The 42,131-nt window shown below is 47.5% G+C and carries 41 protein-coding genes, 2 tRNA genes and 1 riboswitch; of the genes, 21 read left to right on the top strand and 22 right to left on the bottom strand.

What is annotated here, in order from left to right; all coding sequences use genetic code 11:
- Nucleotides 1-316 precede the first annotated feature (316 nt).
- On the bottom strand, nucleotides 317-1,666 hold the full coding sequence (gene lysC, locus ACVA6Q_RS23365; protein ID WP_418641936.1) for a lysine-sensitive aspartokinase 3: 1,350 nt from the start codon (nucleotides 1,664-1,666) through the stop codon (nucleotides 317-319).
- Between the two features lie 100 nt (nucleotides 1,667-1,766).
- A riboswitch (Lysine riboswitch) is annotated at nucleotides 1,767-1,941 on the bottom strand.
- 215 nt (nucleotides 1,942-2,156) lie between these two features.
- Between lysC and ACVA6Q_RS23360 the strand changes: the two genes are divergently transcribed.
- Complete coding sequence (locus ACVA6Q_RS23360) at nucleotides 2,157-3,275, top strand: pyridoxal-phosphate-dependent aminotransferase family protein (protein ID WP_446649075.1); 1,119 nt, start codon at nucleotides 2,157-2,159, stop codon at nucleotides 3,273-3,275.
- 105 nt (nucleotides 3,276-3,380) lie between these two features.
- Here the strand turns inward: ACVA6Q_RS23360 and ACVA6Q_RS23355 are convergent, their stop codons facing one another.
- From ACVA6Q_RS23355 to pepA, 3 genes are all read right to left on the bottom strand, one after another.
- Nucleotides 3,381-6,239, bottom strand: coding sequence for a valine--tRNA ligase (locus tag ACVA6Q_RS23355; RefSeq protein WP_446649074.1), 2,859 nt, complete (start codon nucleotides 6,237-6,239; stop codon nucleotides 3,381-3,383).
- A 98-nt stretch (nucleotides 6,240-6,337) separates the two neighbouring features.
- A complete protein-coding gene (locus tag ACVA6Q_RS23350; protein ID WP_353497214.1) occupies nucleotides 6,338-6,793 on the bottom strand; it encodes a DNA polymerase III subunit chi in 456 nt (151 codons plus the stop codon).
- Between the two features lie 72 nt (nucleotides 6,794-6,865).
- Entirely contained in the window at nucleotides 6,866-8,374 is a 1,509-nt protein-coding gene (pepA, locus tag ACVA6Q_RS23345) for a leucyl aminopeptidase (RefSeq protein ID WP_353497213.1), read from the bottom strand.
- Between the two features lie 191 nt (nucleotides 8,375-8,565).
- Between pepA and lptF the strand changes: the two genes are divergently transcribed.
- Together lptF and lptG are read left to right on the top strand one after the other, a co-directional pair.
- Nucleotides 8,566-9,684 (top strand): LPS export ABC transporter permease LptF, encoded by a 1,119-nt coding sequence (gene lptF, locus ACVA6Q_RS23340; RefSeq protein ID WP_353497212.1) that lies wholly within the window; start codon nucleotides 8,566-8,568, stop codon nucleotides 9,682-9,684.
- A gap of 2 nt (nucleotides 9,685-9,686) precedes the next feature.
- Nucleotides 9,687-10,757 carry an LPS export ABC transporter permease LptG gene (lptG, locus tag ACVA6Q_RS23335; RefSeq protein ID WP_446649073.1) on the top strand — a complete coding sequence of 357 codons (1,071 nt, stop codon included), beginning with the start codon at nucleotides 9,687-9,689 and terminating at the stop codon, nucleotides 10,755-10,757.
- A 34-nt stretch (nucleotides 10,758-10,791) separates the two neighbouring features.
- Here lptG and mgtE read toward each other — a convergent pair whose 3' ends face one another.
- The 12 genes from mgtE to ACVA6Q_RS23275 form a co-directional block, all read right to left on the bottom strand.
- Nucleotides 10,792-12,150 (bottom strand): magnesium transporter, encoded by a 1,359-nt coding sequence (gene mgtE, locus ACVA6Q_RS23330; protein WP_353497210.1) that lies wholly within the window; start codon nucleotides 12,148-12,150, stop codon nucleotides 10,792-10,794.
- A gap of 123 nt (nucleotides 12,151-12,273) precedes the next feature.
- On the bottom strand, nucleotides 12,274-12,549 hold the full coding sequence (locus ACVA6Q_RS23325; protein WP_112478598.1) for an HPr family phosphocarrier protein: 276 nt from the start codon (nucleotides 12,547-12,549) through the stop codon (nucleotides 12,274-12,276).
- Between the two features lie 8 nt (nucleotides 12,550-12,557).
- Nucleotides 12,558-13,415 carry an RNase adapter RapZ gene (rapZ, locus tag ACVA6Q_RS23320; protein ID WP_353497209.1) on the bottom strand — a complete coding sequence of 286 codons (858 nt, stop codon included), beginning with the start codon at nucleotides 13,413-13,415 and terminating at the stop codon, nucleotides 12,558-12,560.
- A gap of 18 nt (nucleotides 13,416-13,433) precedes the next feature.
- Nucleotides 13,434-13,880 carry a PTS IIA-like nitrogen regulatory protein PtsN gene (gene ptsN / locus ACVA6Q_RS23315; RefSeq protein WP_353497208.1) on the bottom strand — a complete coding sequence of 149 codons (447 nt, stop codon included), beginning with the start codon at nucleotides 13,878-13,880 and terminating at the stop codon, nucleotides 13,434-13,436.
- Nucleotide 13,881: 1 nt separating this feature from the next.
- A complete protein-coding gene (hpf, locus tag ACVA6Q_RS23310; protein WP_353497207.1) occupies nucleotides 13,882-14,169 on the bottom strand; it encodes a ribosome hibernation promoting factor in 288 nt (95 codons plus the stop codon).
- A gap of 25 nt (nucleotides 14,170-14,194) precedes the next feature.
- Nucleotides 14,195-15,661 carry an RNA polymerase factor sigma-54 gene (locus ACVA6Q_RS23305; protein ID WP_446649072.1) on the bottom strand — a complete coding sequence of 489 codons (1,467 nt, stop codon included), beginning with the start codon at nucleotides 15,659-15,661 and terminating at the stop codon, nucleotides 14,195-14,197.
- A gap of 46 nt (nucleotides 15,662-15,707) precedes the next feature.
- Entirely contained in the window at nucleotides 15,708-16,433 is a 726-nt protein-coding gene (lptB, locus tag ACVA6Q_RS23300) for an LPS export ABC transporter ATP-binding protein (protein ID WP_112478597.1), read from the bottom strand.
- Nucleotides 16,434-16,441: 8 nt separating this feature from the next.
- On the bottom strand, nucleotides 16,442-16,939 hold the full coding sequence (gene lptA / locus ACVA6Q_RS23295) for a lipopolysaccharide transport periplasmic protein LptA (protein WP_112478596.1): 498 nt from the start codon (nucleotides 16,937-16,939) through the stop codon (nucleotides 16,442-16,444).
- Nucleotides 16,920-17,483 carry an LPS export ABC transporter periplasmic protein LptC gene (gene lptC / locus ACVA6Q_RS23290; protein WP_353497205.1) on the bottom strand — a complete coding sequence of 188 codons (564 nt, stop codon included), beginning with the start codon at nucleotides 17,481-17,483 and terminating at the stop codon, nucleotides 16,920-16,922. Before lptC ends, lptA begins: the two co-directional genes overlap by 20 nt.
- A complete protein-coding gene (gene kdsC, locus ACVA6Q_RS23285) occupies nucleotides 17,480-18,037 on the bottom strand; it encodes a 3-deoxy-manno-octulosonate-8-phosphatase KdsC (RefSeq protein WP_353497204.1) in 558 nt (185 codons plus the stop codon). Before kdsC ends, lptC begins: the two co-directional genes overlap by 4 nt.
- Nucleotides 18,037-19,005, bottom strand: coding sequence for a KpsF/GutQ family sugar-phosphate isomerase (locus ACVA6Q_RS23280; protein ID WP_353497203.1), 969 nt, complete (start codon nucleotides 19,003-19,005; stop codon nucleotides 18,037-18,039). The genes kdsC and ACVA6Q_RS23280 overlap by 1 nt, the downstream gene beginning before the upstream one ends.
- A 10-nt stretch (nucleotides 19,006-19,015) precedes the next feature.
- A complete protein-coding gene (locus ACVA6Q_RS23275) occupies nucleotides 19,016-19,987 on the bottom strand; it encodes a calcium/sodium antiporter (protein ID WP_353497202.1) in 972 nt (323 codons plus the stop codon).
- Nucleotides 19,988-20,286: 299 nt separating this feature from the next.
- On the opposite strand from ACVA6Q_RS23275, the gene mlaF reads away from it, so the two are divergent.
- The 8 genes from mlaF (at nucleotide 20,287) to ACVA6Q_RS23235 (ending at nucleotide 25,682) form a co-directional block, all read left to right on the top strand.
- On the top strand, nucleotides 20,287-21,081 hold the full coding sequence (mlaF, locus tag ACVA6Q_RS23270; protein ID WP_446649071.1) for a phospholipid ABC transporter ATP-binding protein MlaF: 795 nt from the start codon (nucleotides 20,287-20,289) through the stop codon (nucleotides 21,079-21,081).
- 1 nt (nucleotide 21,082) lies between these two features.
- Nucleotides 21,083-21,871, top strand: a complete 789-nt coding sequence (mlaE, locus tag ACVA6Q_RS23265) for a lipid asymmetry maintenance ABC transporter permease subunit MlaE (RefSeq protein ID WP_353497200.1) — start codon at nucleotides 21,083-21,085, stop codon at nucleotides 21,869-21,871.
- 29 nt (nucleotides 21,872-21,900) lie between these two features.
- A complete protein-coding gene (mlaD, locus tag ACVA6Q_RS23260; protein ID WP_353497199.1) occupies nucleotides 21,901-22,386 on the top strand; it encodes an outer membrane lipid asymmetry maintenance protein MlaD in 486 nt (161 codons plus the stop codon).
- A 3-nt stretch (nucleotides 22,387-22,389) separates the two neighbouring features.
- Complete coding sequence (locus ACVA6Q_RS23255; protein ID WP_446649070.1) at nucleotides 22,390-23,043, top strand: ABC transporter substrate-binding protein; 654 nt, start codon at nucleotides 22,390-22,392, stop codon at nucleotides 23,041-23,043.
- Nucleotides 23,043-23,342, top strand: a complete 300-nt coding sequence (locus ACVA6Q_RS23250) for an STAS domain-containing protein (RefSeq protein ID WP_446649069.1) — start codon at nucleotides 23,043-23,045, stop codon at nucleotides 23,340-23,342. The genes ACVA6Q_RS23255 and ACVA6Q_RS23250 overlap by 1 nt, the downstream gene beginning before the upstream one ends.
- Nucleotides 23,343-23,351: 9 nt before the next feature.
- Nucleotides 23,352-23,606, top strand: coding sequence for a BolA family iron metabolism protein IbaG (ibaG, locus tag ACVA6Q_RS23245; protein WP_353497197.1), 255 nt, complete (start codon nucleotides 23,352-23,354; stop codon nucleotides 23,604-23,606).
- Between the two features lie 9 nt (nucleotides 23,607-23,615).
- Complete coding sequence (murA, locus tag ACVA6Q_RS23240) at nucleotides 23,616-24,881, top strand: UDP-N-acetylglucosamine 1-carboxyvinyltransferase (protein WP_353497196.1); 1,266 nt, start codon at nucleotides 23,616-23,618, stop codon at nucleotides 24,879-24,881.
- 72 nt (nucleotides 24,882-24,953) lie between these two features.
- Entirely contained in the window at nucleotides 24,954-25,682 is a 729-nt protein-coding gene (locus ACVA6Q_RS23235) for a 1-acylglycerol-3-phosphate O-acyltransferase (RefSeq protein WP_353497195.1), read from the top strand.
- A 49-nt stretch (nucleotides 25,683-25,731) separates the two neighbouring features.
- Here ACVA6Q_RS23235 and ACVA6Q_RS23230 read toward each other — a convergent pair whose 3' ends face one another.
- The 5 genes from ACVA6Q_RS23230 to arcA form a co-directional block, all read right to left on the bottom strand.
- Nucleotides 25,732-26,121: a RidA family protein gene (locus tag ACVA6Q_RS23230; RefSeq protein ID WP_353497194.1), complete on the bottom strand. Its 390-nt coding sequence runs from the start codon at nucleotides 26,119-26,121 to the stop codon at nucleotides 25,732-25,734.
- A 121-nt stretch (nucleotides 26,122-26,242) separates the two neighbouring features.
- Nucleotides 26,243-26,704, bottom strand: a complete 462-nt coding sequence (gene pyrI, locus ACVA6Q_RS23225) for an aspartate carbamoyltransferase regulatory subunit (protein WP_112463130.1) — start codon at nucleotides 26,702-26,704, stop codon at nucleotides 26,243-26,245.
- Between the two features lie 12 nt (nucleotides 26,705-26,716).
- On the bottom strand, nucleotides 26,717-27,646 hold the full coding sequence (pyrB, locus tag ACVA6Q_RS23220) for an aspartate carbamoyltransferase (RefSeq protein ID WP_353497193.1): 930 nt from the start codon (nucleotides 27,644-27,646) through the stop codon (nucleotides 26,717-26,719).
- A 278-nt stretch (nucleotides 27,647-27,924) separates the two neighbouring features.
- Complete coding sequence (gene argF / locus ACVA6Q_RS23215) at nucleotides 27,925-28,929, bottom strand: ornithine carbamoyltransferase (protein ID WP_446649068.1); 1,005 nt, start codon at nucleotides 28,927-28,929, stop codon at nucleotides 27,925-27,927.
- A gap of 122 nt (nucleotides 28,930-29,051) precedes the next feature.
- Nucleotides 29,052-30,272: an arginine deiminase gene (gene arcA, locus ACVA6Q_RS23210; protein ID WP_353497191.1), complete on the bottom strand. Its 1,221-nt coding sequence runs from the start codon at nucleotides 30,270-30,272 to the stop codon at nucleotides 29,052-29,054.
- 562 nt (nucleotides 30,273-30,834) lie between these two features.
- Between arcA and rraB the strand changes: the two genes are divergently transcribed.
- Together rraB and ACVA6Q_RS23200 are read left to right on the top strand one after the other, a co-directional pair.
- Complete coding sequence (rraB, locus tag ACVA6Q_RS23205; protein WP_112463127.1) at nucleotides 30,835-31,248, top strand: ribonuclease E inhibitor RraB; 414 nt, start codon at nucleotides 30,835-30,837, stop codon at nucleotides 31,246-31,248.
- Between the two features lie 104 nt (nucleotides 31,249-31,352).
- Nucleotides 31,353-32,153, top strand: coding sequence for a glycosyl hydrolase 2 galactose-binding domain-containing protein (locus ACVA6Q_RS23200; RefSeq protein WP_446649067.1), 801 nt, complete (start codon nucleotides 31,353-31,355; stop codon nucleotides 32,151-32,153).
- A gap of 92 nt (nucleotides 32,154-32,245) precedes the next feature.
- On the opposite strand, the gene mutS is transcribed toward ACVA6Q_RS23200, so the two are convergent.
- Complete coding sequence (gene mutS, locus ACVA6Q_RS23195; RefSeq protein WP_446649066.1) at nucleotides 32,246-34,807, bottom strand: DNA mismatch repair protein MutS; 2,562 nt, start codon at nucleotides 34,805-34,807, stop codon at nucleotides 32,246-32,248.
- A gap of 142 nt (nucleotides 34,808-34,949) precedes the next feature.
- Here mutS and pncC point away from each other — a divergent pair, with 142 nt between their 5' ends.
- The 8 genes from pncC to ACVA6Q_RS23155 all read left to right on the top strand — a co-directional run bounded on the left by pncC (nucleotide 34,950) and on the right by ACVA6Q_RS23155 (nucleotide 42,131).
- Entirely contained in the window at nucleotides 34,950-35,450 is a 501-nt protein-coding gene (pncC, locus tag ACVA6Q_RS23190) for a nicotinamide-nucleotide amidase (protein WP_353497188.1), read from the top strand.
- Between the two features lie 241 nt (nucleotides 35,451-35,691).
- Nucleotides 35,692-36,729 carry a recombinase RecA gene (gene recA / locus ACVA6Q_RS23185; protein WP_353497187.1) on the top strand — a complete coding sequence of 346 codons (1,038 nt, stop codon included), beginning with the start codon at nucleotides 35,692-35,694 and terminating at the stop codon, nucleotides 36,727-36,729.
- Nucleotides 36,730-36,807: 78 nt separating this feature from the next.
- Nucleotides 36,808-37,272 carry a recombination regulator RecX gene (gene recX / locus ACVA6Q_RS23180; protein WP_446649065.1) on the top strand — a complete coding sequence of 155 codons (465 nt, stop codon included), beginning with the start codon at nucleotides 36,808-36,810 and terminating at the stop codon, nucleotides 37,270-37,272.
- Nucleotides 37,273-37,431: 159 nt separating this feature from the next.
- Nucleotides 37,432-40,017, top strand: a complete 2,586-nt coding sequence (gene alaS / locus ACVA6Q_RS23175; RefSeq protein ID WP_418641943.1) for an alanine--tRNA ligase — start codon at nucleotides 37,432-37,434, stop codon at nucleotides 40,015-40,017.
- 216 nt (nucleotides 40,018-40,233) lie between these two features.
- On the top strand, nucleotides 40,234-41,421 hold the full coding sequence (locus ACVA6Q_RS23170; protein WP_446649064.1) for an aspartate kinase: 1,188 nt from the start codon (nucleotides 40,234-40,236) through the stop codon (nucleotides 41,419-41,421).
- A 92-nt stretch (nucleotides 41,422-41,513) separates the two neighbouring features.
- Nucleotides 41,514-41,711 (top strand): carbon storage regulator CsrA, encoded by a 198-nt coding sequence (gene csrA / locus ACVA6Q_RS23165; RefSeq protein WP_009847619.1) that lies wholly within the window; start codon nucleotides 41,514-41,516, stop codon nucleotides 41,709-41,711.
- A gap of 209 nt (nucleotides 41,712-41,920) precedes the next feature.
- A tRNA-Ser gene (locus ACVA6Q_RS23160) sits at nucleotides 41,921-42,013 on the top strand.
- Between the two features lie 45 nt (nucleotides 42,014-42,058).
- Nucleotides 42,059-42,131 (top strand) — tRNA-Arg (locus ACVA6Q_RS23155).

The raw sequence follows: 42,131 nt of genomic DNA, 5'->3' as shown, positions 1-42,131 counted from the left end.
GTAGTTCAGTTGGTTAGAATACCGGCCTGTCACGCCGGGGGTCGCGGGTTCGAGTCCCGTCCACTCCGCCACTTATTAGAAAACCCGATGCGAAAGCGTCGGGTTTTTTATTATCTAAAATTTGGTTGCTTCCTTTTTAAAGGAAGTCGAGTCCCGGTTGATGGCAACCCCCGCCACTCCGCCACTTATACTAAGCCCTAGACTGGGCGTCCCCGTCGAAAGACTAGGGCTTTTTTACGTCTTTAGCTTTTTGAAGCTCAATCCAATAGATGCAAAAAAGGCGGTATTTCTACCGCCTTTGTTTAATGTTTATCGTCTATTCAAACAAATCTTCGTGCAATGCTTTTACTGCATCCTTCGCTTCGCCTTCGTCTAGAAGGAAGCAAAGGTTGTGAGGGCTAGCGCCGTAGCAAATCATGCGGATATTGAAGCTGTCTAGAGTATCGAATACTTCCGCTGCCGAGCCTTTGGTTTCGCTCATGTTGTTGCCGATTAGTGCAACAAGGCTGAGCCCTTGTTTTACTTCAACAGTACAAAGCTGCTCCAGCTCTTGCTGTGCTTCAAGTGGGAGCTCTGGCGCGCCGCCACCGGTATCTGTTTGGTCAAGAGTCAACGAGACGCTGACTTCAGACGTCGTCACGAGATCTACAGAAATCTTGTGCTTGGCAAGCACAGTAAACACGTTTGCCAAGAAGCCATAGGCTTGGAACATGCGAGGGTTTCGCAGTGTTACCATGGTTTGGTTATTGCGTAGAGCTAGCGCGCGGAATAGAGGCGCGCTCTCTACCGTTTGTCGTACCCAAGTGCCGCCTTCTTGTGGCGCTTTTGATGAACCAACAAAGACTGGGATTTGATGACGCAGTGCAGGTAGTAGTGTTGAAGGGTGCAGGATCTTGGCACCGAAATTCGCCATCTCAGAGGCTTCACTGAAGCTGATCTCTGGGATTGGACGAGCGTTTGGTGCAATGCGTGGGTCAGTAGTGTAGATGCCTGGTACATCTGTCCAGATTTCCAGACCTGCAGCTTCTACGGCTTCAGCAATCAGTGCTGCGCTGTAATCACTACCGCCACGACCTAGTGTGGTAGTCTCGCCATCTTCATCTGAACCGATGAAGCCCTGCGTAACTACAACGTGTTGCTTGCAAAGCGGAACCAGCTTCTCGCTAGCTGCTGCTTTGGTCGCTTCGATATTGGGTTCTGCTTTACCGTAATCACTGTCAGTCTTAAGCGCTTCACGAATATCAAAACGTACGGCATCTATGCCACGCTCTTGCATTAAGCGAGTAAGAATGTGCGTTGACATACGCTCGCCACATGCCACTAGGTGATCGGTCAGCTTTGGAGTCGCGGCAATGCATGCCGCTTCAGAAAGCGTCGCTACCTTTTCAATTAAAGCGTCAACACGCGCTTCAATAGAGCTGACGTCATTGAGCTTTGACATAATGTCAGTATGGATATCGCGAAGTTTGCTTATTAGCTCGGCACGATGAGTTTCGTCTTTAACGCCGTTAGCGAGCTCAACCAAGATGTTGGTCACGCCTGAGCAAGCGCTACTCACCACCAATTTGGTTTGCGGGTTATTTTCGATGATTTCGGCACAACGGCTCATGGCTTCGAAGTTGGCGACGCTTGTTCCGCCAAATTTAGCTACATTGAATGCGCTCACAGTGTTTCTCCAGGACTTCCAGTTTAAAGTTTAAGGTTGGTAACCCAACATCCGATGTTTGAAGAGAGAAATAGAGCAGAGGAATCTGAATATTAGAATAGACCTCAGAAGCTCTTCACCAAATATTGGTGACAGTTAAAGGGATTCAGCCCGTTTAACCGACAAACTAAATCCGACAATTTTAGTTCATCTCGGCACTGCTCCCCATGAGTGAATTGTATTGAAGTTGCGGCTTCACAAATCACTTGCCTGGGCAATGCTCCTCTTCCGCTGTAGTATCGAGAACGTCAATGAAAACGATTGGCTACAGATAGTGTGTTTATTCAACGTTTTTGCGTGTCAAAAGTCAATGGATGTTTATGCATTTCACATGAAAAACTTGAGTGGTTGGATGTTGCAAAAATGTTGTTTTTTCGCCATTGTAGATCGCATTAACGTCCAACGTGATGTTTTTCCCTACAACTACAATAACCTAATAGGATAACTGTCCATGACCATTTCAAGCTTTGTGCCCCCTCACCGAACCCTAATGGGACCTGGCCCATCTGATATCTATCCGCAAGTATTGCAAGCATTGAGCCGTCCAACGATTGGCCACCTTGACCCGCTATTTATCGGTATGATGGATGAGCTGAAAGTGCTGCTAAAATATGCATTCCAAACTGAGAACGAGTTTACAATCGCGGTTTCTGCTCCCGGTAGTGCAGGCATGGAGACTTGCTTTGTAAACTTAGTCGAGCCAGGTGATAAGGTTATCGTGTGCCGCAATGGTGTGTTTGGTGAGCGCATGCGTGAAAATGTGGTTCGCTGCGGCGGCGAGCCGATTGTTGTGGATGATGAGTGGGGAGCACCTGTTTCGGTGTCTAAAGTCGAACAGGCGATTGCTGAACATCCCGATGCGAAGATCCTTTCGTTTGTGCATGCTGAAACCTCTACAGGCGCAGTGAGTGATGCGAAGGTGCTAGGTGCGCTTGCTAAGCAGCACAACATGCTATCTATCGTGGATGCAGTGACCTCGCTCGGTGGTGTGCCGCTTTTAGTCGATGAGTGGCAGTTGGATGCAGTGTACTCTGGTAGCCAGAAGTGCCTCTCTTGTGTTCCTGGTTTGTCACCAGTAACCCTGTCCCCTGCAGCTATTGAAGTGATTAAGTCTCGACGAGCACCTGTTCAGAGTTGGTTCTTGGATCAGAGCTTGGTGTTAGGTTACTGGAGTGGGGAAGGTAAGCGCAGTTATCATCACACGGCGCCAGTAAACAGCCTTTACGCGCTTCATGAGTCATTGGTACTTTTGAAAAATGAAGGTCTAGAGAATGCATGGCAGCGCCATAAAGATATGCATATGCTGCTGCGTGAAGGGTTGGAAAACCTAGGTCTGAGCTTTGTGGTTGAAGAGAAAAGTCGTCTACCACAACTTAATGCTGTTTATCTTCCAGAAGGCGTGGATGATGCCGCAGTAAGATCGCAGCTTTTAGAAGAATACAACCTTGAGATCGGTGCGGGTCTTGGTGCGCTCGCAGGAAAAGCATGGCGTATCGGTTTGATGGGTTATGGAGCCAGAAGAGAGAACGTTGCGCTTTGTTTGAAGGCGCTTGAGACTGTGTTGAAGTAGTCTTTGTAACTCTAGATAACTGACGTCAAACCCTGTCCACTGACGTTGAAAACAAAAAAAGCCGAGAGTATTACCACTCTCGGCTTATGTTTTTAGGTTTACTAATTATAGCGCAGCAATAGTTTGCTTTTGCTCTTCAAGTTTAACTAGCGTTTCTTTGTAGCCTTCTAGCTTCTCACGCTCTTTAGCAACAACCGCTTCAGGCGCTTTTGCTACGAAGCCTTCGTTGCCTAGCTTACCTTCGATACGCTTGATCTCGCCTTGAGTTTTAGCGATCTCTTTCGCTAGACGATCTAGCTCAGCATCTTTGTCGATCAGACCTGCCATTGGGATCATCAGCTCTGATTTACCAACCAGTGCGGTTGCACATGCTGGTGTCTCTTCGCCTTCTGCCAGTACCTTGATGCCTTCTAGTTTAGCAAGCGAAGCGAGTACTGCTTTGTTTGCTTCTAGGCGCGCTGCGTCTTTCTCATCAGCAACTTTTAGCATCACGTCCAGACCTTTGCTTGGTGCAATGTCGTATTCTGCACGAAGGTTACGGATGCTAGTGATGAATGCTTTCACCCACTCGATGTCATCAAGCGCTTCTTGGTTGAAGTTAGCTTCTTCAAACTGAGGCAGAGCTTGAAGCATGATTGTGTCGCCTTCAACACCGTCTACTAGCGGCTTCACGCTTTGCCAGATAGTTTCAGTGATGTATGGCAGTACTGGATGAGCTAGACGAAGCGTCTTCTCAAGTACTGTGATCAGCGTGCGACGCGTACCACGTTGCTGAGCTTCGTTGCCTTTCCAAAGAACCGGCTTCGTGAGCTCTAGGTACCAGTCACAGAATTGGTTCCAGATGAACTCATAGATAGTGTTCGCTGCCATGTCTAGACGGTAGTTGTCTAGGTGAGCATTAAACTCTTTTGCTGCTAGTTCAAATTGAGACTCGATCCACTTGTCTGCTAGTGAATACTCGATGTCACCTTCGCCGAAGCCACAATCTTGGTCTTCAGTGTTCATCAGTACGTAACGGCTTGCATTCCACAGCTTGTTACAGAAGTTACGGTAACCTTCAAGGCGCTTCATATCCCAGTTGATATCGCGACCTGTAGACGCCATTGCTGCAAGAGTGAAGCGAAGTGCGTCGGTACCGTAAGGTTCAATGCCATCTTCGAATGTCTTACGTGTGTTCTTTTCAATCTTCTTCGCTAGTTGAGGCTGCATCATGTTACCAGTGCGCTTCTCAACCAAAGACTCTAGGTCAATACCATCAATCATATCGATTGGATCAAGTACGTTACCTTTCGACTTAGACATCTTGTCGCCGTTCTCGTCACGGATTAGACCAGTAACGTAAACCGTCTTAAATGGTACTTGTGGCTTACCATTTTCATCTTTACAGAAGTGCATGGTCATCATGATCATGCGTGCAACCCAGAAGAAGATGATGTCGAAACCGGTGACCAGTACATCTGACGGGTGGAAAGTTTTCAGATCATCTGTATTTTCTGGCCAGCCTTGTGTGCCGAATGTCCAAAGTGCTGAAGAGAACCAGGTATCCAGTACATCGTCGTCTTGGCGCAGTACGACAACAGGAGCTAGACCGTTCTTCTCACGAACTTCTTCTTCAGTGCGACCTACGTAAACATTACCGTCATTGTCGTACCATGCAGGGATACGGTGACCCCACCATAGCTGACGAGAGATACACCAGTCTTGAATGTCGCGCATCCAAGAGAAGTACATGTTTTCGTATTGCTTAGGTACGAACTGGATTTCGCCGTCTTCAACCGCTTTGGTCGCTGTTTCAGCAAGAGGTGCAGTGCGAACGTACCATTGGTCAGTTAGCATTGGCTCGATAACCACGCCGCCACGGTCACCATAAGGGACGGTTAGGTCGTGATCTTTGATCTCTTCAAGAAGACCCAGTTCTTCTAACTCTGCTACGATTGCTTTACGAGCAGCAAAGCGCTCCATGCCGTGGTATTTCGCTGGAAGCTCTGTTGCGTATGCATCGCATGCTTCACCGTTGGTGTTAAATACTTCAGCGGCGTCACGAATATTCGCATCGAAGGTTAGGATGTTGATCATCGGTAGTTGATGACGTTTACCTACTTCGTAGTCATTGAAGTCGTGTGCTGGCGTGATCTTCACACAACCCGTGCCTTTTTCCATATCGGCATGCTCATCACCCACGATAGGGATGCGGCGATCAACGATAGGAAGCAGGATTTCTTTGCCGATAAGATCTTTGTAGCGTGGATCTTCTGGGTTTACGGCAACACCAGTATCACCAAGCATGGTTTCTGGACGAGTTGTTGCAACAACGATGTAGTCTTTGCCTTCAGCGGTTTTAACGCCATCCGCTAGTGGGTAGCGGAAGTGCCACATGTGGCCTTTTTTGTCTTTGTTTTCTACTTCTAGATCTGAGATTGCAGTGTGCAGTTTTGGATCCCAGTTAACCAGACGCTTACCGCGGTAGATGAGGTCGTCTTCGTATAGGCGAACAAATACTTCTTGAACGGCGTTCGACAGGCCGTCATCCATAGTAAAGCGCTCACGATCCCAGTCTACAGAAGCACCTAGGCGACGAAGCTGTTTGGTGATAGTGCCACCAGACTCGCCTTTCCATTCCCAGATTTTGTCGATGAACGCATCACGACCGTAATCGTGCTTAGTTTTGCCTTCTTCAGCAGCAATCTTGCGCTCAACAACCATTTGCGTTGCGATACCCGCGTGGTCGGTACCTACCTGCCAAAGCGTGTTTTTGCCTTTCATGCGCTCAGCACGGATCAGAGTATCCATGATGGTATCTTGGAAAGCGTGACCCATGTGTAAGCTACCAGTGACGTTCGGTGGCGGGATCATGATGCTGTATGATTCTTTAGATGTGTCACCGTGTGGCTTAAAGTAGCCTTTCTCTTCCCAAGTCTGGTACAGAGCTTGTTCGATAGATTGTGGGTTATATGTCTTTTCCATAGCTTTCTGGATACTTACTTTAATCTGTGAAAGAAATTTGCCAAACCTTATAAATAAACGCAGATAGAATCACGCTTACTTATAAGGATTGACCTTGATTAGGATTCTGAATGTTGAATCTCAATGGTTTGTAGCTGATAGCCCGCTTGACGGTAAATTTTATACCTTTCTCGCGCAACTTGCTTAGCTTTTTCTTCGCAAGGGACGAAGTCTACCACTTGACCAAAGGAGTTCGCAAAGGTTGCGTGACTATTGGCCATATTTATTACCAATTGACGGTTCCAACTGGGTTTAAGGCCCTCAAAACCAATTTCAACAGGCGTGCCATTCTTGGGACCTTCGCCCACCAAATTATGAGCGATGAACTGCTCAGGTGAGACTTGCCAGAAGAGTTCTGCTACCGCTTCTGCGTGCTGTCTATCGGTGCAATTGATGTAGAGCTTGGCACCTTGTCCTACGAAATGACGACTGAGAAAGTGCACATAAGCAAACCAGCCTTGCTGTGTCGCTTGTTCGGAGTCTTCTCCAATAATGTAGAACGTTGCAGTATTCATATCGTGACTTCTGTATACAAAAGATTTGCTGGTGCCCAAAACTAAAAAAGGGCCTTGCGGCCCTTTTTTTGATTACTCTTCAGTCTCTTGGCCACTGCGGTTAAGCAAGAATTGGACAAGCATTGAGACTGGACGGCCGGTAGAGCCTTTCGCTTTACCCGACTTCCATGCTGTACCCGCGATATCTAGGTGAGCCCAGTGGTACTTCTTCGCAAATCGCGATAGGAAGCAGCCAGCTGTAATAGTGCCGCCAGGACGGCCGCCGATGTTTGCCATGTCTGCAAACGGGCTTGCTAGCTGTTCTTGGTACTCGTCAGCCATAGGTAGACGCCAAGCGCGGTCACCCGCTTGCTCAGAAGCATTAACTAGCTCGTGAGAAAGTGGGTTGTGGTTAGAGATAACGCCGCTGATGTGGTGACCTAGAGCGATCACACAAGCGCCTGTTAGCGTAGCCACGTCAACCACACACTCTGGCTCATAGCGCTCTACATACGTCAGTGCGTCACACAGTACCAGGCGGCCTTCAGCGTCAGTGTTTAGCACTTCAACCGTTTGACCTGACATGGTAGTTAGGATGTCGCCTGGACGGTAAGCGTTGCTACCTGGCATGTTTTCACAGCCCGCAAGGATACCAATAACATTGATAGGCAGGTTTAGCTTCGCAAGTGCTTTCATGGTACCCATTACAGATGCCGCACCACACATGTCGTACTTCATCTCATCCATGCCCTCACCAGGCTTAAGTGAGATACCGCCTGAATCGAAAGTCAAACCTTTACCAACCAAAACAATCGGCTTTGCTTCGGACTCTGGGTTGCCCTTGTACTCCATGATAGACATCATAGATTCATTTTTAGAGCCACGACCTACCGCTAGGTAAGAGGTCATGCCCAGTTTTTCCATCTCTTGCTCACCGATGATCTTAGTCGTTACGGTTTCGTAATCATCGGCAAGACGACGAGCTTGAGAAGCAAGGTAAGCTGGATTCGCAATGTTTGGTGGCATGTTGCCAAGATCTTTGGATGTTTTCACGCCTGATGCAATCGCTAGACCGTGGGCAATCGCTTTTTCGCCTAGGTTTAGTTCACGGCGAGTTGGTACGTTAAATACCAGTTTGCGAAGTGGACGGCGAGTTTCTGGCTTGCTGCTCTTAAATTGATCGAAGGTATAAAGACCATCTTTGGTCGCTTCCACAGCCTGACGCACTTTCCAATACGTGTCGCGGCCTTTAACGTGAAGCTCAGTTAGGAAGCAAACGGCTTCCATTGAACCTGTTTCGTTCAGCGTGCTGATGGTTTTTTGGATAATTTCTTTGTATTGACGCTCGCCAAGCTCGCGTTCTTTACCACAACCAACAAGAAGCACACGCTCCGACAGTACTCCAGGTACTTGGTGCAAAAGAAGCATTTGGCCTGGCTTACCTTCAAGGTCGCCACGGCGAAGCAGTGAGCTGATATAGCCATCACTGATTTTGTCCAGTTGCTCTGCAACTGGAGAGAGACGACGTGGCTCAAAAACGCCAACTACGATGCAAGCACTGCGCTGCTTCTCTGGGCTGCCACTTTTTACACTAAACTCCATGCGTACTCCTACATCCTAAAGACAAATAGAACTAAATGTTAGATAATCGATTATTAGTGTTTGAATTTTATGTGCCAGTTCGGCCTATAATCTAAAGATAAGAATCGATCAAAAAAGTAAAAAATAAAAGGTTTATCCGAAAACTATAGCGATTCAATCAAAAAAACAAGTTTTGTATAGGTGTTTTCACTGTGATTATTGTTAGATATTTGATCAGAGAAACAGTTAAGAGCCAATTAGCTATCTTTTTAGTGCTCTTTCTCGTGTTTTTCAGTCGTCAATTTATCCAAGTGCTTGCTGATGCGTCGGATGGAGATATTCCCGCCGGGTTGATTATGACGTTGGCGGGGATCAGCATGCCAACCATGGGGCTGTTAATGTTCCCACTGAGTATCTATATCGGTATTTTGGTGACATTTGGCCGTCTTTACGCCGAGAGTGAAATCACGGTCATGAACGCGACCGGCATTGGTAATAAATTTTTGATCCGTGCGGCGATGTATCTGGCGGTGATCACTACGTCTTTAGCGGCATTTAATGCATTTTGGCTAGCACCTTGGACTCAAGAGCAAGAAGTGCAGATCCGTGAAAAACTGGCTTCGGAAAACTCAGTTGAGCTCATTCAAACGGGTAGCTTCCAGCGCACGCCAGATGGTTCTTCTGTGGTGTTTATCGACGATATTCGTGATCGTAAACTCGATAACGTATTTGTCGCGCAGCTTAGTCCGAGAGATTCAGTGTTGCCGAGCGTGATTGCTGCTCAATCCGGCGAAGTGAAAGAGTTGAGCGATGGCAGGCAGGTTATCGCTTTGTATGACGGTACGCGTTATGAAGGCGTGCCTACACGCCTAGAGTATATGATAACGGAGTTTTCTGAGTATGAAGGGGTGATTGGCCAGCGTGAAGTGCAGCCAAGAGGTCGTTCATGGATGGCGATTCCAACGCTGGATTTGCTCTCTGATCCCGCGCCTAAAGCGCAAGCAGAGCTTCATTGGAGACTATCCCTGGTGGTGTGTATTCCATTGCTGACCATGCTGGTGGTACCGCTGTCAGCGGTGAACCCAAGGCAAAGTAAGTTTGCCAAGATGGGGCCGGCGATATTCGTTTATTTCGCTTACTTTATGGCGATCAGTGCGATGAAATCGGCACTAGAAGATGGCGCATTCCCAACCTACATTGGTCTGTGGCCGGTGAATTTTGCCTTGTTGGTCGCAGCGATTAGTGTCAATACTTGGGATACCGTACCTGTGAGACGAGTCCGAGAAAAGTGGCGTCGCAAAAGACGCGGTAAGCCGCAAGAGGTAGCGTAAACGTGTTTCGAATTTTAGATGTCTATGTTGGCCGAACCATTATTACCACTATCTTGTTGGTACTGTCGGTGTTTGTTGGTTTGTCGGCGGTGATCAAGTTTGTCGAGCAACTGCGCTCTGTTGGTGAAGGTAGCTATGACATGCTGGCGGCCATGTACTTTGTACTGCTAGGTATGCCACGTGATGTGGAGCTGTTCTTCTCCATGGCTGCGCTGCTTGGCTCGCTTATTGGTCTTGGTATGTTGGCCAGCAGCTCTGAGCTTGTGGTCATGCAAGCAGCGGGCATTTCCAAAATGCGCATCGGCTTTTCGGTGCTAAAGACCGCAGTACCTTTAATGCTCGCGGTGATGGCGCTTGGAGAGTGGGGGGCTCCTACCACCCAGCAAATGGCTCGTGATCTAAGGATGCAGTCTATTACTGGGGGCAGTATTGTCTCAGTGCGAAATGGGGTTTGGGCGCGCGATGCCAATGACTTTATATTTATCTCTAAGGTTGATGGCGAATCTATTTATGGCTTGAATCTGTGGCGCTTCGATACTGATAAGCACTTGGTGACAACAATATACGCCGATCGCGCAGACTATCTGGGTAATAACAGCTGGCAGATGCACGACATTCAGGTGACGGACATGTCTGACAGCGTCGCACTGAGTAAAGAGACCATCGATAGCCAAGAGTGGCAAACATCGCTAGTGCCTGACAAGTTAGCGATTGTGACGGTTGATCTAAATGAGCTGCCGTTGAGTGGACTTTGGGATTATACCCAATACCTAAAAGACTCTGAGCAAGATGCGTCACGCTATGAACTGGCCTTTTGGCGTAAGGCAACGCAGCCTATATCGGTGGCTGTAATGATGTTGATGGCGCTCTCTTTCGTCTTCGGTCCACTGCGCAGTGTGACTATGGGTGCGCGGATCTTATCGGGTGTAATAGCGGGTTTTACCTTCTATATTTCTAGTGAGTTCTTTGGTCCGGTGAGTTTGGTGTATGGCATGTCACCGCTGTTTGGTGCCCTGGGGCCGAGCCTAGTGTTCCTCACCATTGCATTGCTGTTGTTAAGAAGAAAGTTATAGATAAAAAAAGAAGGCTCCGATGGAGCCTTCTTTTTTATGCAATCATGATAGTGGCGAGACCTAAGAATACCGAGAGGCCAACGACATCGGTGATGGTCGTCAGTGCCATACCGCCGGCTAGTGCTGGGTCGATGTTCATCTTCTTGAGTAGAATAGGGATGGTTACCCCTGCGACACCAGCAACAAGTAAGTTTGTCATCATCGCAGCTGAAATAATGCCGCCAAGCATCCAATCACCTTTCCATGCAACGACGATACCACCTATGATCAACGCCCAAAGGATCCCGTTAAGAAAACCTATCGCTGCTTCTTTTAAGAGTAACTCTCTACGGTTACTTTCGCCAATGTGACCCAATGCTAAGCCGCGGATCACCAGTGCCACTGTTTGGTTACCAGCGACACCACCCATAGATGGCACTATGGTCATCAATACTGCGATGGCGGCCATTTGCTCAAGAGTAGCCTCAAACATGTTGGACACCGAAGCCGCGGCAAGCGCAGCCAGTACATTAGCGCCAAGCCAAACACTGCGTCGTCTAGCGGATTTTACCACTGGAGCGAATGTGTCTTCGTCATCGTCCATCCCCGCCATGCTCATCATGGAGTGTTCAGCGTCTTCACGAATGATGTCGACTACGTCATCGATGGTAATGCGACCGACAAGGTGGTGGTCACTATCCACTACCGGTGCGGATACCCAGTCACGGCGTTCAAATAATGAGGCGACATCGGAATCGCTGGTTTCAACATGGATAGCTTCATCGGCGTCATCCATTACGTCACTGACTTTGATATCAGGCTGAGTGGTTAACAAAGTGGTCAGAGAAAGGTGACCAATCAGCATATCTTCTTCATCAATAACATAGAGCGCATCGGTAGCCTCTGGTAGCTCGCCTTTCATGCGCAGATAACGTAGAACTACATCGACATCAACATCACCACGAATGGTGATAACGTCGGTATTCATGATACCGCCGGCGGTATCCTCAGGATAAGAAAGGGCGGTCTCAACGCGCAAGCGATCTGCCGTGTCCATTTGCGATAGGACTTCACGGGAAACATCGTCAGGAAGGCTACGAAGGACATAAGCCACATCATCGGTGTCCATGCCTTCAGTCGCTTCAGCAAGCTTCTCTGGCGCCATTTTCGAGACTAAGGCATCTTTAACATCCTCGTTAAGTTCATCGAGGATTTCGCCGTAATCTTCAGGGTCAGTCAGCTGCCACAATACCTCACGGCTTTTGCGTGGTGAGGCCTCTAAAAGATGGGCAATATCTTCAGGCTCCATGTCCTGAAGTTGTCTACGAACGAATACGAAGCGGCCGTTTTCCAGCGCTTCTGTGACTTCTTGGAGGGTTTGGTGAGCTTGATCGAATTCTATTTGCTCTGCCATGGATGCCCCCTACACTCAACTGCTTGTTAATGTACTGAATAGTAGCCTAATTCTGCTTGTTAATTAATAACAAGTTATCAATGGCGAGAAAGTTTTTTGTCTGAAGTAGGCTAGGGAAGGAGGTTACTCGTCTTCGTCGAACCGGTGTTCGACCAAATCACAGACGGCATTGAGTGCTGCTTCAGCCTGAGAACCTGTTGCTTTGATGGTGATGTTCTCACCTTGCGCTGATTCAAGCATCAATAATCCCATCACGCTATCAGCTGTGGCTTCTTTCTGTTCGTGGTTACAGATGGTCACTGTTGCATCAAAGCTCTGCGCTAACTCAACCAGTTTGACCGCTGCGCGGGCGTGTAGACCAAGACGATTGAGAATAAGCACAGTGCGTGAGTGAGACATTGATGTTCCTATTGGTGTTTTTCGAGTGAAGCGTGACGGATTTTAACCTTATGGCCGAGCTGCTCAAAGTACTCTCCAATTTGCTGTGTAATGTACACTGAGCGGTGTTTGCCACCGGTACAGCCGATTGCCACGGTCAAATAACTGCGATTGTTCTTTTCGAGTAACGGAAGCCAGCGCTCGACAAAGCCTTGGATCTGCTGTCTGAGTTCAATCACATCTGGGTAGGATTCTAGAAATGATTTGATAGGCGCATCTAAGCCGGTCATTGGACGAAGTTCTGGTTGCCAGTGCGGGTTAGGCAAAAAGCGCACATCAAACACGTAGTCCGCGTCATTTGGCATACCGTATTTAAACCCGAAGGATTGAAATACCATCACTAGATCTTTCTTCTCTTGTCCTTCAATCTGAAAGCGAATGGTTTCACTCAGGTCATGAATAGACTGTTCGCTAGAGTCGATGACGAAATCGGCTTGTTCTTTGATCGGTGCGAGCAGTGTGTGCTCTAAATCGATCGCTTGCTCAAGAGAAAGTTTGTCTTCACGCTGCGACAGTGGGTGAATACGTCGCGTTTCACTATAGCGAGTAAGCAGCACAGACTTGCTGGCATCAAGAAACAGCAACTTGACGTCATGCTTTAGCGAAAGCTGATCCAAAGTCAGTGATAGCTGAGCAAGATTTTTAGGTAGGTTTCTAATGTCGATACTCACTGCGACACTTTGCTGTGTGTCTTGGCTTGAATCAACAAATGGGCCGAGAAGGTCGACGGGAAGATTGTCGACGCAGTAGTAGCCAGAGTCTTCTAAGACTCGCAAGGCGACGCTTTTGCCAGCCCCTGAGTGTCCACTTACCACAACCAAACGCATGTCTGCTGGTTTCCTTGATCAGTGACTAACAATAATGTCGTAAAGCTCTTGATCGCTTTGAGCATTACGAAGTTGTTTTAGAACCGCCTTGTCGTTAAGACGCTCTGCCATGCAAGAGAGTGTTTTTAGATGCTCTTTACATTGTGCATCTGGCACAAGCAGAGCAAACATAAGATCGACAGGGCGATTATCGATAGCATCAAAGTCGACGGCATCTTGACATTGAAGCAATACCGCTACGGCTCTGTCGCTATCTTGCATACGAGCGTGCGGGATGGCGATGCCATTGCCGATACCTGTGCTGCCGACTTTTTCTCGGCTCAGCATGCACTCGAACAGTTCTGTTGAGTTCTTTCCAGTATGCTGCGCGGCGATTTCGCTAATGATCTCAAGCGCGCGCTTTTTGCTCGTACAAGGGACTGCACTTTTGGTGCAGTCCAGTGTCAATACTTCACTTATTTGCATGTTAGTGATTACTTAACTTTTCTTTGTGCTTATTCAGTTGTCTGGTCAGTTTGTCTACTAACGAGTCAATTGCAGCGTACATACTCTCATCATTGGAGGCTGCGTGAATTTCAGCTTGATTTACGTGGAGCGTAGCTTCGGCGATCTGGTCTAATTTTTCAACTTTTAAAACTACATGAATGTTGTTTATATGCTCAAAAAAGCGCTCGAGCTTCTGAAATTTACTGTGAACGTAGTCTTGCATTGACTCAGTGAGATCAACATGGTGGCCTGTAATTTGAATTTGCATAGACTTTCCTTCTTAGTTAATGACCTTAGAGTAGGCGTTTACGCTGACTGGATGGGGCGATGCCCAACGATTCACGGTATTTCGCTATGGTTCGCCTAGCGACCTGAATTCCTTGGTCAGCGAGTTGAGCTGCGATTTTACTATCGCTCAATGGCTTGGCTGGGTTTTCCACAGCAACAAGCTTCTTGATTAGGGCACGTATAGCGGTTGACGAGCATTCTCCACCATTGTCGGTCGACACATGGCTTGAGAAGAAATATTTGAGCTCGAAGATGCCGCGTGGTGTATGCATATACTTTTGTGTTGTCACACGCGAGATGGTGGATTCATGCATGTCGACCGCGAGTGCAACGTCGTTTAGCACCATTGGCTTCATCGCTTCTTCGCCATATTCGAAGAAATCATGCTGATGTTCCACAATACACTTAGCCACTTTTAATAGGGTTTCATTCCGGCTTTCGAGGCTTTTGATTAGCCATTTCGCTTCTTGAAGGTTAGAGCGAATGTATTGGCTGTCTGCACTGTTGCCGGTACCTAGCTGAGCATACTGCTGATTGACCTTTAGCTTAGGCACACTATCTGGATTGATCTGCACTACCCATTTACCACGGTCTTTGAATACCGATACATCAGGCACTACATATTCGGTTTCATCTGGGGTGATCTTACTGCCAGGGCGTGGGTCAAGTTGCTGAATCAGCTTCATGACTTCACGCAGTTCCGCTTCTTTAAGTTTGGTCTCTTTAATCACCAACTTGTAGTCACGGTTACCTAACTGGTCAATATGGTGAGTAAGGACTAACTTGGCCTCGGCAAGCCATGGCGTATCTTCAGGGAAGGTCGCAAGTTGTAGCAGTAAGCAGTCCTGAAGGTTGAGAGATGCAATGCCTAGAGGGTCAAATTGCTGAATGCGTTTGCGTACAGCCTCGACTTCATCGAGCTCAACGTCTTCAATATCGACACTTTCTAAAATTTCTTCGCAAGAGAGTGTCAGGTAGCCGTAGTCGTCTACAGCATCAATGATGGCTAGAGCAATGGCGCGATCGGTTTCCGTAAAGGGGGTTAAATCGAGTTGCCACACCAAGTAGTCTTGTAGTGACTGAGTGGTTTCACCTTGATAAATGGGCATGTCATCGTCGACGGCAATGCCGGTATTACCAGTGTTAGCGCTGTAGACATCGTCCCACGTGGTATCCATTTCTAGCTCGTTGGAGATCTCTGATTTTTCAATTTGATCAGAGCTGTCCTTAAGCTCAGGCTCACTGATTATTTCTGCAGTTGGGCTCTCATCTTTGTTCTCAGCAGTGGGCTTGTCGTCATTGCTTACCTCTTCGGCAGATTCTTCAACGTCGAGAAGTGGGTTTGAGTCCAGCGCTTCTTGGATCTCTTGTTGCAAATCAAGCGTCGACAATTGCAGTAAGCGAATTGCTTGCTGCAGCTGTGGCGTCATTGCTAACTGTTGACCTAGCTTGAGTTGTAATGAGGGTTTCATGCAGTGTTATGAGCCTATTATTAATATTGTATCCATGCCTATTAAATCATAGTCTGAATTGTTCACCGAGATAAACCTGCTTTACGTGTTCATTATTGAGAACATCTTCAGGACTTCCCTCCGCGATCAAGTGACCTTGACTCACGATGTAGGCTTTTTCGCAGACATCTAGCGTTTCGCGCACGTTGTGGTCGGTGATGAGTACACCTAACCCTCTGTCGCGTAAGTGTTCGATGATTTTCTTTATATCAATTACAGAAATTGGGTCAACCCCAGCGAAGGGTTCATCAAGCAGGATAAACTGCGGGTTTGCAGCCAGTGCTCTAGCGATTTCTACGCGTCTACGCTCACCGCCAGAGAGCGCCATACCTGCGCTTTTGCGAATATGCTGGATATTAAACTCGTCGAGCAAATCTTCGAGTCTGTCCTGTCTTTCTTCTTGAGTCAGTTCGTTGCGCGTTTCCAGTACCGCCATGATGTTGTGTTCAACACTGAGCTTACGGAAGATCGAAGCTTCTTGAGGCAGATAACCGATGCCCATTTTGGCGCGGCTGTGCATAGGTAGAATACTGATGTCATTGCCATCGATGGTGATGCTACCTTCATCACGCGCTACCAGACCAACGATCATGTAGAACGAGGTTGTTTTACCTGCGCCATTTGGGCCGAGTAGTCCGACAATCTGACCAGATTCGACCGATAGGCTTACGTCAGAGACTACTTTGCGGTTTTTGTAGCTTTTCGCCAAATGCGAAGCTTTCAGTAACGCCATATTGGACTCTACTTCTCTTGAACTTGTTGTGGCTGCAACACGGTAGAAACGCGTTCGTTGGCGTTACCGTCAGCAACCAGCTTTTGAGATGAAATTCGGTATTTGATCGTGGTACCACGGATCACACTGTCATCTTGCGACAACATGGCTTGCTTTTTCATCGTTAGCTGATCATCTTTTAGTGAGTAGTGAAGCTCTTTGGCTTCGCCATACAAGGTTTTACCATCGTCAGTTAACTGCGAAAAGGTTGCCAGATCACCAAATCCTTGGATCACTTCTATGGTTCCCGTCTGCGGTTCGCGTGTCACGACGATTTTGTCAGCATTAATGTTGATACTGCCTTGCTTTAGCTTCACATCGCCCGCAAATGTCACTTTGTTGCTCTTCATATCGAGCTGCTGGGTGTCTGAGTCAATGTATACCGGTTGTTCAGTATCGGTCGACAATGCCAGTGCGGCGGTTGGCAATAGCAGACACAGGCTGAGACTAAGGTGCGAGAGTTTCATATTTACTATTCACTTTGTTGTAAAGTTCCGCGAGATGATTAGCAAAGTTTCCTTTCATTGCATCACCTTGCGTTTCAAATTGTGGACCAAGCATGATCACTTTGTTGTCGGCCCAAAAATCGCGATTTTCGAGCTTGATACTCATGGTTTGCGTCGATAGCGTGTCAAACCCTGACTCAGGGAGCAAGTTTCGGGCAACCACATTATCATGAAGCGTTAACACTTCTTCCTTATCCAATACTGCTGTTTCTGCAGAGATCTCCCACTCTTGGATTTCACCGTTGGCAAAAATACGCACAATGGGTTGTTGGAATACGGTTTCTCCTCGTTTCGAGAAGTGCTCTAGATGCGCAGAGGTGATGCTATAACTGCGGATTCCCGTATCGCTATAGGAGATATTGTGTAAGTTGGTACCGCTAAACGCCGGCAGTTCAATGTCCGGCTCAATTTGGATGACATTTTTATCATCCTTACTGTACAGGTAGTAAGCACTACCTGCGATAACAATGGCAAGTAAACTGTAAAGAATACGAGATAAACTCATATACTTAGACCCTTGTGAAGCTCAAGTTCTCCCTTTGATTCTAGGATCAGATCACAGATTTCCCTAACCGCGCCATGTCCACCACGAATCGTTGTTACGTGGTCTGCTTTTTTTGCTAATAGTGGATGACCATCAGCCACACAAATACCGAGGCCAACTTGCGCCATAACAGGCCAGTCGATCAAGTCATCGCCGATGTAAGCGGTATGCTGTGGGACAATGCCTAGCTTGTCGCAAATGTCTTGGTAAGCGACTACTTTGTCATCTTGACCTTGGTAAATCAATGTGATGCCAAGGGCTTTCATACGGTTCTCTACAATCTTTGAGCTACGTCCAGTAATGATGGCCACTTGTACTCCGGCACTCATTAATGCTTTGACACCATAGCCATCACGAGTATGGAACGTCTTTAGCTCCTCACCATCGTTGCCCATGTATATAAGGCCGTCAGAAAACACGCCGTCAACGTCGCAGATTAATAGCTCAATGGCCGCGGCTTTTTCTACCGTCCCTTTACGGATTGGGCCATAAAGTGTTTCAACGCACTCAGACATTACACTACTCCTGCTTTGAGCAAATCATGCATGTTTAATGCACCGACTACTTTGTTTTGTTCCAGTAGAACTAGACCACTAATTTTCTTCGATTGCATCAAGTTTAGTCCTTCTGCCGCCAACATGTTTGGCGTTGCCGTGGTTGGCGTCGTGATCATGACTTCGCCAATGGTCGTCTCGTGAATATCCACGCGTCGATCGAGAATACGGCGTAGATCTCCATCGGTGAAAATACCAAGCAGGGTTTGCTTATCGTCGACAATGGTCGTCATACCAAGCCCTTTATTGGAGATCTCGAGTAGAGCCTCACGAATTAAAGTGTTCGGGCTGACCATCGGAAGTGCATCACCAGTGTGCATGATATCGCTTAGTTTCAGAAGTAGCTTGCGACCTAGTGCGCCACCTGGATGAGAGAGGGCAAAATCTTCCTCGCTAAAACCGCGAGCTTCAAGCAGCGCCATGGCCAGAGCATCACCCATCACCAGTGTCGCTGTCGAGCTCGACGTAGGAGCAAGCTCTAATGGACAAGCTTCTTTAGGTACCGTTATTTGCAAATGGTAATCGGAAAGCTTACCCATTGTCGATTCTGGCTTACCGGTCATGCTGACGGTAGTAATCCCCAAGCGTTTGAAAACAGGGAACAGACTGATGATTTCATGCGCTTCGCCTGAGTTTGAAATCGCAATCACTAGATCGCGAGCTTCTACCATGCCTAGATCGCCATGAGCCGCTTCACCTGGGTGCACAAAAAACGCCGACGTACCTGTGCTTGCAAGAGTTGCAGCGATTTTCTTACCAATATGCCCAGATTTGCCAATTCCCATCACGATAACTTTACCTTGATGATTCAAAATTGCTTGGCATACCGCTTCAAAATGTCCGTCAAAGTAGCGCTCAATATGCATTAACGCTTGAACTTCGGTATTTAGAACACGTTTGGCACTGCCAATGAAATCAAATTCAGACATACAATTGCTCCTAAGCCGCCATGTTGGCAAATAGATACACTTGATAACCTAAGAAGAGCACAAACAAAATGCCCCCTTCGATGCGATTAATACTTTTCGACTTGCCAAGAGCCATAACGACAAGGAGCAAAGATAGCCCTAGCATTACCCAGAAATCTCGACCCATCGCATGTTCGCTCAAAAGCGATGGATTAAGGACGCCTGGGATACCCATAACGGCAAGGATGTTGAATACGTTGGAGCCGATGATATTGCCTACGGCCATATCATCTTCCCCTTTGAGCACGCCGGCAAGAGAGGCGGCAAGTTCAGGTAAACTGGTACCGATTGCGATGATAGTTAGACCTATCACCAGATCGCTCATCCCAAAGTACTGAGCGATAACAACCGCGCTGTCGACCAAACGATCCGCCGCTAGGGGAAGCACAATCAAACCAATGACTACCCACATCGCGGCTTTGGCATTACTGACGCCTTCCGGTACTTCAGATTCTTGATCGTCTAGTAAGGCATCGGTGTTGCCGCTTTCTTTTTCAGCCTTGCTAATACGTAGCATGGCTAGGATGAAGGCAGCAAATAAAGCGAACAGGATGACACCTTCAACGAAACCAAGGTGACTATCCCAAAGAATAAGACCTGCAATCAGTGTGACCGCGATCATCAGCGGGAGTTCACGTCTCAGAACGGCTGATGAGATAGAAAGTGGCTTGATCATCGCGGTAATGCCGAGGATGAGTGCGATGTTAGCAATGTTGGAACCGAGTACGTTACCTACAGCGGTGTCTGTTTTTCCTTCTAGCGCTGCGGTGGCAGATACCATCATTTCTGGGGCGGAAGAGCCCATCGCAAGAATGGTCATGCCAATCACCAGTGGTGAGATACCTACGTTGCGTGCCAACGCAGCAGCACCAAATACCAGTTTATCCGCACTCCATACGAGAAAAACCAGTCCAATAATCAGAAACACCACGGCTTCGAGCATGTTTAATTCCACTTTTTTTTTCTGAGACAATTGGCGGCTAATTTTGACGCTTTGTCATCCAAAATGGAAGCCAATCAATAAATAAAATACCGATTACACTGTTAATTACGTACCTTTACTATCAGCAAGCTGATAGTTTGTTGAACGAAGCTAGGAAGCTCAAAACAGGGAATGGCTTATTCATCTGGAGTATTATGTTGAATTGTTTATACAACTGAGTGAATGTTAGGGTTTTAATTACGGCCAGGTATCATTATCATGAAAGGTTATGAAGCTTGGAATTCGAGATAAGGAAGTCTATGTCAAACAATGACTTGGTTTCTATTAGCGGATTATCTTTTTCACGTGGTTCACGAGTTATCTTTGATGACATCGAATTGCATGTGCCAAAAGGTAAAGTGACCGCCATAATGGGACCTTCGGGAATTGGTAAAACGACACTACTACGCTTGATTGGTGGGCAGTTGATGCCTGACCAAGGAGAGGTGTGGTTTGATGGCGACAATATTCCAACGTTGTCTCGTAAACGTCTTTATCAAGTTCGCAAAAAAATGAGCATGCTGTTCCAATCGGGCGCACTGTTTACTGATTTGACAGTGTTTGACAACGTGGCATTTCCACTGCGTGAGCACACCGAATTAGATGAATCTATGATCCGCACGCTTGTGCTGCTGAAACTCGAAGCGGTTGGACTAAGAGGCGCGGCAGAGTTGATGCCGAGCGAACTCTCAGGCGGTATGGCACGACGCGCTGCATTAGCAAGAGCCATTGCCCTTGATCCCGAGTTGATTCTCTATGATGAGCCGTTTGTCGGCCAAGATCCCATTACCATGGGGGTGCTAGTAGAGCTTATCCGTAAGCTCAATAACGCACTAAATGTCACTTCTGTCGTCGTGTCCCATGATGTGCCTGAGGTGATGTCGATTGCTGATTGGGTCTACTTGCTGGCAAATGGCAAAATTGTTGCCAAAGGGACGCCAGATGAACTGCGCAATAACCCAGATCCTCAAATACAACAATTCCTCAAAGGCGAAGCCGATGGTCCGGTGCCATTTCGCTTTCCTGCCTCTCCGTTAGAACAGGAGCTATTTTAATATGGCATCGCTTTCGTTGTGGGTTCAAAAAGTCGGTCAGCGCGCGCTTTCTGTGGGTTATGCATGGGGTCGGGCGACGTTTATGTTGCTGGGTGTGGTGTTATCTCGTCCGCAGCCGAAAAAGCATTTCCCATTGCTAATTAAACAGCTTTATAACGTCGGAGTGCAGTCTCTGGCGATCATTTTAGTCTCTGGACTATTCATTGGCATGGTTCTTAGCCTGCAAGGTTATGTGGTGCTGGTGGATTACGGCGCGGAAGGTAGCCTGGGGCAAATGGTGGCGCTATCGCTACTTCGAGAGCTTGGTCCTGTGGTCACAGCGCTGCTTTTTGCCGGGCGCGCAGGCTCTGCGCTTACTGCTGAAATCGGCTTGATGAAAGCCACTGAGCAGCTATCTAGTTTAGAAATGATGGCTGTTGATCCGATAAAACGTGTTGTGGCGCCGCGCTTTTGGGCGGGGGTCATCTCCATGCCTCTATTGGCGATGATTTTTATGTCGATAGGTATTTGGGGGGCACAGTTAGTGGGTGTGGACTGGAAAGGTATCGATCATGGTAGTTTCTGGTCAGCAATGCAATCTTCGGTGGAGTTAGGCCGCGATATTGGTAACAGTACGATCAAATGTGTGGTGTTTGCGATTACCGTAACTTGGATTGCTTTATTTAACGGTTATGATGCCATCCCAACGTCCGAGGGTATTAGCCAAGCCACGACACGTACTGTTGTGCATTCTTCGCTCGCGGTACTCGGATTAGATTTTGTTCTTACTGCCTTGATGTTTGGCAACTAAGCTTAAAACAATAATTAAAGGAACTCTTAATGCAACAGACAAGAAAGTTGGAATTGTGGGTAGGCAGTTTTGTGTTATTAGGCCTTAGCGCAATCTTGTTTATGATTCTTCAGGTTGCTGACGTCAAGAGTCTAGGCTCTGGTGATACTTATACTCTAGAAGCCCGATTCGACAATATTGGCAGTCTAAAGGTGCGCTCCCCAGTCAAAGTGGGCGGCGTGGTCATTGGACGAGTGAGCGATATCCATCTCGACAAAGAGTCATTTTTACCGGTCGTGAGTTTGGCGATCAGCAGTGACTATCAGTTTCCCGACACCTCTAGTGCACAAGTACTGACCTCGGGATTGATAGGCGAGCAGTATATTGGATTGGTACCAGGCTTTGTTTTTGATGATGAAGGCTACTTAGCGGATGGTGACCGAATCGAAGACACGAAATCGGCATTGGTGCTAGAAGATATGATTGGCCAAGTGCTATATAGCATCGGCGGTTCGGATGAGAGCAGTAAGGAGTAAGTGATGTTGAAGCGATGGTTTGAAATATGTTCAGCGCTGATGGTGACGTTATTGCTCTCAGCGAATGCAATGGCAAATACAATTGACGCCACCAAACCCTATGACATGATCATCAAGGTTTCCGATCAAGCCTTTTCTCGCCTTAGTGCAGAGCAGGACATAATTAAAGGCGACCCTGAACACTTGAAAGTCGTCGTGGAAGAAGAGCTAATGCCACATGTGAATTATCGCTACGCGGCACTCAAACTACTCGGGCCTAATTTAAAAGGGGCAAAGCGTGAAGATGTGATGGAATTCATCCATGCATTTCGAGGTTATTTGGTCACGTCTTACGCTCAAGTACTGACGCAATATACTGGCCAAGAAGTGAAATTTGGACCGGAGCCCAAAATCGACGACAAGACGTCTATTATCGGCGTAAAAGTGACCATCATGGACTCACCACGACCAAACATTAATCTTGAATTCAAACTCCGTAAGGATAAGAAAACCGGCGAATGGAAAGCGTTTGATATGATTGCCGAAGGCATCAGTCTGCTCTCCAGTAAGCAGTCGGAATGGAACACTAAGATCCGTCAAGAGGGCATCCTTTCGGTTGCTGATGAGCTTGAGCAGTTGGCGAAAGCGCCAATCCGTTTTGAGGGTCGCGGGAAGTAATGGTAGCAAAATTAGAACAGCGTACTGACACAAGCTTGGCATTGGTGGGTAACATAAGCCGCGATACTGTGCCGGGTCTTTGGCGTGATGTTCAACGCATTAACTTCACTCAGCCAGAGATGAATTTGACGTTAGAACAGGTCGAGCGCTTCGATTCTGCCGGATTGGTGATGTTAATCCACTTATTAGAGCATGCAAAAAATCGAAAGTGTCATATAATGCTCAGCTTCGTGCCCGATGAGCTGAACATACTGTTTCAGCTATACAACGTTGAATCAGTCATAGAGAAACACATTTAGGAGTATCTTGTGGATAGCACAAAAGTACAGGAACTATTACAAAGCGCGTTGAACCTAGAAGAGCTTATCGTCAAAGGCGAAGGTAGCCACTATGAAGTCATCGCGGTAGATGCTCAATTTGAAGGCATGAGCCGAGTTAAAAAACAGCAGACGATTTACGCTCCGCTGATGGAATACATTCAGCGTAATGACATCCACGCAGTATCAATTAAAGCCTATACTCCAGAAGAGTGGGCTCGTGATAAAAAGCTGATGTCTCTTTAAGGTTTATTAATGGATAAGTTTCGAGTTATTGGATCGAACACGCCGCTGAGTGGCGAAGTGTCGATCTCTGGTGCTAAGAACGCAGCACTGCCAATTTTATTTGCTTCTATTCTGGCTGAAGAGCCGGTTGAAGTCGCCAATGTCCCTCATCTTCGCGATATTGATACGACGATGAAGCTACTGAGCCGCCTAGGTGCTAAAGTGCATCGTAACGGTTCTGTTCACGTTGATGGTAGCGAAATCAATGAGCTATGTGCACCTTATGACTTGGTGAAAACCATGCGTGCATCTATTTGGGCTCTTGGCCCGCTTGTCGCTCGCTTTGGTAAAGGTCAAGTATCACTGCCTGGCGGTTGTGCGATTGGTGCCCGCCCAGTGGACCTTCATATTCACGGTCTAGAGCAGCTAGGCGCGACCATCACGCTTGAAGATGGTTATGTGAAAGCGGAAGTCGATGGTCGCCTAAAAGGCGCGCATATCGTGATGGATAAAGTCAGTGTTGGCGCAACCATCACGGTCATGTGTGCTGCAACGCTTGCTGAAGGTACTACCGTGCTTGATAACGCAGCGCGCGAGCCTGAGATTGTTGATACCGCAGACTTCCTGAATAAGCTTGGTGCCAAAGTGACTGGCGCGGGTACAGATACCATCACTATCGAAGGTGTTGAGCGTCTTTCTGGTGGTAAGCACACCGTGGTTGCAGACCGTATCGAAACGGGTACCTTCTTGGTCGCTGCAGCAGTATCTGGCGGTAAAGTGGTTTGCCGCAATACCAGTGCACACCTGCTTGAGGCAGTGCTGGCTAAGCTTGAAGAAGCAGGTGCTAACGTTGAGACTGGCGATGACTGGATCTCATTGGATATGACGGGTCGTGAGCTCAAAGCTGTATCGATTCGCACTGCGCCTCACCCTGGCTTCCCAACGGACATGCAAGCGCAGTTTACGCTATTGAATATGATGGCGAAAGGCGGTGGCGTGATCACGGAAACTATCTTCGAAAATCGCTTTATGCATGTGCCTGAGCTAATGCGTATGGGGGCAAAAGCGGAAATTGAAGGTAACACGGTTATCTGTGGTGATGTGGAATCACTGAGCGGTGCTCAAGTGATGGCAACCGACCTTCGTGCTTCAGCGAGTTTGGTTATTGCAGGTTGTATTGCACAAGGCGAGACCATCGTTGACCGCATCTATCACATCGATCGCGGCTATGAGCGCATTGAAGACAAATTGTCAGCGCTGGGTGCCAACATTACCCGTGTCGCGGGCGATGAATAACAACATTTAAGATTCAATTAGCCGAAATCCAAGGGTTTCGGCTTTTTTTTGAAGCCATTGTCGGAGAACAAAATGGTTGCTTTACTTCGCTGCATTGCAGTGGCTATTTTCGCCGTTGTGATGTTTGTATTTGGCTGTGGCTATTGCCTGCTCAGCCCAAGAAATCCAAAACATGTGTTTACCTTTGGCCGCTACTTTGGCGCTATGTCGAAGATCCTCGGCGTGAAGCTCGATCTGCGCCTTCCAGAAGACGCGTACAAACGTGGCCAGCACATCTATATTGCCAACCACCAGAATAACTGGGATTTGTTCACAGTTTCTTCAGCGGTGACGCCGAACGTGGTGACGGTAGGTAAGAAGAGCTTATTGTGGATGCCGCTTTTCGGTCAGCTGTACTACCTAACGGGTAATATTTTGATTGACCGTGCCAATCGCAGCAAAGCGAAAGGCACGATCGATCAAGTTGTGGATAGCATAAAAAAGAGCAATCTATCTGTATGGATGTTTCCTGAAGGAACGCGCTCTCGCGGTCGCGGTATGCTTCCGTTCAAGACAGGCGCTTTCCACGCAGCTATTGGCGCAGAGGTGCCAATCATTCCTATCGTATGTAGCAGCACAAGCCATTTAAAGCTGAATAAGTGGGATAATGGTCATATCATCGTTGAGATGTTGCCACCTATCTCTATTGAAGGCTACGGCAAAGAAGATGTGCGCAAACTGGCGAATGTTTGTCGCGAACAAATGATAGAGAAGCTCGCTGAGCTAGACGCCGAAGTCGCCGAGCTTAACGCGAAGAAATAACTAAAAAAGGGTTGCCAATGGCAACCCTTTTTCTCTTCAACCGAAGCGATTATTTGCGAACCGCGATCGCTTCAATTTCAATTTTCACATCTTTTGGAAGACGCGCAACTTCAACACAAGAGCGTGCTGGGTAATTCGCTACATTGTGCTCATCGAAGAACTTGCCGTACACCTCGTTCACAGTACCAAAGTCGTTAAGGTCTTTAACGAATACCGTCATTTTTACGATGTCTGAAACAGTCAGGCCAGATGCTTCAACTACAGCTTTCACGTTGTCTAGAGACTGACGTGCTTGCTCAGAAATGTCTTCTGACACTTCACCTGTTTGAGGGTTCACTGGAATTTGGCCTGAAGTCAGTACCATGTTGCCTAGATCAACACCTTGAACGTAAGGGCCAATTGCTGCTGGTGCAGACTCTGTATGAAGTACTTTTGTCATCGTTGTATCCATTATGATGGGATTAGTAAGAGCTTAAGACTGCCTCTAGGACAAATAAAAATCAAGCCTACAACAATGAGAAATATTGTAGGCTTGAATGACTATTGACTTGTGATTAATTCTAGCGCTCAGTCACGATCTCGCGAGAGTAAACTTTTTCGCAATATTTACACTTCAAACGGATGTCTTCGTGCTTTTCGAATACCTTAAAGCTGCTGTCTACTGGCTCATTGTGCGTAATGCAGTTGCTGTTCGGACATTCAAAAACACCGGTGATGGTTTCTGGTAGCTCTAACGCCAGCTTTTTGCACACTTCGTAGTTTTCAATCTGGTTCACTGTGGCATGTGGTGCGTACAGTGCTAGCTTGTTTGCTTGCTCTTCCGTGATAAACACGTTTTCAATCTTTAGCAGATCTTTGCTGCCTAGTGCTGATGACGGCAAGTTCAGGCCGATAGTCACGCGCTGCTTTGATTCATCCATCGCAAACAGTTTCAGCACTTTGATGCCAATGTTTGCTGGGATGTGGTCAATAACGGTGCCGTTTTTGATCGCTTCAACTTGCAATTGGGTTTCTTTAGCCATGACAATCTCTCCTTAAAGTGCTTCGTTAAGAACAAGGGCAAGCAATGCTTCACGAGCGTACACACCGTTTTCTGCTTGTTGGAAGTAATACGCGTAAGGCGTTTTATCAACGTCTACGGTGATTTCATCCACACGAGGCAGTGGGTGTAGGACTTTAAGATTGTCGCGTGCATCTTTCAGTGTCTCTGCAGACAGGATATACGCCGACTTAATGTGCGCGTACTCAGATTCGTCAAAACGCTCTTTCTGTACACGTGTCATGTAAAGGACATCAAGTTCAGGTACAACGCTGTCGATGTCTGTGTGCAGGCTAAATTGAATGCCGGCTTCTTCTAGCTCTTCACAGATGTAATCTGGCATCGCTAGCGCCTCTGGTGCGATGAAGAAGAAGCGTACGTTATCGAATTTCGCCAGCGCTTGGGTCAATGAGTGAACCGTGCGGCCGTATTTTAGGTCGCCCACAAATGCAACGTTGATATCATCTAAACGACCTTGCGTCTCATAAATAGAGTACAGGTCAAGCAGGGTTTGTGTTGGGTGCTGGTTTGCACCGTCTCCAGCATTGATAACCGGCACGCCGTTAGAGAACTCAGAAGCTAGACGCGCTGCGCCTTCTTGTGGATGGCGCATGACGAAGGCATCAACGTATGAAGAGATGACCTGTACAGAGTCTGCCAGTGTCTCGCCTTTTTTCGCCAGCGAAGTGTTACCGCCACTGTCAAAGCCAATCACATCACCGCCGATGCGTTGGATAGCCGTTTCGAAAGAAAGTCGGGTACGTGTCGATGGCTCGAAGAAGCAGCTTGCCACGACTTTATTCTTGATTAACTCAGGTTGAGGGTTGGATTTTAGATGACCCGCGGTTTTCACAATGAGTTCTAGCTCCTCACGTGACAGTTCCGGAATCGAGATAATGTGCTTTTGATAGAGCGTATTCGCCATGTTTATCTTCCCTATAGTTACAACCAGACCAGATACTTTCTCTAAGTGAATTAGAGATTAACGACCATAAAAAAGCCCCCCATATTGGGAGGCTTAGAATTCGATAGGAAATAATAACGGTGCGTGATAAGCAAATTGCTTATCGAGAGTGTGTAGTGATGTCAAACTCGCTTGCGCCATTAATCGTTCCCCAGACAAATTGCCGAGAATTATACGCCCAAAATTTGCGAGCGCAAGCGATTACATCAAACATTTAGCGTCAATTATTGCCAACTTTGTTAGCTGCCTAAAGTGGCCACCATGACCGCTTTGATAGTATGCATACGGTTCTCAGCTTCATCAAAAACGATTGAATATTCAGACTCAAACACATCATTGGTCACTTCAAGGCCGTTGAGTCCATATTTATCCGCAATTTCTTTGCCTATAGTCGTCTGGTCATCGTGGAAAGCGGGCAAACAGTGCATAAATTTCACGTTTTTATTCCCTGTTGCTTCGATCATCGCCATATTAACTTGATAAGGTTTCATTAGAGCGATTCGCTCTTCCCATGCCTCGGCAGATTCGCCCATCGATACCCAAACGTCGGTATATAGGAAGTCACAATCTTTAACGCCGGCTTGTACATCCTCAGTTAGGGCGATGGTCGCGCCCGTTGTGTGCGCAATGGTCTGACATTCATCGACTAAGCTCTGTTCTGGCCAAAATGCTTTTGGTGCCACCAAGCGAATGTCCATTCCCATTTTGGCTGCGCCTACCATAAGTGAATTGCCCATGTTATTGCGCGCGTCACCTAAGTAAGCAAACTTGATTTGGTGCAGCTGTTTGCCTTTGCCGTGCTCAAGCATGGTTAGGAAGTCAGCTAGGATTTGAGTTGGGTGGAACTCATCGGTCAGACCGTTCCATACAGGAACGCCGGCATGTGCACCTAATTCCTCGACAATCGCCTGACCAAAGCCGCGATACTCAATGCCATCGTACATACGGCCTAACACACGCGCTGTATCTTTCATCGATTCCTTGTGACCAATTTGCGAGCCAGAAGGGCCGATATAAGAAACTTGTGCACCTTGATCAAAGGCTGCTACCTCAAAAGCACATCGGGTACGGGTCGATGCTTTTTCGAAGATAAGCGCAATGTTTTTGCCAACCAAGTTTTTCTGTTCTGTGCCAGCGTATTTTGCCGATTTGAGCTCTTTGGACATATCGAGCAAAAACTGAATTTCTTTTGGTGTGAAGTCGAGAAGCTTGAGAAAGTTCCTGTTCCGTAAGTTGTAAGCCATGGTCCGTACCTCTGTGTTAGTTGTTGATTCTATTTATACATACAAATTCTTATTTTGTGAATAATTATTTTGTTTGGGCGCAAAAAAAGCCCCTTATTTGGGGCTTTTGTAAATAGTTATGTTTAAATGCCATCACGTTCTATTGGACAACTCATACAGCGAGCACCGCCACGACCACGACCAAGTTCGTTGCCTGGAATGGTCAACACTTGAATGCCGGCTTTGTCGTATTTCTCATTGGTGTAAACGTTGCGTTCATAGCCAATGACAACGCCAGGTTTAACTGTCAGCACATTGTTGGCGTCGTTCCATTGCTCTCGCTCGGCTTCGTAGTTATCGCCGCCGGTGGTTATGATCTTAAGCTGATCGACATCCAGTGCGCTTTCGAGTGCTTTGAGATAGTTTGGTAGCTTCTCAACTTGCATTTGACCGTTATTCGATGGGGTTAAACGCCAAGTATCGAGCTTGTCATTGATGATTTCTGGATAGACTGAGAAGGTGTCGACATCCATGTGGGTCATGACTGTATCTAGGTGCATGCATGAGCGATGCTTAGGTAGGTCGATGGCAATGACTTGGCTTGCTTGCCCTGATTTGAACAAACTGGCTGCCAAATTTTCCACCCCTTGCGGTGTAGTACGCTCAGAGATACCGATCAGCACCGCCCCTTTACCAATGACGAGTACGTCTCCGCCTTCAATGTTGGCGTTGTCGTAATGGAGGTCTTCATCACCAAAGTATTTGATGAAATCTTGTCCTGCAAACGTAGGATGCCAGCGGTAGATAGCTCGAAGGTGATTGGTTTCGCGTTGACGAGCCGCCTTCATCATCGGGTTTAACGAGACGCCACCATACACCCAGCAAGAGGTATCACGAGTGAAGAGATGGTTTGGTAAAGGCTCGATGACAAAGTCGAGCGGCCTGCTCATCTTTTGCAATATCGAAGGTGTTTTGATTGGCAGCTCAGAGTAGGCAAGTCCACCAAGCAGCACAGTCGCTAAATGCTCGTTGTCCATTTGCGCTAAATATTGACGCAGCTCGCTGGCAAAAATAGGTCCGTAGCGAAAATCAGAGATTTGCGTATCGAGTAGCCAGGTTCTGGCATCGTCTACTGCGAGGGTTTCTACTAGCAAGTCATGAAGCAACAAAACCTCGACGTCTTGGCTGCGCAATGTGCTTGCAAAAGCATCGTGCTCTTCGCCGGCCGCTTCAACTGCCAGTACGTCATCGAACAATAGCTCATGACAGTTAGATGGGGTGAGGTGGGTTAGGGCTCTTTCTGGACGGTTTAGCAAAACGCGTCGTAATTGACCGACTTCCGAGCCGACATACAACTTACTCATTACGATTCCTTTCAGCTTGATCTGCCGCTATTTATGACAAGCTTGTTATCAAGATGCAAGTTTAATAACCAGTAAATATCACTGGTAACCGATTTCTTTGCAGTTAAATTGATTGATTGATGGTTTCAATGCAGACAAAGATGGTGGTTTTTTGGCTATTTACATGGGAGGATGAATGCTTGGATATGCAGTGTTTTATGCTCACCCCTCCTCAATACTCATGTTTTTCATTTGAATAAAAAACCATTTTGCGATGGGTTTATGATTGATTAATGAATAAAACAAAAAGCTGGGCAGTGTTTGACGCTCTGGCGGATATGCATGCTTTATCTATAAATTTTCGGCTATTTAAGCTGAGCTCTGCGCCCACAATCAATACACCTAAAAAGAGGGAAGTCTTCGGTCATGAAAATGTTAAATTTATGTATATGTGATCTTGATCATACTTTGTCACCGATGCGATTTCGAAAAATAGTCAGCAAAGATCTCGTTTTGATCTTTCGATCTCCGGCGACTTCTCGTATTATTCATGCCGTTAACCTATTTATAGCTGGAGCACTTTATGTCTCAACAAGATGAGTATATGTCCGTTGAAGAACTGATCGAATTTCAAAAGGAAGAAACTCGCGATATCATTCAAGCGCTAATTGAAGATGGAAGTGATCCAGAAGCTCTTTACGAGATCGAGCACCACCTGTTCGCAGAAGACTTTGATCGTCTAGAGAAAGCCGTTGTTGAAGCGTTCAAGATGGGCTTCGAGGTTTTAGAAGCAGAAGAAACGGAAGACGAAGATGGCAATAAGCTACTTTGTTGTGATGCGACAATGGAATCAACACTAAACGCTGAGCAAATTGATGCTCAGGTTGAAAAGCTGGTTCAATTGGCAGAGAAATACGACATCATCTACGATGGCTGGGGTACGTATTACGAGGGCGAAGATGCGCTTTACCCTGAAGAGGATGATGAAGACGAATAAGTCTTGATGAAAAGGTCAGCTGCGCTGACCTTTTTTGATCTTGCTATCTTTCCAAATTCGATTTGATTATACTTCGCCTAACATGATCTAGGTCAATATAATCAATGAAGATGAATCTCGCCGGTCTTTGGCAACTCTCCCCCCTTACCGATCTCTCCATCCCTCAAGATGATCTGACGTTTCCTGGCGCACTGAGCCAAGTACTCCCTGAAAGCTTATCGGAGCAAGCGATTCGTGACCAAGAGTGGCACTTAATGCACGACTTTGAACTCACAGATGCTGAGTTGGCGAACCCAGCGGTAGATCTGGTCATTGGTGGTGTTGATTACTATGCAGAAGTGCGAATAAACGGACGTGCAGTCATTGATTGTGATGGCAGTGAGACGACTTATCGCAAAGAGATCCGAGCCCATCTTCAACAAGGCCCAAATCGAGTCGAGATCCTATTTCTTGAGTATGATGAAGATGACCTGCTAATGGAGACGGACAGCGCACCAACATGTTCACTTGTCCAAGAAAAGCCTCGCGGCGAAGATCGCATGGGCGTTTGGCAAATACCTTATTTGCAGTTCATACCTCACGTACGTCTTGAGCATGTGGCTATGGAGCAGATCTGGCACCACGGTGGCGGCTGTGAATTCAAAGTCGACTTATATTATCAAACGTTTCGTGCAGGCCTTGTCTCGGCATCGGTTAAGTTTGATGGTATGACCTACTTTTTGCCGATAGACGTTCGCGCTAATCAGGCATCCGCGCTGTTTCAGATAGAAGCACCTAAATACGCAGACCCAGAACACCCAAATAAAGATGATCTTTACAACCTAGTAGTAGAGCTCGATGGCCAAAAGCAAGAGTTTGACGTCGCACTAAGCCAACAAATCTGCGTCACCCATGTTGCGTTATAGCTTGAAATTGAGGCGATGCGACGAAGGAGCGAGCCTGTGATTCCTCCCCTTAATAAGGGGAGGCTAGGAGGGGTTATCTCTTGATCTTAAAACTAAAGCAACTGCTTCAACCGATACAACTCTTCCAACGCCTGACGCGGCGTTAAATCATCCGGATTAATCTGCGCCAACGCTTCTTCCACTTCACTAGGTTCAGGGATCAAACTCAACTGATTGGCAATATCCACCTGCTGCGATTCTGCACGCGCGGGATTCTGACCAATCTGCTCAAGTTGTGTCAGCTTCTGGCGCGCGTTTTTAATCACCGCCTTTGGCACGCCCGCAAGACCCGCAACCGCAAGGCCGTAAGATTTGCTAGCAGCGCCTTCTTGTACCGCATGCATAAAGGCAATCGAGTCACCATGCTCAACCGCATCCAAATGGACATTAGCAAGGTTCGGTAACTGATTTGGCATCTCTGTTAGCTCAAAATAGTGCGTTGCAAATAGAGTCATCGCGCCAACCTTGGTTGCCAGCCACTCAGCACTTGCCCAAGCGAGCGACAGGCCATCGTAGGTACTGGTGCCGCGACCAATCTCATCCATGAGCACTAAGCTATTTTGAGTAGCATTGTGCAAAATATTGGCGGTTTCTGTCATCTCAACCATGAAGGTCGAGCGGCCAGAGGCAAGATCATCAGAGGCGCCAATACGAGTAAAGATACGATCCAATGAACCGATTTCAGCCGATTCCGCAGGCACATAGCAGCCGATGTGTGCCATTAGCGCGATGAGTGCGGTTTGGCGCATATAGGTTGATTTACCACCCATGTTTGGACCGGTAACGATCAGCATCTTACGTTCTGGGTTGAGCGCTATTGGATTGGCAATAAACGGTTCATCCATTACTTGCTCGACCACTGGGTGACGGCCTGACTGAATCTGAATGCCCGCTTTTTCGGTTAAGGTTGGTCGGCAATAATCTAGACTTTCTGCTCGCTCAGCTAAGTTTTGCAGTACATCGAGCTGCGACAAAGCGGACGCTAGGTTTTGGAGCTGTTCTAGACTTGGCAATAGCAAATCAAACAGCTCTTCCCAGAGTTTCTTCTCTATGGCGAGCGCTTTTGATTTTGAGTTCAATACCTTATCTTCGTGCTCTTTAAGCTCTGGGATAATGTAGCGCTCGGCATTTTTCAACGTTTGACGACGAACGTAGTGCGGCGGCACAAGGTGGCTTTGACCACGGCTTACTTGGATATAAAAACCGTGGACATTGTTGTAGCCTACCTTAAGGGTGTCGATGCCGTGACGGTCACGCTCATCGTGTTCAAGCTTGTCTAAGTATGCGGTTGCGCCGTTGGCAAGATCGCGCCACTCGTCTAGCTCTGCATTGTAGCCATCGGCAATCACACCGCCATCTCGAATCACAACAGGTGGGTTGTCTTTGATGGCGCGCTCAAGCAGATCGGCCATTGCGTCCATCGGCGCAGAGAATTCAGCGAGCTGCTTGAGGTATGGGTGAACGACGGTCTCTAGGCTCAGCGCCAATTCAGGCAATTGCTGCAGTGCGCTGCGAAGACGTGCCATGTCACGCGGTCTTGCGGAGCGCAGTGCCAGTCTCGCTAAGATGCGTTCAATATCGCCGATCTGTTTGAGCGTTGGCGCTAGCTCTGCGTAAAGGGCGTCTTGCTTTATCTCGGAGATCGCATCTAGGCGGTAGTTCAGCGTTTTTTGGCAGCGCATTGGCTGGTGGATCCAGCGCTTAAGCATACGACTACCCATGGCCGTTGCAGTATGATCGAGCACTTCAGCGAGCGTATTGTCATGACCGCCAGAGAGGTTTTGCGTGAGCTCTAGATTGCGTCTTGTTGCGGCGTCTAGGATCACGGATTGATCTTGGCTGTCTAACGTCAGCGATCGAATGTGAGGCAGAGCGGTTCTTTGGGTGTCTTTGACGTACTGGATCAAACAGCCAGCAGCACAAAGCCCAAGTTCACACTGCTCTACACCAAAGCCGACAAGATCTTTGGTGCCAAATTGTTGGTTCAGCTGCTGTCTTGCGGTATCGATTTCAAATTCCCATACCGGGCGGCGGCGGTTGCCATTGCGATTGGCCATAATGTCCACCGGTTCAAAGTCTTCCGGGAACAAAAGCTCTTTTGGCGCCGTGCGTTGCAGTTCGGCCAGCATCGCTTCTTCACTACGAGGTTCACAAAGTTGAAAACGACCAGAGGTAATGTCTAGAGTGGCATAGCCAAATTTACCGTTTTGGTGGTAGATTGCGGCAATCAGGTTATCGAGTCGTTCTGATAGTAGAGCTTCGTCAGAGACGGTACCCGGTGTCACGATACGAACAACTCGTCTCTCTACCGGCCCTTTGCTGGTCGCTGGATCGCCTACCTGTTCGCAAATCGCTACCGATTCACCAAGCTGCACCAGTTTGGCAAGATAACCTTCGACAGCATGAAAAGGGACACCCGCCATTGGAATGGGTTCACCCGCGGAGGCACCACGTTTGGTTAGCGAGATATCAAGCAGTTGCGATGCGCGCTTGGCGTCATCGTAAAACAGCTCGTAAAAGTCGCCCATTCGATAAAACAGCAAAATATCTGGGTTTTCGGCTTTTAGCTTCAGATACTGCTGCATCATTGGTGTGTGTTTTTGTTCCGCTTTCACTGTCACTTCTTTGCTACTGGTTTTCGTTGCCGCCTAGGATACGTCAAAGCAGCGAGGGCGAAAAGGGCAGAGTCTTCAATGATGCTCGTTAACATGATGCCACATCACAGTTAGCCTCAGTTTGAGGCGAGGAGTAGGGGAAATGCAAAACCTAACTGAGTTAAGTACACAATTGGGTCAGCTATTACAACAAGGCGACCAGATACTAGTTACAGCCGAGTCATGCACAGGCGGTGGCGTTGCCACTGCTATCACGGATATTGCGGGTAGCTCGACTTGGTTTGATCGTGCGTTTATTACCTACAGTAACGATGCCAAAATGGAAATGCTTGGTGTGCGTTCAAAAACGCTCGGTCAATTTGGCGCGGTCAGTGAGGCCGTGGTTGTGGAAATGGCGCTAGGCGCACTGCGTCACTCGAATGGCACACTGAGTGTAGCCATTAGTGGAATCGCGGGTCCTGGTGGGGGCAGCGAAGATAAACCTGTGGGCACTGTTTGTTTTGCTTGGGCATCGTCATTAGGTTGGCAAAAAGTAGAGACGTGTTTGTTTGCCGGCGATCGCTCTGAGGTTCGCACGAAAGCGGTTTGCCATGCCTTAACAACCTTGCTTGAGCATATGACCGACGAAGAGCCATTTAGCTAGTCACACCAAGTGTTTATATTAATCTTGGTTTTTGCTAAACGTATGGAATTTAAAAGACTCTTTTGGAACTCACATCAAGGTCACAAAAAAATCTTCATACAGGTATGGACACTGTATGAATCAACAGTATAATAAAACACATCTTGCAGCGTATTGAACACGCTGCTCACCTGATTAAAACAGCTCAAGCATGTAAGTTGCCTAAAGCGTATATCCGTAAAGGATAGTTGTGGAGAAAGTAATGGACGAGAATAAACAGAAGGCGTTAGCCGCTGCATTAGGTCAGATTGAAAAGCAATTTGGTAAAGGCTCAATTATGCGCCTTGGTGATAACCGTACCATGGACGTTGAAACCATTTCAACCGGCTCACTTTCTCTTGATATCGCGCTGGGCGCTGGTGGTCTGCCAATGGGTCGTATCGTTGAGATCTACGGCCCAGAGTCATCAGGTAAAACAACGCTTACTCTTGAGTGTATTGCAGCTGCTCAAAAAGCAGGTAAAACCTGTGCGTTTATCGATGCTGAGCACGCGTTAGACCCTGTTTATGCGAAGAAGCTAGGTGTTGATATCGACGCACTACTAGTGTCTCAGCCAGATACAGGTGAACAAGCACTTGAAATCTGTGACGCACTGGCACGTTCTGGCGCGATTGACGTAATGGTTATCGACTCGGTTGCAGCACTGACACCAAAAGCGGAAATCGAAGGTGAGATGGGCGATAGCCACATGGGTCTGCAAGCTCGTATGCTTTCTCAAGCGATGCGTAAGCTTACAGGTAACCTAAAGCAGTCTAACTGTATGTGTATCTTCATTAACCAAATTCGTATGAAGATTGGTGTTATGTTCGGTAACCCAGAAACGACTACGGGTGGTAACGCACTTAAATTCTACGCGTCTGTTCGTCTTGATATCCGCCGTACTGGCTCTATCAAAGAAGGCGACGAAGTGGTGGGTAACGAAACTCGCATTAAAGTGGTTAAGAACAAGATCGCAGCGCCATTTAAGCAAGCGGAAACGCAAATTCTATACGGTCAAGGCTTCAACCGTTACGGCGAACTGGTTGACCTAGGCGTTAAGCACAAGTTGGTTGAGAAAGCGGGCGCTTGGTACAGCTACAATGGCGACAAGATTGGCCAAGGTAAAGCAAACGCGTGTAAGTTCCTTCGTGAGAACCCAGAAGCGGCGCAAGCGATTGATAGCAAGCTGCGTGAACTGCTTTTAACACCTGCACTTCCTGAAGAAGCGGAAACTGGTGAAGCGCCGGCAGAAGAGCTATAAATCTTCATCTGAATTAAACAAAGCCCTGCACTGCGGGGCTTTGTTGTATCTGTTTTCCCTACCAAACCACTAGTCTATATGTATCAACGAAAGCCACCGACGCTGTCAGCTAACGAGACCGCTATTCAATTGCTTAGTCGTCGTGATCATGGTGAGTATGAGCTGTATCAAAAGCTTAGCTTCAAAGGTTATGAAGAGTCAGAGATCGAGGCTGCGATTGAATTGTGTAAGTCTTATCGTTACCTCGATGATCTGCGCTTTGCGAAAAGCCAAGCGCGTCAACATATCTATAAAGGTCATGGCGAGCGCCGTATTCGTCAGGAGCTGAATCAAAAACGTGTCGCAGAGTCTGTGGTCAATGAGGCCATGATGGAAGAACAAGTCGATTGGTTTGAGCTGGCTAAAACCACGGCCGAAAAAAAGTTCCGTCACGGAAAAGCGAGCGATCCTAAAGAGTACGCCAAGCAAGTGCGATTTTTACAGTACAGAGGCTTCTCTTTTGAGCAGATAAACTACGCGCTGGACTCACTAGAAACTGAATAAATGCCATGCGGGAGTGCCTGCAACTGCTTGTCCTCACTTGAATAAAGTGTCATTTCCTTACCTTTAATGCCTTTTTTACCAGAAGACTAGGCGAATCCTTACTCATGGGGTTACAATATGTCCCCAAAATCTAACTCGAATTATTTCAGGAAGAGCTGCATGTACATGAGCACAGACGAGGTTCGCAACGCGTTCCTTAAGTTCTTTGAGAGCAAAGGGCACCAAATCGTAGACAGTTCATCGTTGGTTCCACACGATGACCCAACTCTGCTTTTCACTAACGCCGGTATGAACCAGTTTAAAGACTGTTTCCTTGGCCTAGAGAAGCGTAACTACACTCGTGCCACTACGGCCCAGCGTTGTGTTCGCGCTGGTGGTAAGCACAACGACCTTGAGAACGTTGGCTTCACTGCTCGTCACCACACTTTCTTTGAGATGCTGGGTAACTTCAGCTTTGGTGATTACTTCAAAGAAGATGCCATCAGCTTTGCTTGGGAATTCCTAACTGAGACGCTAAAACTGCCTAAAGATCGCCTGCTGGTTACGGTTTATGAAACTGACGACGAAGCATTCGAGATTTGGAACAAGCAAGTTGGTGTTCCTGCAGACCGTATTATTCGCATTGGCGACAAAAAAGGCGGTAAGCCATACGAGTCAGACAACTTCTGGCAGATGGGTGACACTGGCCCTTGTGGTCCATGTACAGAAATTTTCTACGATCACGGTGAGCATATTTGGGGCGGTCGTCCTGGTACGCCGGAAGAAGACGGTGACCGTTTCATCGAGATCTGGAACAACGTATTTATGCAGTTCAACCGTCACGCCGACGGTACTATGGAACCGCTACCAAAACCATCGGTAGATACGGGTATGGGTATCGAGCGTATCTCTGCAATCATGCAGGGCGTTCACTCAAACTACGAAATCGATGTGTTCCAAACGCTAATCAAAGCAGCAGCAGAAGTGATCGGCTACGAAGACCTTTCTAACCAATCACTGCGCGTGATTGCCGACCACATTCGTTCGTGTTCATTCCTAATCGTTGACGGCGTAATGCCATCAAACGAAGGCCGTGGCTACGTGCTTCGTCGTATTATCCGTCGTGCAGTTCGTCACGGTAACAAGCTTGGCGCACAAGGTGCCTTCTTCTACAAACTGGTTGGCACCCTAGCATCAGTAATGGGTACGGCAGGTGAGGAGCTTAAGAAGCAACAAGCAGTTGTGGAAAAAATACTGCGTATCGAAGAAGAGAACTTCGGTCGTACTCTTGAACGTGGTATGACAATCTTGACGGAAGCGCTTGATAATCTTGGTGACGAGAAAGTGCTAGACGGCGAAACCGTATTCAAACTTTATGATACCTACGGCTTCCCAGCTGACCTGACCAACGATGTAGCTCGTGAACGTGAGTTTGCTATCGACGAAGAAGGGTTTGAGAAGGCGATGGAAGCTCAGCGTCAACGTGCGCGTGAAGCTGGCCAATTTGGCACAGACTACAACGCTGCGATCAAAGTTGATACCGACACTGAGTTCTGTGGCTACACAGGCACCGAAGGCAACAGCACAGTGGCGGCAATGTTTGTTGAAGGCAATGAAGTGGAAGCACTGTCTGCTGGCGACAAAGCGATTGTTGTTCTTGAACAGACGCCGTTCTACGCAGAGTCTGGTGGTCAATGTGGTGATGCTGGCGTACTGAAAACATCAGCGGGTCTATTTAAAGTAGAAGACACTCAAAAGCTAGGTAACGCGATTGCACACCACGGTGAGCTGGTTGAAGGCGTACTTGCTAAGGGCGATGAAGTAGCCGCGACTGTAGATGCAGAGCGCCGCGCAGCTATCTCGCTAAACCACTCAGCAACGCACTTGTTACACGCAGCACTGCGTCAGGTTCTGGGCGAGCACGTGACACAGAAAGGCTCACTAGTGAAGCCTGACAATCTACGTTTTGACTTCTCTCACCTTGAAGCGATGACCAAAGCGGAAATCAAACAAGTTGAGCGCCTGGTAAACGCACAGATCCGTACTAACCACGTGATCGAAACCAACGTTATGGACATTGAGTCTGCGAAAGCAAAAGGCGCGATGGCTCTGTTTGGTGAAAAGTACGACGATGAAGTTCGCGTTCTGTCTATGGGCGAGTTCTCAACAGAGCTTTGTGGTGGTATCCACGCAAGCAACACTGGTGATATTGGTCTATTCAAGATCACTTCTGAAGGTGGTATCGCTGCGGGTATCCGTCGTATTGAAGCGGTAACAGGTGAAGTAGCTCTGGATGCGCTAGAAGCGACAGCGGCACAGTACGAAGCAAAACTTGGCGATGCGGCAAGCAAAGCGAAATCTCTAGAAAAGGAGATTGCTCAGCTTAAAGATAAGCTAGCAGCGGTAGAAAGTGCCAACATCATGGGTAAAGTCGAAGAGATCGGCGGTACTAAAGTACTGGTTGCTGCACTTGAAGGTGCGGATAGCAAAAACCTACGTACTATGATGGACAACGCTAAAAACCAAATGGGCAGCGGTATTGCGTTCATTGCAAACGTTGCTGATGGCAAGATTGGTTTGATTGCAGGTGTGACCAAAGACCTAACTGGCAAAGTGAAAGCGGGCGATCTTGTTAAGATGGTGGCTGAGCAAGTAGGCGGTAAAGGCGGCGGTCGCCCTGATATGGCGCAAGCTGGCGGCACCGATGTCGATGCACTGCCAGAAGCACTGCAGTCTATTCGTGGTTGGTTAGAAGAACGTCTATAACGCTCTGAACCAACAATGAAAATGCCCAATCAATGTAAGTTGATTGGGCATTGTTGCTTTAGGTCACTACTTATTCAGTGTATCAATTGCATACTATAAAGCGGCACATAAATTTAATAGGCGAGGTAAATAGCGTCGCCTATCTATAAGGAGCGACCTTGATGGTCGCAGTTTCAAAATCTGACAACTCACGTTGTCTTGGGAAGGTGAAGACTGGTGAAAAGACCACTAATCGTACAAAAGTTCGGTGGAACTTCTGTTGGCTCTGTTGAACGTATTGGTAACGTTGCAGAGCAAGTAATTCGTGCAAAACAAACAGGCAAACAGGTCGTTGTCGTTGTCTCTGCAATGTCAGGGGAAACCAATCGTTTGGTGGAACTGGCGAAACAGGTCGATAGCGTACCGAACGCGCGCGAACTCGATGTGCTTCTAGCGGCCGGAGAGCAAGTCTCAATGGCATTGCTTTCTATGGCTTTAAACAAGCTAGGGCATGCCGCAGTATCGCTGACTGGAGCACAAGCGCAAATTACTACCAATAGTCGCCACAACAATGCCACGATTAGTCACGTCGACACCTCTGTTATTGACCAGTATCTAGACCAAGACAAAGTCGTCATCGTTGCCGGCTTCCAGGGCGTTAATGAATCTGGCGATATCACCACGCTTGGACGCGGTGGCTCTGACACCACCGCAGTGACCTTAGCTGGTGTGCTCAATGCCGAAGAATGCCAGATTTATACTGATGTAGATGGTGTTTACAGCTGTGACCCACGGGTCGTCACCAATGCGGTAAAGTGGCCAGAAATTGATTTTCCTACTATGCACGAAATGGCGCGCAAAGGAGCGAAAGTATTGCACCTCCCTTGCGTGAGTTACGCTTGGCAACATCAGGTGCCGCTGCGTGTGTTATCAAGCTTTGAGTCAGGACAGGGCACTTTGGTGGTCGGCGAACAAGCGAAAGCCCAGGTTCAAGGCGTTGCATTGAGAAAGCAGATGCGCCTGCTCAAAATTGCTAAGTCTCATGTCGATGTGGTCGACAAACAGAAAGAAATGCTCGGTGTGGATGAAGCCGAATGGCTGCACGATGAGCACTTTAGTCAGCTTTTGCTCAAGTCAGATTGTTCCGACAAGCTTAAATTGGTGATTGAAAATAAACTCGTTGCGGAACAAGACGTCGCGTTAATTACTATGATTGGCGTCGAGGCCATAGCGCAAGCGTCACAATATCAACAACTTCTCAACCATTCAGACATATCTGTTCTACACTTTTGTGAGGATAAACACTCAATTACATTGGTAATAGAGCCTGAAGCTATCGACAAAGCGGCAGTCGTACTGCATGATAACACCATTATCACCAGTGGCACCGTAGTGGAAGACGTGAAACAGGTACATTTGGGGTAAATACTTTTCATAAGAGAGTTTACGAAAATATAACTTTTGTTGGATAATAAGTTTCGTAGCAAGATAATTAGAGACTACTCAAGGAGCTAAGAATGCTGATTTTGACTCGCCGTGTTGGTGAAACGTTGATGATTGGTGATGAAGTCACTGTTACTGTATTGGGTGTAAAAGGCAACCAAGTTCGCATCGGTGTGAATGCTCCGAAAGAAGTATCCGTGCATCGTGAAGAGATCTACATGCGCATTCAAGCGGAAAAGGGAAATGGTAACGTTGCACCTGGCAACTACTAATTCTAACCGAAAGGGCTGGCATATTGCTGGCCTTTTTGTTGCGTGAAATTCGCCATTAACTAGTGGCACAAAGGTGAATTTTGCTTAGGAAAGCTACGATTAAATGGTGGTTTGGTTAAATTGCCAACGCTTAGTCTGTTTTTTCCTATTTTTGCCAAGAAAATGTTTGACTTATTTTTGGTAAATCGTAATATGTGCCTCCGCAAGACGGTGAGGTGGCCGAGAGGCTGAAGGCGCTCCCCTGCTAAGGGAGTATACGGTTTATAGCCGTATCGAGGGTTCGAATCCCTCCCTCACCGCCATTCTTGCACTGTGTTGTATGACACTGTTCTTATTGAACATATTGCGCGCTCGTAGCTCAGCTGGATAGAGTACCTGGCTACGAACCAGGCGGTCGAAGGTTCGAATCCTTCCGAGCGC

Source organism: Vibrio sp. DNB22_10_4 (assembly GCF_052879755.1).
The sequence above is the reverse complement of the archived record's forward strand: the minus strand, read 5'-3'. Positions and strand labels throughout refer to the sequence as shown.

Excerpts from the sequence above, each read along its gene's own strand:
- ACVA6Q_RS23280 (WP_353497203.1), bottom strand. The coding sequence starts at position 19,005 with ATGTCTGAATTTGATTTCATTGGCAGTGCCAAACGTGTTCTAAATACC.
- ACVA6Q_RS23250 (WP_446649069.1), top strand. The coding sequence starts at position 23,043 with ATGGTAGCAAAATTAGAACAGCGTACTGACACAAGCTTGGCATTGGTG.
- lptA (WP_112478596.1), bottom strand. The coding sequence starts at position 16,939 with ATGAAACTCTCGCACCTTAGTCTCAGCCTGTGTCTGCTATTGCCAACC.
- mlaD (WP_353497199.1), top strand. The coding sequence starts at position 21,901 with ATGCAACAGACAAGAAAGTTGGAATTGTGGGTAGGCAGTTTTGTGTTA.
- arcA (WP_353497191.1), bottom strand. The coding sequence starts at position 30,272 with ATGAGTAAGTTGTATGTCGGCTCGGAAGTCGGTCAATTACGACGCGTT.
- ACVA6Q_RS23305 (WP_446649072.1), bottom strand. The coding sequence starts at position 15,661 with ATGAAACCCTCATTACAACTCAAGCTAGGTCAACAGTTAGCAATGACG.
- lptC (WP_353497205.1), bottom strand. The coding sequence starts at position 17,483 with ATGAGTTTATCTCGTATTCTTTACAGTTTACTTGCCATTGTTATCGCA.
- argF (WP_446649068.1), bottom strand. The coding sequence starts at position 28,929 with ATGGCTTACAACTTACGGAACAGGAACTTTCTCAAGCTTCTCGACTTC.
- rapZ (WP_353497209.1), bottom strand. The coding sequence starts at position 13,415 with ATGCGTTTGGTTGTGGTAAGTGGACACTCAGGGGCTGGCAAAAGCGTC.
- ACVA6Q_RS23275 (WP_353497202.1), bottom strand. The coding sequence starts at position 19,987 with ATGCTCGAAGCCGTGGTGTTTCTGATTATTGGACTGGTTTTTCTCGTA.
- ACVA6Q_RS23350 (WP_353497214.1), bottom strand. The coding sequence starts at position 6,793 with ATGAATACTGCAACGTTCTACATTATTGGAGAAGACTCCGAACAAGCG.
- ACVA6Q_RS23325 (WP_112478598.1), bottom strand. The coding sequence starts at position 12,549 with ATGTCTCACTCACGCACTGTGCTTATTCTCAATCGTCTTGGTCTACAC.
- pepA (WP_353497213.1), bottom strand. The coding sequence starts at position 8,374 with ATGGAGTTTAGTGTAAAAAGTGGCAGCCCAGAGAAGCAGCGCAGTGCT.
- ACVA6Q_RS23360 (WP_446649075.1), top strand. The coding sequence starts at position 2,157 with ATGACCATTTCAAGCTTTGTGCCCCCTCACCGAACCCTAATGGGACCT.
- ACVA6Q_RS23200 (WP_446649067.1), top strand. The coding sequence starts at position 31,353 with ATGAAGATGAATCTCGCCGGTCTTTGGCAACTCTCCCCCCTTACCGAT.
- lptB (WP_112478597.1), bottom strand. The coding sequence starts at position 16,433 with ATGGCGTTACTGAAAGCTTCGCATTTGGCGAAAAGCTACAAAAACCGC.
- recA (WP_353497187.1), top strand. The coding sequence starts at position 35,692 with ATGGACGAGAATAAACAGAAGGCGTTAGCCGCTGCATTAGGTCAGATT.
- mlaE (WP_353497200.1), top strand. The coding sequence starts at position 21,083 with ATGGCATCGCTTTCGTTGTGGGTTCAAAAAGTCGGTCAGCGCGCGCTT.
- hpf (WP_353497207.1), bottom strand. The coding sequence starts at position 14,169 with ATGCAAATTCAAATTACAGGCCACCATGTTGATCTCACTGAGTCAATG.
- pyrI (WP_112463130.1), bottom strand. The coding sequence starts at position 26,704 with ATGGCTAAAGAAACCCAATTGCAAGTTGAAGCGATCAAAAACGGCACC.
- csrA (WP_009847619.1), top strand. The coding sequence starts at position 41,514 with ATGCTGATTTTGACTCGCCGTGTTGGTGAAACGTTGATGATTGGTGAT.
- ACVA6Q_RS23355 (WP_446649074.1), bottom strand. The coding sequence starts at position 6,239 with ATGGAAAAGACATATAACCCACAATCTATCGAACAAGCTCTGTACCAG.
- rraB (WP_112463127.1), top strand. The coding sequence starts at position 30,835 with ATGTCTCAACAAGATGAGTATATGTCCGTTGAAGAACTGATCGAATTT.
- ACVA6Q_RS23255 (WP_446649070.1), top strand. The coding sequence starts at position 22,390 with ATGTTGAAGCGATGGTTTGAAATATGTTCAGCGCTGATGGTGACGTTA.
- pncC (WP_353497188.1), top strand. The coding sequence starts at position 34,950 with ATGCAAAACCTAACTGAGTTAAGTACACAATTGGGTCAGCTATTACAA.
- recX (WP_446649065.1), top strand. The coding sequence starts at position 36,808 with ATGTATCAACGAAAGCCACCGACGCTGTCAGCTAACGAGACCGCTATT.
- kdsC (WP_353497204.1), bottom strand. The coding sequence starts at position 18,037 with ATGTCTGAGTGCGTTGAAACACTTTATGGCCCAATCCGTAAAGGGACG.
- mgtE (WP_353497210.1), bottom strand. The coding sequence starts at position 12,150 with ATGGCAGAGCAAATAGAATTCGATCAAGCTCACCAAACCCTCCAAGAA.
- alaS (WP_418641943.1), top strand. The coding sequence starts at position 37,432 with ATGTACATGAGCACAGACGAGGTTCGCAACGCGTTCCTTAAGTTCTTT.
- murA (WP_353497196.1), top strand. The coding sequence starts at position 23,616 with ATGGATAAGTTTCGAGTTATTGGATCGAACACGCCGCTGAGTGGCGAA.
- pyrB (WP_353497193.1), bottom strand. The coding sequence starts at position 27,646 with ATGGCGAATACGCTCTATCAAAAGCACATTATCTCGATTCCGGAACTG.
- mlaF (WP_446649071.1), top strand. The coding sequence starts at position 20,287 with ATGTCAAACAATGACTTGGTTTCTATTAGCGGATTATCTTTTTCACGT.
- ptsN (WP_353497208.1), bottom strand. The coding sequence starts at position 13,880 with ATGCAAATAAGTGAAGTATTGACACTGGACTGCACCAAAAGTGCAGTC.
- ACVA6Q_RS23235 (WP_353497195.1), top strand. The coding sequence starts at position 24,954 with ATGGTTGCTTTACTTCGCTGCATTGCAGTGGCTATTTTCGCCGTTGTG.
- ACVA6Q_RS23230 (WP_353497194.1), bottom strand. The coding sequence starts at position 26,121 with ATGACAAAAGTACTTCATACAGAGTCTGCACCAGCAGCAATTGGCCCT.